The 50,468-nt window shown below is 60.4% G+C and carries 46 protein-coding genes and 1 pseudogene; 23 read left to right on the forward strand and 24 right to left on the reverse strand.

Going from position 1 to position 50,468, the window contains the following annotated elements; translation table 11 throughout:
* Positions 1–82 precede the first annotated feature (82 nt).
* Complete coding sequence (locus tag NUV89_RS05095; protein WP_257780530.1) at positions 83–523, reverse strand: universal stress protein; 441 nt, start codon at positions 521–523, stop codon at positions 83–85.
* Positions 524–628: 105 nt separating this feature from the next.
* Between NUV89_RS05095 and NUV89_RS05100 the strand changes: the two genes are divergently transcribed.
* The 7 genes from NUV89_RS05100 (at position 629) to NUV89_RS05130 (ending at position 9,038) form a co-directional block, all read left to right on the forward strand.
* Positions 629–1,066: a hypothetical protein gene (locus tag NUV89_RS05100; protein WP_257780531.1), complete on the forward strand. Its 438-nt coding sequence runs from the start codon at positions 629–631 to the stop codon at positions 1,064–1,066.
* 485 nt (positions 1,067–1,551) lie between these two features.
* Positions 1,552–3,699: a fatty acid oxidation complex subunit alpha FadB gene (fadB, locus tag NUV89_RS05105; protein WP_124528031.1), complete on the forward strand. Its 2,148-nt coding sequence runs from the start codon at positions 1,552–1,554 to the stop codon at positions 3,697–3,699.
* Between the two features lie 29 nt (positions 3,700–3,728).
* Entirely contained in the window at positions 3,729–4,904 is a 1,176-nt protein-coding gene (gene fadA / locus NUV89_RS05110) for an acetyl-CoA C-acyltransferase FadA (protein ID WP_043047500.1), read from the forward strand.
* Positions 4,905–5,003: 99 nt separating this feature from the next.
* The gene (locus tag NUV89_RS05115) at positions 5,004–5,240 is read left to right on the forward strand and encodes a DUF1653 domain-containing protein (RefSeq protein ID WP_257780532.1); all 237 of its coding nucleotides are present in this window, start codon (positions 5,004–5,006) and stop codon (positions 5,238–5,240) included.
* A gap of 114 nt (positions 5,241–5,354) precedes the next feature.
* The gene (gene topA, locus NUV89_RS05120; protein ID WP_017737335.1) at positions 5,355–7,976 is read left to right on the forward strand and encodes a type I DNA topoisomerase; all 2,622 of its coding nucleotides are present in this window, start codon (positions 5,355–5,357) and stop codon (positions 7,974–7,976) included.
* Between the two features lie 176 nt (positions 7,977–8,152).
* Positions 8,153–8,674 carry a DUF6586 family protein gene (locus NUV89_RS05125; protein WP_257780533.1) on the forward strand — a complete coding sequence of 174 codons (522 nt, stop codon included), beginning with the start codon at positions 8,153–8,155 and terminating at the stop codon, positions 8,672–8,674.
* 130 nt (positions 8,675–8,804) lie between these two features.
* Entirely contained in the window at positions 8,805–9,038 is a 234-nt protein-coding gene (locus NUV89_RS05130) for a hypothetical protein (RefSeq protein ID WP_026136850.1), read from the forward strand.
* Positions 9,039–9,261: 223 nt separating this feature from the next.
* Here NUV89_RS05130 and sulA read toward each other — a convergent pair whose 3' ends face one another.
* A complete protein-coding gene (gene sulA / locus NUV89_RS05135; RefSeq protein ID WP_257780534.1) occupies positions 9,262–9,738 on the reverse strand; it encodes an SOS-induced cell division inhibitor SulA in 477 nt (158 codons plus the stop codon).
* Between the two features lie 10 nt (positions 9,739–9,748).
* A complete protein-coding gene (gene lexA / locus NUV89_RS05140) occupies positions 9,749–10,357 on the reverse strand; it encodes a transcriptional repressor LexA (RefSeq protein WP_003172575.1) in 609 nt (202 codons plus the stop codon).
* 263 nt (positions 10,358–10,620) lie between these two features.
* On the opposite strand from lexA, the gene NUV89_RS05145 reads away from it, so the two are divergent.
* Together NUV89_RS05145 and nagZ are read left to right on the forward strand one after the other, a co-directional pair.
* Entirely contained in the window at positions 10,621–11,328 is a 708-nt protein-coding gene (locus NUV89_RS05145) for a TetR/AcrR family transcriptional regulator (RefSeq protein WP_110624226.1), read from the forward strand.
* Positions 11,329–11,473: 145 nt separating this feature from the next.
* Positions 11,474–12,484 carry a beta-N-acetylhexosaminidase gene (nagZ, locus tag NUV89_RS05150; protein ID WP_257780535.1) on the forward strand — a complete coding sequence of 337 codons (1,011 nt, stop codon included), beginning with the start codon at positions 11,474–11,476 and terminating at the stop codon, positions 12,482–12,484.
* 111 nt (positions 12,485–12,595) lie between these two features.
* On the opposite strand, the gene NUV89_RS05155 is transcribed toward nagZ, so the two are convergent.
* From NUV89_RS05155 to mfd, 3 genes are read right to left on the reverse strand one after another with little or no spacing between them, the layout of a single operon-like run.
* Positions 12,596–15,286 (reverse strand): DEAD/DEAH box helicase, encoded by a 2,691-nt coding sequence (locus NUV89_RS05155; RefSeq protein WP_257780536.1) that lies wholly within the window; start codon positions 15,284–15,286, stop codon positions 12,596–12,598.
* A gap of 9 nt (positions 15,287–15,295) precedes the next feature.
* Positions 15,296–15,865 (reverse strand): peptidoglycan binding protein CsiV, encoded by a 570-nt coding sequence (locus NUV89_RS05160; RefSeq protein ID WP_257780537.1) that lies wholly within the window; start codon positions 15,863–15,865, stop codon positions 15,296–15,298.
* 11 nt (positions 15,866–15,876) lie between these two features.
* Complete coding sequence (gene mfd, locus NUV89_RS05165; protein ID WP_257780538.1) at positions 15,877–19,326, reverse strand: transcription-repair coupling factor; 3,450 nt, start codon at positions 19,324–19,326, stop codon at positions 15,877–15,879.
* Positions 19,327–19,666: 340 nt separating this feature from the next.
* Between mfd and NUV89_RS05170 the strand changes: the two genes are divergently transcribed.
* A complete protein-coding gene (locus NUV89_RS05170; RefSeq protein WP_257780539.1) occupies positions 19,667–21,130 on the forward strand; it encodes a glyceraldehyde-3-phosphate dehydrogenase in 1,464 nt (487 codons plus the stop codon).
* A 198-nt stretch (positions 21,131–21,328) separates the two neighbouring features.
* On the opposite strand, the gene NUV89_RS05175 is transcribed toward NUV89_RS05170, so the two are convergent.
* Positions 21,329–21,850 (reverse strand): chalcone isomerase family protein, encoded by a 522-nt coding sequence (locus NUV89_RS05175; RefSeq protein WP_257780540.1) that lies wholly within the window; start codon positions 21,848–21,850, stop codon positions 21,329–21,331.
* A 234-nt stretch (positions 21,851–22,084) separates the two neighbouring features.
* On the opposite strand from NUV89_RS05175, the gene sthA reads away from it, so the two are divergent.
* Positions 22,085–23,479 (forward strand): Si-specific NAD(P)(+) transhydrogenase, encoded by a 1,395-nt coding sequence (gene sthA / locus NUV89_RS05180; RefSeq protein WP_257780541.1) that lies wholly within the window; start codon positions 22,085–22,087, stop codon positions 23,477–23,479.
* 42 nt (positions 23,480–23,521) lie between these two features.
* Here the strand turns inward: sthA and NUV89_RS05185 are convergent, their stop codons facing one another.
* Both NUV89_RS05185 and NUV89_RS05190 read right to left on the reverse strand, forming a co-directional pair.
* Positions 23,522–24,244 carry a glycerophosphodiester phosphodiesterase gene (locus NUV89_RS05185; RefSeq protein ID WP_257780542.1) on the reverse strand — a complete coding sequence of 241 codons (723 nt, stop codon included), beginning with the start codon at positions 24,242–24,244 and terminating at the stop codon, positions 23,522–23,524.
* Positions 24,245–24,288: 44 nt separating this feature from the next.
* Positions 24,289–24,873 carry a PilZ domain-containing protein gene (locus NUV89_RS05190; RefSeq protein ID WP_017737348.1) on the reverse strand — a complete coding sequence of 195 codons (585 nt, stop codon included), beginning with the start codon at positions 24,871–24,873 and terminating at the stop codon, positions 24,289–24,291.
* Positions 24,874–24,967: 94 nt separating this feature from the next.
* Between NUV89_RS05190 and NUV89_RS05195 the strand changes: the two genes are divergently transcribed.
* From NUV89_RS05195 to NUV89_RS05205, 3 genes are read left to right on the forward strand one after another with little or no spacing between them, the layout of a single operon-like run.
* Positions 24,968–26,218, forward strand: a complete 1,251-nt coding sequence (locus NUV89_RS05195; protein WP_257780543.1) for a lipoprotein-releasing ABC transporter permease subunit — start codon at positions 24,968–24,970, stop codon at positions 26,216–26,218.
* Positions 26,219–26,225: 7 nt separating this feature from the next.
* Positions 26,226–26,909, forward strand: a complete 684-nt coding sequence (lolD, locus tag NUV89_RS05200) for a lipoprotein-releasing ABC transporter ATP-binding protein LolD (protein WP_016971432.1) — start codon at positions 26,226–26,228, stop codon at positions 26,907–26,909.
* 58 nt (positions 26,910–26,967) lie between these two features.
* Complete coding sequence (locus tag NUV89_RS05205; RefSeq protein ID WP_257780544.1) at positions 26,968–28,212, forward strand: lipoprotein-releasing ABC transporter permease subunit; 1,245 nt, start codon at positions 26,968–26,970, stop codon at positions 28,210–28,212.
* Positions 28,213–28,318: 106 nt separating this feature from the next.
* On the opposite strand, the gene NUV89_RS05210 is transcribed toward NUV89_RS05205, so the two are convergent.
* Both NUV89_RS05210 and NUV89_RS05215 read right to left on the reverse strand, forming a co-directional pair.
* On the reverse strand, positions 28,319–29,665 hold the full coding sequence (locus NUV89_RS05210) for a heavy metal sensor histidine kinase (RefSeq protein ID WP_257780545.1): 1,347 nt from the start codon (positions 29,663–29,665) through the stop codon (positions 28,319–28,321).
* Positions 29,662–30,342 (reverse strand): heavy metal response regulator transcription factor, encoded by a 681-nt coding sequence (locus NUV89_RS05215; RefSeq protein ID WP_257780546.1) that lies wholly within the window; start codon positions 30,340–30,342, stop codon positions 29,662–29,664. Before NUV89_RS05215 ends, NUV89_RS05210 begins: the two co-directional genes overlap by 4 nt.
* Before the next feature lie 155 nt (positions 30,343–30,497).
* Between NUV89_RS05215 and NUV89_RS05220 the strand changes: the two genes are divergently transcribed.
* Complete coding sequence (locus NUV89_RS05220) at positions 30,498–31,013, forward strand: plastocyanin/azurin family copper-binding protein (protein WP_257780547.1); 516 nt, start codon at positions 30,498–30,500, stop codon at positions 31,011–31,013.
* Between the two features lie 61 nt (positions 31,014–31,074).
* Entirely contained in the window at positions 31,075–31,905 is an 831-nt protein-coding gene (queF, locus tag NUV89_RS05225; RefSeq protein WP_257780548.1) for an NADPH-dependent 7-cyano-7-deazaguanine reductase QueF, read from the forward strand.
* A gap of 138 nt (positions 31,906–32,043) precedes the next feature.
* On the opposite strand, the gene NUV89_RS05230 is transcribed toward queF, so the two are convergent.
* Together NUV89_RS05230 and NUV89_RS05235 are read right to left on the reverse strand one after the other, a co-directional pair.
* Positions 32,044–32,310 carry a DUF4404 family protein gene (locus tag NUV89_RS05230; RefSeq protein WP_257780549.1) on the reverse strand — a complete coding sequence of 89 codons (267 nt, stop codon included), beginning with the start codon at positions 32,308–32,310 and terminating at the stop codon, positions 32,044–32,046.
* A 110-nt stretch (positions 32,311–32,420) separates the two neighbouring features.
* On the reverse strand, positions 32,421–33,029 hold the full coding sequence (locus NUV89_RS05235; RefSeq protein WP_257780550.1) for an HAD family phosphatase: 609 nt from the start codon (positions 33,027–33,029) through the stop codon (positions 32,421–32,423).
* Positions 33,030–33,225: 196 nt separating this feature from the next.
* On the opposite strand from NUV89_RS05235, the gene NUV89_RS05240 reads away from it, so the two are divergent.
* Positions 33,226–33,915 carry a VacJ family lipoprotein gene (locus NUV89_RS05240; RefSeq protein WP_017737357.1) on the forward strand — a complete coding sequence of 230 codons (690 nt, stop codon included), beginning with the start codon at positions 33,226–33,228 and terminating at the stop codon, positions 33,913–33,915.
* Positions 33,916–33,978: 63 nt separating this feature from the next.
* Here NUV89_RS05240 and NUV89_RS05245 read toward each other — a convergent pair whose 3' ends face one another.
* Positions 33,979–34,275: a PilZ domain-containing protein gene (locus tag NUV89_RS05245; protein WP_257780551.1), complete on the reverse strand. Its 297-nt coding sequence runs from the start codon at positions 34,273–34,275 to the stop codon at positions 33,979–33,981.
* Positions 34,276–34,552: 277 nt separating this feature from the next.
* Here NUV89_RS05245 and rssB point away from each other — a divergent pair, with 277 nt between their 5' ends.
* Both rssB and rssC read left to right on the forward strand, forming a co-directional pair.
* A complete protein-coding gene (gene rssB / locus NUV89_RS05250; RefSeq protein WP_017737359.1) occupies positions 34,553–35,734 on the forward strand; it encodes a two-component system response regulator RssB in 1,182 nt (393 codons plus the stop codon).
* Positions 35,734–36,216: an anti-sigma factor antagonist RssC gene (rssC, locus tag NUV89_RS05255; RefSeq protein ID WP_003172602.1), complete on the forward strand. Its 483-nt coding sequence runs from the start codon at positions 35,734–35,736 to the stop codon at positions 36,214–36,216. Before rssB ends, rssC begins: the two co-directional genes overlap by 1 nt.
* A 212-nt stretch (positions 36,217–36,428) precedes the next feature.
* Here the strand turns inward: rssC and tal are convergent, their stop codons facing one another.
* The 5 genes and pseudogenes from tal to NUV89_RS05280 all read right to left on the reverse strand — a co-directional run bounded on the left by tal (position 36,429) and on the right by NUV89_RS05280 (position 40,652).
* Complete coding sequence (gene tal, locus NUV89_RS05260) at positions 36,429–37,355, reverse strand: transaldolase (protein WP_017737360.1); 927 nt, start codon at positions 37,353–37,355, stop codon at positions 36,429–36,431.
* Positions 37,356–37,542: 187 nt separating this feature from the next.
* On the reverse strand, positions 37,543–38,538 hold the full coding sequence (dusA, locus tag NUV89_RS05265) for a tRNA dihydrouridine(20/20a) synthase DusA (RefSeq protein ID WP_257780552.1): 996 nt from the start codon (positions 38,536–38,538) through the stop codon (positions 37,543–37,545).
* Positions 38,539–38,638: 100 nt separating this feature from the next.
* On the reverse strand, positions 38,639–39,457 hold the full coding sequence (locus tag NUV89_RS05270) for a hypothetical protein (protein ID WP_257780553.1): 819 nt from the start codon (positions 39,455–39,457) through the stop codon (positions 38,639–38,641).
* A 172-nt stretch (positions 39,458–39,629) separates the two neighbouring features.
* A pseudogene (locus tag NUV89_RS05275) lies at positions 39,630–39,805 on the reverse strand (MFS transporter); the annotation flags it as partial.
* Positions 39,806–40,019: 214 nt separating this feature from the next.
* Positions 40,020–40,652, reverse strand: coding sequence for a Wzz/FepE/Etk N-terminal domain-containing protein (locus tag NUV89_RS05280; RefSeq protein WP_257780562.1), 633 nt, complete (start codon positions 40,650–40,652; stop codon positions 40,020–40,022).
* A gap of 490 nt (positions 40,653–41,142) precedes the next feature.
* Between NUV89_RS05280 and mqo the strand changes: the two genes are divergently transcribed.
* Both mqo and NUV89_RS05290 read left to right on the forward strand, forming a co-directional pair.
* A complete protein-coding gene (gene mqo / locus NUV89_RS05285; protein WP_017737365.1) occupies positions 41,143–42,789 on the forward strand; it encodes a malate dehydrogenase (quinone) in 1,647 nt (548 codons plus the stop codon).
* A 240-nt stretch (positions 42,790–43,029) separates the two neighbouring features.
* Positions 43,030–43,359 (forward strand): hypothetical protein, encoded by a 330-nt coding sequence (locus tag NUV89_RS05290; RefSeq protein ID WP_257780554.1) that lies wholly within the window; start codon positions 43,030–43,032, stop codon positions 43,357–43,359.
* An 11-nt stretch (positions 43,360–43,370) separates the two neighbouring features.
* On the opposite strand, the gene NUV89_RS05295 is transcribed toward NUV89_RS05290, so the two are convergent.
* The 4 genes from NUV89_RS05295 to NUV89_RS05310 form a co-directional block, all read right to left on the reverse strand.
* Entirely contained in the window at positions 43,371–43,766 is a 396-nt protein-coding gene (locus NUV89_RS05295; protein WP_257780555.1) for a PIN domain-containing protein, read from the reverse strand.
* Positions 43,763–44,020: an AbrB/MazE/SpoVT family DNA-binding domain-containing protein gene (locus NUV89_RS05300; protein ID WP_257780556.1), complete on the reverse strand. Its 258-nt coding sequence runs from the start codon at positions 44,018–44,020 to the stop codon at positions 43,763–43,765. Before NUV89_RS05300 ends, NUV89_RS05295 begins: the two co-directional genes overlap by 4 nt.
* 172 nt (positions 44,021–44,192) lie before the next feature.
* The gene (gene ppnN, locus NUV89_RS05305; protein ID WP_257780557.1) at positions 44,193–45,566 is read right to left on the reverse strand and encodes a nucleotide 5'-monophosphate nucleosidase PpnN; all 1,374 of its coding nucleotides are present in this window, start codon (positions 45,564–45,566) and stop codon (positions 44,193–44,195) included.
* Positions 45,567–45,716: 150 nt separating this feature from the next.
* Positions 45,717–46,541 carry an aspartyl/asparaginyl beta-hydroxylase domain-containing protein gene (locus NUV89_RS05310; RefSeq protein ID WP_257780558.1) on the reverse strand — a complete coding sequence of 275 codons (825 nt, stop codon included), beginning with the start codon at positions 46,539–46,541 and terminating at the stop codon, positions 45,717–45,719.
* 307 nt (positions 46,542–46,848) lie between these two features.
* Between NUV89_RS05310 and fabV the strand changes: the two genes are divergently transcribed.
* Positions 46,849–48,042 (forward strand): enoyl-ACP reductase FabV, encoded by a 1,194-nt coding sequence (fabV, locus tag NUV89_RS05315; RefSeq protein ID WP_257780559.1) that lies wholly within the window; start codon positions 46,849–46,851, stop codon positions 48,040–48,042.
* 179 nt (positions 48,043–48,221) lie between these two features.
* On the opposite strand, the gene NUV89_RS05320 is transcribed toward fabV, so the two are convergent.
* A complete protein-coding gene (locus NUV89_RS05320; RefSeq protein ID WP_257780560.1) occupies positions 48,222–49,127 on the reverse strand; it encodes a LysR family transcriptional regulator in 906 nt (301 codons plus the stop codon).
* A gap of 102 nt (positions 49,128–49,229) precedes the next feature.
* On the opposite strand from NUV89_RS05320, the gene NUV89_RS05325 reads away from it, so the two are divergent.
* A complete protein-coding gene (locus tag NUV89_RS05325) occupies positions 49,230–50,399 on the forward strand; it encodes an aspartate aminotransferase family protein (protein WP_257780561.1) in 1,170 nt (389 codons plus the stop codon).
* The last annotated feature ends 69 nt before the right edge of the window (positions 50,400–50,468 follow it).

Raw genomic sequence — 50,468 nt, forward strand, 5'->3', positions numbered from 1 at the left:
AGCGGTGTGTCAGCCACCAGATGTTTCAACTGACAAAAAGCTTTCGCGAGCAAGCCCGCTCCCACATTGGATCTGTGTGGTCCTACGGGGTCTTTACCAACCGGACGGCCAGCACGTCACACGGCGCGCCGTGCAGTACATCATTGGCGGTGGAACCCAGCAGCAGCGCCAGGCCGTGGCGGCCATGGCTGCCGACCACGATCAGGTCGCAGGCCTTTTCCTTGGCCAGGTGGTGGATTTCCTGGCGCGGTTGGCCGTAGGTCAGGTGGCAGTCTTCTTTTTTCAAGTGTGGGTATTTGAGAATCAAGCGGTCAAGGCGCTCTTTGGCCTGATCGAATTGTTGTTGCTGCAACTGGGAAAGGTCCATTGGCACGTCACCGCCAAAGGCCATGGCCATGGGCTCGACGATGTGCACCAGCGAGAGAATGGCGCCATTGGCCAATGCAGATTCCTGTGCGCGCTTGATCACTGGATCGCACTCTTCGGTCAGATCGACAGCGACCAGAATATGTTGGTAGGGCATGAGGCGTTCCTCCAAGGGACTGCAATAAATTCAGTATGGCTGCTTTCAAGCGGATGGGGTTGCGTCAGATCAAATCCGCTCATCTAGAAATTCGGGAGTACACATATGACGGTCTGGATAGTGGTGTCAATCCTTGTGGTGGTGTTGAGCCCTCTGGCATGGCTGCGTCCGTCGCGCCATCAGAGCGGGCGCATGGCCCTGCGCATGGAGGCGCGCCGCATAGGCCTGGCCATGCAGTTGTCGCCCCAGGAGTGGCCGCACTGGCTCAAGCAGGAGCCGCCAAGCCCCTGTGCGCAGTACTGCCGGCCACGGCGTGGCAGCACACCGGCGCTGTGGAGCTACTGGCAGTTGGAGCCGGGGGTGTGGGTCAACCAATGGCGTGAAGCCTGCGTCGATGAAAAGTTGTTGCCGTATTTTTCGAGGCTGCCGGATAACGTCTACAAGATCGAGGCCGACAAGCAGATGATCGCCTTGTATTGGGGGGAGAAGGGCGAGGCGAGTGTGTTGCAGGAGATCGACACGCTACTCAAGGCCCTGGCCTGATAAACAACAGGCAATAAAAAGCCCGACATCATCATCGGGCTGGAGTTGGCCAGGCAGGCCGGTAATTTCGTGTTGCACGCGTCGGATATTCATCCAGACGCTTTACGGTTGCGGCTAGCCTAGCCGCTTATCCCGTTCTGTACAGCCATTCCCCACAACTTTTCCATTATTGATTTCGTGAATATTTGAATATTGACGAGGCCCGGGCCTGGGCTTCGGGTTCTGAACTGACTGGAAAGTCGCGTTTTTCCTAGCCTTTCGAGCGATTGACAATTGCCCGGAATTGGATGAAGGTGGCGTACCCAAATCAAACGGGCGTATGAATTGAGCGTTTGTCTGTCAGACCGCTCATACAGAACCCCGACTATCGCATTGGCGGGTGTGCCTGGCGGATTGGCCTGAACGTTGACGAAAAGCTCAATGTCCAACCAATAGGCCAGCGTCCAATGTGTACTGTTCAGCGTCCATATCGTGGAGATCAGTTGATGATTTACGAAGGTAAAGCCATCACGGTTAAGGCTCTTGAAAGCGGCATCGTCGAATTGAAATTCGACCTCAAGGGTGAGTCCGTCAACAAGTTCAACCGTCTAACCCTGAATGAATTGCGTCAGGCCGTAGACACCATCAAAGCAGATGCTTCGGTCAAGGGTGTGATCGTTTCCAGCGGCAAGGACGTGTTTATCGTCGGCGCGGACATCACCGAATTCGTCGACAACTTCAAGCTGCCCGATGCCGAGCTGGTGGCTGGCAACCTCGAAGCCAACAAGATTTTCAGCGATTTCGAAGACCTCAACGTACCGACCGTCGCTGCCATCAATGGCATCGCGTTGGGCGGCGGCCTGGAAATGTGCCTGGCGGCAGACTTCCGCGTCATGTCGGCCACGGCCAAGATCGGCTTGCCTGAAGTCAAACTGGGCATCTACCCAGGCTTTGGCGGCACCGTCCGTCTGCCGCGCATCATCGGTGCCGACAACGCCATCGAGTGGATCGCCGCCGGCAAGGAAAACCGTGCTGAAGACGCGCTGAAAGTCGGTGCCGTCGACGCCGTGGTTGCCCCGGACAAACTGGCCGAAGCCGCACTGAACCTGATAAAGGGCGCCATCAGCGGCGAATTTGACTACAAGGCCAAGCGTCAGCCGAAGCTGGAAAAACTCAAGCTCAACGCCATCGAACAAATGATGTCGTTCGAAACCGCCAAAGGTTTCGTGGCTGGCCAGGCCGGCCCGAACTACCCGGCGCCGGTTGAAGCGATCAAGACCATCCAGAAGGCGGCGAACTTCGGTCGCGACAAAGCCCTGGAAGTGGAAGCGGCAGGTTTCGTCAAGCTGGCGAAAACCTCGGCAGCCCAGAGCCTGATCGGCCTGTTCCTGAACGATCAGGAACTGAAGAAAAAGGCCAAGGCCTACGACGAAATCGCGCGCGACGTGAAACAGGCTGCCGTACTCGGCGCCGGTATCATGGGCGGCGGCATCGCCTATCAGTCGGCGTCCAAGGGCACGCCGATCCTGATGAAAGACATCAACGAGCACGGTATCGAGCAAGGCCTGGCGGAAGCCGCCAAGCTGCTGGTCGGTCGTGTGGACAAAGGTCGCATGACCGCTGCGAAGATGGCTGAAGTGCTCAACGGCATTCGTCCTACGCTGTCCTACGGCGATTTCGGCCACGTCGACCTGGTGGTCGAAGCGGTTGTCGAGAACCCGAAGGTCAAGCAGGCGGTACTGGCTGAAGTCGAAGGCCACGTGAAGGAAGACACCATCCTGGCGTCGAACACCTCGACCATTTCCATCTCGCTGCTGGCCAAGGCTCTCAAGCGTCCGGAAAACTTCGTCGGCATGCACTTCTTCAACCCGGTGCACATGATGCCGCTGGTGGAAGTGATCCGTGGCGAGAAGTCCAGCGAGCTGGCTGTTGCCACCACCGTTGCCTACGCCAAGAAAATGGGCAAGAACCCGATCGTGGTCAATGACTGCCCGGGCTTTCTGGTCAACCGCGTGTTGTTCCCGTACTTCGGCGGTTTCGCCAAGCTGGTCAGCGCCGGTGTGGACTTCGTGCGCATCGACAAAGTCATGGAAAAATTCGGCTGGCCGATGGGCCCGGCGTACCTGATGGACGTGGTCGGCATCGACACCGGCCACCATGGTCGCGACGTGATGGCTGAAGGCTTCCCGGACCGCATGAAAGACGACCGCCGCTCGGCGATTGACGCGCTCTACGAGGCCAAGCGCCTGGGCCAGAAGAACGGCAAGGGCTTCTATGCCTACGAGGCTGACAAGAAGGGCAAGCAGAAGAAAGTGGCCGATCCATCGGTTCACGAAGTACTCGCGCCTGTCATCTATGAGCAGCGTGAGGTGTCGGACGAAGACATCATCAACTGGATGATGATCGCCCTGTGCCTGGAAACCGTGCGTTGCCTGGAAGACGGCATCGTTGAAACCGCCGCCGAAGCCGATATGGGCCTGGTGTACGGTATTGGTTTCCCTCCATTCCGTGGTGGTGCGCTGCGTTACATCGATTCGATCGGTGTGGCCGAGTTCGTTGCCCTGGCTGACCAATACGCTGATTTGGGCCCGCTGTACCACCCGACCGCGAAGCTGCGTGAAATGGCCAAGAACGGCCAGAGCTTCTTCGGTTAAGCGCCCAAACGACTAGAGCGAGACTATTTATGAGCTTGAATCCAAGAGACGTCGTGATTGTGGACTTCGGTCGCACTCCGATGGGCCGCTCCAAGGGCGGCATGCACCGCAACACCCGCGCCGAAGACATGTCGGCGCACCTCATCAGCAAATTGCTGGAACGTAACGTCAAGGTCGATCCGAACGAAGTCGAGGACGTGATCTGGGGCTGCGTCAACCAGACCCTGGAGCAGGGCTGGAACATCGCGCGCATGGCGTCGCTGATGACCCAGATCCCGCACACCGCTGCCGGCCAGACCGTCAGCCGCCTGTGTGGCTCGTCGATGAGCGCGCTGCACACCGCTGCGCAAGCGATCATGACCGGTAACGGTGATGTGTTCGTGGTCGGCGGCGTGGAGCACATGGGCCACGTCAGCATGATGCACGGCGTCGATCCTAACCCGCACATGTCGCTGTACGCGGCGAAAGCCTCGGGCATGATGGGCCTGACCGCGGAAATGCTCGGCAAAATGCATGGCATCACCCGTGAAGCCCAGGACGCGTTCGGCGTGCGTTCCCACCAGCTCGCCCACAAGGCGACCGTGGAAGGCAAGTTCAAGGATGAGATCATCCCGATGAACGGTTACGACGAGAACGGTTTCCTGAAACTGTTCGACTACGATGAAACCATTCGTCCGGACACCACCCTGGAAAGCCTGGCGGCTTTGAAGCCAGCGTTCAATCCAAAGGGCGGCACCGTGACGGCGGGCACTTCGTCGCAAATCACTGACGGCGCTTCGTGCATGATCGTGATGTCGGCGCAGCGTGCCCAGGACCTGGGTATCCAGCCGCTGGCGGTGATCCGTTCGATGGCCGTGGCGGGTGTGGACCCGGCAATCATGGGCTATGGTCCAGTACCGGCCACACAAAAAGCCTTGAAGCGCGCGGGCCTGACCATCAACGACATCGACTTCTTCGAGCTCAACGAAGCTTTCGCCGCACAGGCCCTGCCAGTGCTGAAAGATCTGAAAGTGCTCGACAAGATGAACGAGAAGGTTAACCTGCACGGCGGTGCGATTGCCCTGGGCCACCCATTCGGTTGCTCCGGTGCACGTATCTCCGGCACTTTGCTTAACGTGATGAAGCAAAATGGCGGCAACCTTGGGGTTGCCACCATGTGCATTGGTCTCGGCCAAGGCATTTCCACCGTCTTCGAACGCGTCTAAGCGTTGGGTTGACGGAAGCCGGGGCCCAGTGCCCCGGTTTTTGTTTTTGGGTGGTTTTGTATTTTTTTTTTTTAACAAATTTTGTAAGAGGGCCAGAGCATGCAAGTCGAACCAGGGCTCTACCAGCATTATAAAGGTCCGCAGTACCGCGTTTTCAGTGTGGCGCGGCACTCCGAGACCGAAGAGGAAGTGGTGTTCTACCAAGCACTGTATGGCGATTACGGCTTTTGGGTGCGCCCTTTGAGCATGTTCCTGGAGACCGTCGAAGTTGACGGCGAGCAGGTCCCGCGCTTTGCTTTGGTGCAGGCCGAAGCCAGTCTTTTTTCAGGGCAATAACGGCAGGTCGCGCAGAATGCTGCGCTTGACCTCACCTTGTTGCCACTATATATAGCGTTGCCGCGACAGGCGCCAACTGCCTCTCACTTCTCGAATTCAGGAATTTTCCGATCCATGGGCAAATCGCTGGTCATTGTGGAATCCCCGGCTAAGGCCAAGACCATCAACAAGTACTTGGGTAACGAGTACGTGGTGAAGTCGAGTATCGGCCATATCCGAGACCTGCCCACCAGCGGTTCGGCTAGCGCCAGCAAGGAGCCTGCCGCCAAGCGCGGCAAGGCCGCTGCGGGCGAAGGTCCGGTGCTCACGCCTAAAGAGAAAGCGCGCAAGCAGCTGGTCTCGCGCATGGGTGTGGACCCGGATCATGGCTGGAAGGCCAAGTACGAAATCCTTCCGGGCAAGGAAAAGGTCATCGAAGAGCTGCGCCGGCTCGCCAAGGATGCCGACACCATCTATCTCGCAACGGACTTGGACCGCGAAGGGGAAGCCATTGCCTGGCACCTGCGGGAAGCCATCGGCGGTGATGACAGCCGCTACAAGCGTGTGGTGTTCAACGAAATCACCAAGAAAGCCATCCAGGAAGCCTTCTCCAAGCCGGGCGAGCTGGACATCGACCGCGTCAACGCCCAACAGGCCCGTCGTTTCCTCGACCGCGTCGTGGGCTACATGGTCTCGCCGCTGCTGTGGGCGAAGATCGCCCGTGGCCTGTCCGCCGGCCGTGTGCAATCGGTTGCGGTGAAGCTGGTGGTGGAGCGTGAGCGCGAGATCCGTGCGTTCATCCCTGAAGAGTACTGGGAAGTCCATGCCGACCTCGGCACTGCCAAGGGCGCCAACGTGCGCTTCGAAGTGGCCCGCGAGAAAGGCGAGGCCTTCAAGCCGCTGAACGAAGCCCAGGCCATGGCCGCGCTGGAGAAGCTCAAGTCTTCCAGCTACAGCATCGTCAAGCGTGAAGACAAACCGACCAGCAGCAAGCCGTCGGCGCCGTTCATCACCTCCACCCTGCAACAGGCCGCGAGCAACCGCCTGGGCTTTGGTGTGAAGAAAACCATGATGATGGCCCAGCGCTTGTACGAAGCCGGCTACATCACTTATATGCGTACTGACTCCACCAACCTGTCGCAAGACGCGGTGGCGATGGCACGTACGTATATTGAAGGCGAGTTCGGCAAGAAGTACCTGCCGGAGAACCCGAACGTCTACAGCAGCAAGGAAGGCGCACAAGAGGCTCACGAAGCGATTCGTCCTTCTGACGCCAACACCACGCCTGCCAAGCTGACCGGCATGGAGCGCGACGCTGAGCGCCTCTACGAGCTGATCTGGCGCCAATTCCTGGCCTGCCAGATGCTGCCGGCGCAATACCTGTCCACCACGGTGACGGTGGCGGCTTCCGACTTCGAGCTGCGTGCCAAGGGCCGTATCCTCAAGTTCGACGGCTACACCCGCGTGATGCCGCAAATCGCCAAGCCAGGCGACGACGACGTGCTGCCGGACATGGCCCAGGGCGATACGCTGAAACTGATCAAGCTGGATCCGTCCCAGCACTTCACCAAGCCGCCGGCCCGTTACTCGGAAGCCAGCCTGGTGAAAGAGATGGAAAAACGCGGTATCGGTCGTCCTTCGACTTATGCGGCGATCATCTCGACCATTCAGGACCGTGGCTACGTTGCCCTGCATAACCGTCGCTTCTACTCGGAAAAGATGGGCGACATCGTCACCGAGCGCCTGTCCGAGAGCTTCTCCAACCTGATGGATTACGGCTTCACCGCCGGCATGGAAGAGAACCTCGATGACGTGGCCCAGGGCGAGCGTGACTGGAAGAGCGTGCTGGACGAGTTCTACGGCGACTTCAAGAAGAAGCTCGAAGTGGCCGAAAGCCCAGAGCACGGCATGCGTGCCAACCAGCCGGTGATGACAGACATCCCGTGCCTGACGTGCGGCCGTCCGATGCAGATCCGTACTGCTTCCACTGGCGTGTTCCTCGGTTGCTCGGGCTACAGCCTGCCGCCGAAAGAGCGCTGCAAGGCCACCGTCAACCTCGTGCCCGGCGATGAAATCGCGGCTGACGACGAGGGTGAATCCGAGTCGCTGGTACTGCGTGGCAAGCACCGCTGCCCGATCTGCAGCACGGCGATGGACGCCTACCTGCTGGACGAGAAGCACAAGCTGCACATCTGCGGTAACAACCCGGATTGCAACGGCTACGAGATTGAAGAGGGCACCTACCGCATCAAGGGCTACGAAGGTCCGAGCCTGGAATGCGACAAGTGCGGCAGTGAAATGCAACTCAAGACCGGCCGCTTCGGCAAGTTCTTCGGTTGCACCAACGCGACCTGCAAGAACACCCGCAAGCTGCTGAAAAGCGGTGACGCGGCGCCGCCGAAAATGGACCCGGTGAAGATGCCGGAGCTCAAGTGCGAGAAGGTCAACGACACCTATATCCTGCGTGACGGTGCTTCGGGCCTGTTCCTGGCTGCGAGCCAGTTCCCGAAAAACCGCGAGACCCGTGCGCCGTTGGTGATGGAGATCGTGCCGCACAAGGATGAGATCGATCCTAAGTACCACTTCCTGTGTGAAGCGCCGAAGAAGGACCCGGATGGTCGCCCAGCCGTGATCCGCTACAGCCGCAAGACCAAGGAGCAGTACGTGCAGACCGAAGTGGACGGCAAGCCTACTGGCTGGAAGGCGTTCTACGACGGCGGCAAGTGGAAGGTCGAGGACAAGCGCCAGGGCGCTTGATCGACTAGTCTGACTAGGTTGTAGGGACGGGCTTGCTGTGGCGAGGGAGCTTGCTCCCGCTGGACTGCGCAGCAGGCCCAAGCTTTTGGGGGCGCTGCGCACCCCGGCGGGAGCAAGCTCCCTCGCCACATTACAAAGCCAGCATCACGCCTCTTTTCGTTGTGGAGACTGCCGTTATGGCCAACGAACTCTATACCCGTACCAATCAGAAAATTTACTTCGCGGGTTTGTCCCTGGAAGCCCTTGGCCGCGCCGAGGAAGGGAAGGAGATGAATGCCATCGCGTTGGTCCAGGCGGGGCGTGAAGCGGCATTGTTCCACCTCTACGGTGCGTTGCTGGGCTTGTGCCATGAAATCGCCGGGTTCTATCGCTTGCCCCAGGCCGGTGCGCCGCGTGCAGAGCTGATCATGACCCACGAAGTCCTGGAGACCATGGCCATCCCCGAACTGGCAGAACTGGTGGAAATGGCCCAGAGCCCCGACAGTTGGGTGGCGCGCTTGCTCAAGGCCCATGCCGATATGTTCCAGCCGCCGCGCGTTCCCCATGTGCCCAAGGGGGACGTGACCCAGCCGCTGATCGTGGCGGTTTCGTTGGAAGACGATGAGCCCAAGCCATTGAGTCGGGAAGAGCTGGAAGGCTGGCGCCAGGAACTGAAAAAGCTGGCGTTGCGGTTTCGCGAAGGCTTGAACGAGTGCTGAGGCACCCCCATTGTTCAGTCACACAGCAGAGAGCACCATTCATCATGCTGTAAAGAAACCTCTTCAGATCCTCAGCGGGGCCGGGTGGATGACTGATATAATCGCGGCCTTTCGTGGAGAACAGACTTTTATGCCAACGTCCTTTCTGGAAATTGTTGAACTGCCTGACGGCCGAATCGAGCTGCGTCGGGCTGAGGACGAGGGTTCTCTGGTGACTTTGGATTTTTCCGAGGACGCCAAGGCGTTCCTGCAAGGCCAGCACGTGGAAGTCGCAAAAGCCATGTTGAGCGTGGGTGTGCAGATGGCAGGTCGCCTGGCGGAAGGCGAGCCGGAGAAGGATGATGGGCCGCGGGTTCTGCACTGAGAACTGTGGTTAAGGTGTCTGCTGTGGTTTTACGGGCTCGCTGTGCTGAGCGGGCTTTTGCGGCGAGGGAGCTTGCTCCCGCTGGGCTGCGAAGCGGCCCTGAATAGATTGATGCGGTGTATCAGGCATTCCACGGTGTCTGGTTTTGGGGCTGCTTCGCAGCCCAGCGCGAGCAAGCTCGCTCGCCACAGCAAGCGGGCCCACCACAGTTCAGCCTGTGGCTTTATCCCAATCGAATATTCAAACTCTGAGCATCGCCCGTACGTGCGGCGCCGATCAGCTGCTGCTTGGCAGTCGCATTCAGCGGATTCAACCAACTCACCACCGTATGGCTACGGCCCAGGCGCAACGCTTCGCAGGTCAACTGCTGGGCACTTTGCGCGCCGCGCGGTTGCAGTAGCAGGATGCGCTCACGGTTGAGGCCGGCGTCCCGCAGCCAGGCCTGGGTCAGGCTGGCAGGCGGGGCGATCAGCGTCAGCCAGCGGGCGTCGTCCTGTTCCTCGCTGAGTTCGCGCAGGATTGGCGCCAGCAGGCTCAGGCAGCTCCCGGCCGCACCGCGCAACGACAATTCACTGAACGCCTCGGGCTCGGCGCTCCAGGGCGCCTCGACCGTTTCCTTGAGGATAGGCGCAAGGGGTTGGGCCATAAAGGCCTCGAACAGCGACAGTTGTGTGTGTTGCGGGGTGTGCACGAGCTGCATGATGCCTCCTTTAGCGGCGAATGACGCCGACGCTCAAGCCTTCGATCACCAGGTCCTGATCTTTCAGGTTCACTTCAATCGGGGCGAACTCAGGGTTCTCGGCCAGGAGCCAGACCTTGCTGCCTTCGCGCTTGAAGCGTTTGACGGTGACTTCATCGCCGATACGGGCGACGACGATCTGGCCATTACGGGCTTCGCGGGTGGTGTGGACGGCCAGCAGGTCGCCATCGAAGATGCCCACGTCCTTCATGCTCATGCCATGGACGCGCAACAGATAGTCGGCGCGAGGATGGAAGAAGGTCGGGTTGATGTTGCAGGATTCCTCGACGTGCTGCTGCGCCAGGATCGGCGCACCGGCGGCGACGCGACCGATGATCGGCAGGGTCGATTCGTCGGCCTTGGCTTCGAAGCCAGGGATACGAATGCCGCGTGAGGCACCCGGGGTCATCTCGATCGCGCCTTTGCGAGCGAGGGCCTTGAGGTGTTCTTCGGCGGCGTTGGGGGACTTGAATCCCAGTTCCAGCGCAATTTCCGCTCGTGTCGGCGGGTAGCCGTTGTCATCGAGGCAGCGCTTGATAAAAGCCAGAATCTCAGCTTGGCGTGGCGTCAGTTTTAGCATGTTGATCGCTCTGTCTTTTTATACAGTGACTGGGATTATATACAGTGAACTGCGCTTGGCAATCATCCTTTTCTACCACTCCGCTGGACGGTCATTCGTCACTCCTCCTACAAGCCGAAGATAGCGCTGCCTACAGACCAGGAAGGATGTGATTAAATAGCGATGAAATAGATGACTGCCCGGCCGGAAAACGGCCCCTCAGGGTTGACAAGACACAACCTGAAACGTATGTTTCAAACAAGTGTTTGTCAGGCGGAGTAGCCATGGCCCAGTCGGAAACCGTTGAACGCATTCTCGATGCTGCCGAGCAGTTGTTCGCGGAAAAAGGATTTGCTGAAACTTCATTGCGGCTCATCACCAGCAAGGCCGGGGTTAATCTCGCCGCCGTGAATTACCATTTCGGCTCGAAAAAAGCCCTGATTCAGGCCGTGTTCTCGCGCTTCCTCGGGCCGTTCTGCGCCAGTCTCGACCGCGAGCTGGAACGCCGCCAGACCAAGCCCGAAAACAAGCCAAGCCTGGAAGACCTGCTGGAAATTCTCGTCGAGCAAGCGTTGGTGGTACAGCCGCGCAGCGGCAACGACCTGTCGATCTTCATGCGTTTGCTGGGCTTGGCGTTCAGCCAGAGCCAGGGTCACTTGCGCCGTTATCTGGAAGACATGTACGGCAAGGTATTCCGTCGCTATATGTTGCTGGTCAATGAAGCCGCCCCGCGTATTCCGCCCATCGAGTTGTTCTGGCGCGTGCATTTCATGCTCGGCGCCGCCGCGTTCAGCATGTCCGGGATCAAGGCGTTGCGTGCCATTGCCGAGACCGACTTCGGGGTGAACACCTCCATCGAGCAGGTCATGCGCCTGATGGTGCCGTTCCTCGCTGCCGGCATGCGTGCCGAAACCGGGGTGACCGACCAGGCCATGGCTGCCGCGCAATTGCGCCCGCGCAGCAAATCCACGCCGGCAGTCGCCAAGGTTTGACCCTCCCGGGTGTGCGCGGCCGCTTGCATCCGCTAAGCTAGCCGCCCATGCCGAATTCAGCTATTTACTCGCAACCCGCTGTGCTCACCGTGCTCATCGCATTGGGTGAGTGCAGCGGGTTGTGTGCGTTATTTAAGGAAGGTTTATGACTGCTGCCCTGCAAGGTTCTTTGATGGTTGACGTGGCCGGCACCTGGCTGACGGCCGAGGATCGCCACCTGTTGCGCCAGCCTGAAGTGGGCGGCCTGATCATTTTTGCGCGCAATATCGAACACCCGCGTCAGGTGCGGGAGCTGAGCGCGGCGATTCGTGCCGTGCGCCCGGACCTGCTGCTGGCCGTCGATCAGGAGGGCGGTCGTGTACAGCGCCTGCGCCAGGGCTTTGTGCGCCTGCCGGCCATGCGTGCGCTGGCCGACAACCCCAACGCCGAATACCTGGCCGAACAGTGCGGCTGGATCATGGCCACTGAAGTGCTGGCCGTGGGCCTCGACCTGAGCTTTGCCCCGGTACTGGACCTGGATTACCAGCGCAGCGCCGTGGTCGGCACCCGTTCTTTCGAAGGTGACCCCGAGCGCGCCGCCGTGCTCGCCGGAGCCTTTATCCGTGGCATGAACAGCGCCGGCATGGCCGCTACCGGTAAACATTTCCCCGGACACGGTTGGGCTGAGGCCGATTCCCACGTTGCCATTCCCAATGATGAACGCAGCCTGGAAGAGATTCGCGCCAATGACCTGGTGCCTTTCGCACGCCTGAGCCAGCAACTGGCGGCAGTCATGCCCGCCCACGTCATCTACCCGCAAGTCGATGCCCAGCCCGCAGGCTTTTCGCGGCGCTGGCTGCAAGACATCCTGCGCGGTGAGTTGCAGTTTGATGGGGTGATTTTCAGCGATGACCTGTCCATGGCGGGCGCCCATGTGGTCGGCGATGCGGCCAGTCGGATCGAGGCTGCGCTGACGGCGGGTTGCGACATGGGGCTGGTGTGCAACGATCGTGCGGCGGCAGAGTTGGCATTGACTGCGGCGCAGCGGATGAAAGTGACGCCGTCGGCGCGGATTGCGCGGATGCGTGGGCAGGCGATGGCGTCGACGGATTACAAGCAGGACCCGCGGTGGTTGGCGGCGCTGACTGCGTTGCGGGATGCTCAGTTGATTGGCTGAAGACCGCGGCGCGGCGTTCGCGAGCAAGCCCGCTCCCACATTTGGCAGCATTCCAAAGTTGGAACTCGGTCGAATGTGGGAGCGGGCTTGCTCGCGAAAGCGGTCTCGAAATCAGCGCTTCTCTTGCTTATTGGGCAACGGCGCAAACAACGCCTCGATATCCTCGTTACCCAACTGCCAATCCCCCGTCGTACGCCCATCCAGCACGCCCGCCGCCAAGTCGGATTTTTCCTTCTGCAGATGCTGGATTTTCTCCTCCACCGTGCCCCGCGCAATCATCTTGTAGACGAACACCGGCTTCTCCTGACCGATGCGGTACGCGCGGTCGGTGGCCTGGTTTTCCGTGGCCGGGTTCCACCAAGGATCGTAGTGGATCACCGTGTCCGCTTCCGTCAGGTTCAGGCCCACGCCGCCGGCCTTCAGGCTGATGAGAAAAATCTGCAGCTTGCCGCTCTGGAAGTCCTTCACCGGCGTGCGCCGATCGCGGGTCTGGCCGGTCAACAGGGCGTAGGAGACGCCGCGTTTTTTCAGTTCGGCTTCGATCAGGCTGAGCATCGAGGTGAACTGCGAAAACAACAGGATTCGCCGCCCTTCGGCAAACAGTTCTTCGAGCATTTCCATCAGGCTGTCGAGCTTGCCCGAGCTGCTGCCACGGGCGGGCAGGGCGGCGTCGTTGACCAGGCGGAGGTCGCAGCACACCTGGCGCAGCTTGAGCAGCGCTTCAAGAATGATGATCTGGCTGCGCGCCACGCCCTTGCGGGTGATTTCGTCGCGCACCTTCTTGTCCATGGCCAGGCGCATGGTTTCGTATACGTCGCGCTGGGCTTCGTTGAGATCGACCCAGTGGATGATCTCGGTCTTGGGCGGCAACTCCGTGGCCACCTGTTCTTTGGTGCGGCGCAGCAGGAAGGGTTTGATCCTGCCGTTGAGGTGCTGCAATCGCACCTCACTGGCACGCTTTTCGATGGGCACGCGGTAATCGCGGTTGAAGCTCTTCACGTCGCCCAGCCAGCCTGGCAGCAGGAAGTGGAACAGCGACCACAGTTCACCCAGGTGGTTTTCCAGCGGCGTGCCGCTCAGGCACAGGCGCTGCCGCGCATTCAGTTCGCGCGCGGCCTGGGCCGCCTTGCTGTTGGGGTTCTTGATGTACTGGGCTTCGTCGAGTATCAGCACATGCAGCGGTTGGGCGGCGAGCAGTTCGATGTCCTTGGGGAGCAGGGCATAGGTGGTCAGCAGCAGGTCATAGTCCTGCAAGTTCTTGAAGTGTTTCTTACGCCCGGCGCCGTAGAGGGCCACGACCTTGAGTTGCGGGGTGAAGTGCGCCGCTTCATCGAGCCAGTTGGGGATCAGGCTGGTGGGCATCACCACCATGCACGGGCGGTCCAGGCGCCCGGCGTTTTTCTCGGTGAGAATGTGCGCCAGGGTTTGCAGGGTTTTGCCCAGGCCCATGTCGTCCGCAAGAATGCCGCCCACATCCAACTGGCGCAGCGACTGCATCCAGCTCAAGCCTTCCAGTTGATACGGGCGCAAGGTCGCGTTCAGCCCCTCGGGCGCCACGCAGGTGAAGTCCTTGATGTCGCGCAGGCGCTGGGCGAAGTTGCGGATTTTTTCGCCGCCCTCCCATTGCAGGGGCAAATCTTCCAGCGGGTTCAGGCGAATGGCGTCGGCCTTGGCCAGGCGCAAGGTGGTGGTGCCGGCTTCCTGTAGGTAAAACTCGCCGAGGGTTGCCAGCACCGGCTTCAAGCGGCCGTAGGGCAACGCCACTTGCAGCGGGCCATGGCCGTTGGGCAGGCCGGGGATATTCACCAGAATCAGCTCGTCATCACGACGGCGTGCGAGTTTTTCCGGGTTGAGGATTTCGGTGTGGGAACGCATCAGGTTCAACAGGATCGGCAGCAGGCTCAGGCGCTCGCCGTTGACGATGATCCCCAGTTCCAGGTCGAACCAATCGCGTTCGGGGCCCTCGTCGACGGTGGCGTACCAATCGTCAACGGCGCTCAGGTCGAAGCCGAAATCATCATCGATCAGCAACTCCCAGCCTTCGGCGCGCAAGGTGGGCGATACGTTCAGGGTGAAGTTCAGCCAGGCGCTGTCATTGACCATCTCGAACAGTTCGCCGGCGCTCTCCGGCAAGGCTTTGCTCTGGCGCGTGGCGATCTTGAAACCGAGCAGGCGCAGTTGTTCGCGATAGGGCTGTTCCAGCTCGGGATGGCGCTTGATCCGCAGGCTCTGGGTGTCCTGGCGGACGATGATGTCGGCGTTCTTCTGCCCGCTGACATAGTTGCCCAGGTAGTTGAACGACAGCGCCGCACGGTGCTGGATGTAACGCTGCATCTTGCCGTTGCGCGGTTCAAACGCACTGAATTCGACACTGGCCAGCCACAGGCGCGGCACCGGTGGTACGTCCTCCATGACCACTTGCGGCAGCACCACGCGGTTGTCCAGCACGGCCTGGAGTTTTTCCAGCAGCTCGGCATCCTGGGCGGCGGCGGGGTAGGCCAGGGTTTCCTGGACCTTGAGCAGCACGGCGGCGATGTGTTTGCAGTTGCTATGCACCGGGCAGGTGCAGCGGCTGTCGACGAGGATCAGCGTGCCCTTGGCCGATTCGCGCAGCGCGATGGTCTGCCGGTAGACGTTGCCGCCCGAGCCTTCGCAACTGGCGACGATGGTGCTGTCGCCGCACTCGACGATGCGCACGCGGTTCTCCAGGGCATAACGGCGCCCGCGCTCCAGGCTCTGCTCTTTAAAGCGATTGGCCCACGACGGGGCCAGGGGTTTGGTCAACTGCGACGTCAGGGACATGGCGCGTCATCAGTCCTGAACGTCGGGCGGTGGTGCACTGGGCGGCTTGGCGGTCAGCGAGGTGATCTTGACCAGCAACGCCAGGTGGCCGCCGTCCAGGTAGTTGAGCTGGTTGTTCTTGGTGCGCACGTCGGTCTGGCTCAGGTGCTCGCTGGCGATCACGCTGCCGTTGCTGTCGAACGTGTTGATCCAGAAGTTCGCGTCGATGTCGGTGAAACGGCCCAGTTGCAGGTTGAGAACACCCTCGATAGGGAATTGGCCGAACTGTTCCTGGCCGTCGGTGATGGCGATTTTCACCGGTTGCTCGCCGAGGTTTTGCTCCCAGGCCTTGTGCGCGAGCACGGTGTAGCTGTTATCGGCGCGGAGCTTGTCGACGATATTGTTCAGGCGTGGCGGGCTCAGTTTGTCGGAACCCAGGCGCACAGCCCCGGCATCCCAGTTTTCCGGGGCGGCGCGGCTGTTGATGACCGGCTCCGCATTCTGGCGCACCAGGATCATTTCCACCTGGTACGGGCTGTCGGCGAACGCCGACGGGGCCACGACCACCAACAACAGGCTCAGGATGCGGAACAGGCGCATGATGGCGTCCTTCAAACAGATTTCGGGATGAGGCGCTCAAACAGCGCCTCCAGGGTATTAAAGCGTTCTTCGGCGCGTTCCATTGGCACCATGAACTTGAACAGCGTAGCCCCTTCGAACTTGTAGCGGTTGGGCTGGCCCTGGATCAGCTTTATCAGCACCAGCGGGTCCACCGGCGTCTGCGCTTCAAACTCGATGCGCCCGCCTTGCGGCCCGGCATCGACTTTCTTGATGCCCAGCTGCTCGGCCTGCAATTTCAGCAGGGTCAGGCGCACCAGGTTCTTGGTCGGTTCCGGCAGCAGGCCGAAGCGGTCGATCATCTCGACTTGCAGGTCCTTGAGGCCTTCTTCATCGGTGGCCGAAGCAATGCGCTTGTACAGGATCAGCCGCGCGTGCACGTCGGGCAGGTAGTCTTCGGGGATCAACGCCGGCAAGCGCAGGTTGATTTCCGGGCCGCCGCCCAACGGCTGATCGAGGTTCGGCTGTTCGCCCTTGCGGATCGCTTTCACCGCCCGCTCAAGCATCTCCATATAAAGGGTGAAGCCTACCGCTTGGATCTGCCCGCTCTGGCCGTCGCCCAGCAGTTCGCCGGCGCCACGGATTTCCAGGTCGTTGGTGGCCAGCACAAAACCGGCGCCCAGGTCCTGGGTGTTGGCGATGGCTTCCAGGCGCTTCTCGGCGTCGGACGTGATCTGTTGGCGCGGCGGCGTGAGCAAATAGGCATACGCCTGGTGGTGGCTACGCCCGACGCGGCCGCGCAGCTGGTGCAGCTGCGCCAGGCCGAACTTGTCGGCGCGCTCGATGATGATGGTGTTGGCGCTCGGCACGTCGATGCCGGTCTCGATGATGGTCGAGGCGATCAGCACGTTGAAGCGCTTGTGGTAGAAGTCGCTCATCACCTGTTCGAGTTCGCGCTCGCGCATCTGCCCGTGGCCGATGGCGATACGTGCTTCCGGCACCAGCTCGGCGAGGTCGGCGGCGCATTTCTCGATGGTTTTCACATCGTTGTGCAGGTAATACACCTGCCCGCCGCGCAGCAGTTCACGCAGCAGTGCTTCCTTGACCGTGCTTTTGTTCTGCTCCATCACGAAGGTGCGCACCGACAAGCGACGCGCCGGCGGCGTGGCGATGATCGACAGGTCGCGCATGCCCGACACCGCCATGTTCAGCGTGCGCGGAATCGGTGTGGCGGTGAGGGTGAGGATATCGACTTCACTGCGCAGGGCCTTGAGCTGTTCTTTCTGGCGCACGCCGAAACGGTGTTCTTCGTCGATTATCACCAGGCCCAGGTTCTTGATCTTCACATCGTCCGACAGCAGCTTGTGAGTGCCGATCACGATGTCGATCTTGCCTTCGGCCAAGTCGGCGATGGCCGCATTCACTTCCTTGGCCGACTTGAAGCGGCTCATCACTTCCACGGTCACCGGCCAGTCGGCAAAGCGGTCGCGGAAGCTGTTGTAGTGCTGCTGGGCGAGCAGGGTGGTGGGCACCAGGATCGCTACCTGGCGGCCGCCGTGTACGGCGATGAAGGCGGCGCGCATGGCCACTTCGGTCTTGCCGAAACCCACGTCGCCACACACCAGGCGGTCCATCGGCTTGGGCGCGAGCATGTCGGCGCGCACCGCTTCGATGGTGGTTTGCTGGTCCGGGGTTTCTTCGAAGGGGAAGCCGGCGCTAAAGGTGGCGTAGTCGGCTTTCGGGTCGGCGAAGGCATAGCCTTCACGCGCTGCCCGGCGTGCATAGATGTCGAGCAGTTCGGCGGCGACGTCGCGCACTTGCTCGGCGGCCTTGCGCTTGGCTTTCTGCCAGGTCTCGGAGCCCAAGCGGTGCAACGGCGCGAGGGCATCGTCGCTGCCGGTGTAGCGGGCGATCAGGTGCAGGCTGGCCACCGGCACGTAGAGCTTGGCGCCCTCGGCGTATTCCATGGTGAGGAATTCGGCGGCCTGGTTGTCGATCTCCAGGGTTTGCAGGCCGAGGTAACGGCCGACGCCATGGTCGATATGCACCACCGGCGCGCCTTCGCGCAGTTCGGTGAGGTTCTTGATGACTGCGTCGTTGTTGGCGTCGGCGCGTTTTTCCCGGCGGCGGCGCTGCATCACGCGTTGGCCAAACAGCGGGCTCTCGGCGATCAGTGCCAGCGCCGGGTCATCCAGCAGCAAGCCTTCGTCCAGCGGCGCGATGGTGATCGCCAGGCGGTCTTTGCCTTTGACGAAGTCCGGCCAGCTGTCGACGGTTTTTGGCCGCAGCTTCAGGCGTTCCAGCAGCTCCAGCAGCACTTCGCGACGGCCGGCGGATTCGGCGGTAAACAGCACGCGGCCGGGGAAGTCGCCGAGGAAGTTGGACAGCGCTTCCAGCGGTTGCGTGGCCTTGGCCTGGATGGCCAAGTCCGGCAGCGTCCCGGCGGGAAAGCGTTCGCGGCCACTGCCGGCGTCCACGTCCTGCTGGCTGGCGACCACGCGCGGCCAGCTTTTCAGGCGGGCGAAGCAGTCTTCCACCGGCAGGAACAGCTCGGCGGGCGGCAATAAAGGCCGGGACGGATCGACGCGGCGTTCTTCGTAGCGGTTGCGCACGTCGTTCCAGAAGTTTTCCGCCGCTTGCTCGATGCCCGGCAGCGAGAACACTTGGGTGTCCTGGGGCAGGTAATCGAACAGCGTGGAGGTTTCGTCGAAGAACAGCGGCAGGTAGTACTCGATACCGGCGGGTGTAATCCCGCTGCTCAAGTCCTGGAAGATCGGGCAACGACGGAAGTCCACGTCAAAGCGTTCACGGAAGCGCGCCTTGAAGCGGGTGACCGCGTCTTTTTGCAGCGGGAATTCCCGTGCGGGCAGAAGCTTGACCGAATCCACCTTGTCGATGGAGCGCTGGTTCTCGGGGTCGAAGGTGCGCAGGGTCTCGATTTCGTCATCGAACAGGTCGATGCGATAGGGCAGTTTGCTGCCCATCGGGAACAGGTCGATCAGCGCACCGCGCACCGCGAACTCACCGTGCTCGTACACCGTGTCCACACAGCGGTAGCCGCTGGCTTCCAGGCGTGTGCGCATCTGCTCGACATCCAGCTTCTGGCCGATATCCAGCACCAGGCTGCTGCCCAGCAGGAATTTGGTCGGCGCCAGGCGATGCAGGGCTGTGGTGATCGGCACCACCAGCACGCCGTGGGCCAGTTCCGGCAGGCGGTAGAGGCTGGCGATGCGCTGGGAGATGATGTCCTGGTGCGGCGAGAACAGGTCGTAGGGCAGGGTTTCCCAGTCGGGGAAATGCAGCACCGGCAAATCGGGGGCGAAGAAGCTCAGCTCCTGCTCCAACCGTTCGGCGCTCTGGCTGTCGGCGGTTAGCAGCAGGGTAAAGCGCTTGGCTGCGCTGGCAGCCTCGGCAATGGCCAGGCTCAGGGCGGCACCGGGCAGGTTGCCCCAGTGCTGTTTGCCTGCCGCAGCAGGGAGAAGCGGTAGACGCAGGACGGGCACGGAAGGTTGAGCTCCAAGCGTTGCGACAAAGTCGGTAATTGTAACGGTGCGAGGCGCCGTCTGTCAGTTGCTGACTGAGCCTATTACGGTTTGTAGGAAATGTAGTGGCTAAGACAAACAAAGGCGGGTTTTGACTCATTATGTAGTGCAAAAACCGGCGAGGTTTTCGGAGGGTTACGGACAAGTCGGCCGCTTGGCTCAGCTAGTGGCCTTCTGGAACCCGCGTATTTACTGGGCTCCAGCGCGGTGCCTTTTTTTCGCAAGCACTTTTTGTTGCCTGGGGCGCATTGCTCCGAGGCCGGTCGGGCGGCATAATGTAGCCCCTTTTTTCTGCCCCTACATGTGGAAGGTTCCCGTGACTCAGAAGCCCGACCAGTGTCTTGGTGAATGGATCGACCGTGAAGCACTCGCAGAAGCGATGATTCCGCTTATCGGCCAGCTGTACCGCAATAACAATGTGGTGAGCTCGATCTATGGCCGCAGCCTGATCAACCAGTCTGTCATCGCGATTCTCAAAGCCCACCGCTTTGCGCGTCACCGTTCTGCCGACGACAGCGAACTCTCCGTCCACGAAACATTCCCACTGCTGAAAGCCATGAGCGAGCTTAAGCTCGGCGCGGCTTCGGTAGACCTGGGCAAGTTGGCCTATAAATTCCGCAAAGAAGGCGCCGGCCGCAGCGCCGAGCAGTTCGTGCGTGAAGAGATGGCCGATGTGGTTGGCCAGCAAAACGCTGCCGGTCGCAAAGGCACTGACGTTGTGTTGTACGGCTTCGGTCGTATCGGCCGTCTGCTGGCGCGCATCCTCATCGAAAAAACCGGTGGCGGCGACGGCCTGCGCCTGCGTGCCATCGTTGTGCGCAAAGGCGCCGACAACGACCTGACCAAGCGCGCCAGCCTGCTGCGTCGCGATTCGGTACACGGTCCGTTCAACGGCACCATCGTCATCGACGAAGAAAACAACACCATCACCGCCAACGGTAACCTGATCCAGGTGATCTACGCGAAGAACCCGGCTGAAGTGGACTACACCCAGTACGGCATCAAAGATGCGCTGCTGGTGGACAACACCGGTGTATGGCGTGATGCCGAAGGCCTGGGCCAACACCTGGCCTGCCCGGGTATCGACCGCGTTGTCCTGACCGCACCGGGCAAGGGCAAGCTGAAGAACATCGTGCACGGCATCAACCACGGTGAAATCACCGCTGACGACAAGATCGTGTCCGCCGCTTCCTGCACCACCAACGCCATCGTGCCGGTGCTGAAGGCTGTGAATGACAAGTTCGGTATCGTCAACGGTCACGTTGAGACGGTTCACTCGTACACCAACGACCAGAACCTGATCGACAACTTCCACAAGGGCGATCGCCGTGGCCGTAGCGCCGCGTTGAACATGGTAATCACCGAGACCGGTGCTGCCACCGCTGCTGCCAAGGCCCTGCCTGAGCTGGCCGGCAAGCTGACCGGTAACGCGATCCGTGTGCCGACGCCAAACGTGTCGATGGCCATTCTCAACCTGAACCTTGAGAAAGCCGCTACCCGTGAAGAGATGAACGAGTACCTGCGCTACATGGCGCTGCACTCCGATCTGCATAAGCAAATCGACTTCGTCAACTCGCAGGAAGTGGTTTCCACCGACTTCGTCGGCTCGCGCCACGCCGGTGTGGTGGACGCCGAGGCGACCATTACCCAGGACAACCGTGTTGTGCTGTACGTGTGGTACGACAACGAGTTCGGCTACAGCTGCCAGGTGGTTCGCGTGATGGAAGACATGGCTGGGGTCAACCCGCCTGCGTTTCCGCGCTAAGCCTTTGCGCTGAATGAAAAAGCCCCGGATGGTTCGGGGCTTTTTTATGCCTGGGGGTTTTGCGGGGGCTGCAAGGGCCTCATCGCAGGCAAGCCAGCTCCCACATTGGACTGGGTTCACAGATTTCTATTTGTGAATACATTCAACTGTGGGAGCGGGCTTGCCCGCGATGGCGTCAGCCCAGCCAACACATGACCTTCAGTCCAACAACCCCTCCGACAACCCCTTGGGCGCCAACCAGATCCCCAGGTAAACCCGCGCCAGTTCGTCATTGGGGCTACTGAACACCACCTCCCCATTGATCTCCAGATTCAACCCACGCCCAGGGCGAAAATCCAGCGCATACCGGTCACCTTTTTGGATGTCGCGAAAGCGCGCATGCAGCCTGTCCACCTCTGGCTTCAACCGGGCGCTGACTTGCTGGCGCTTCAATGTGGTGTTGGCGGCCTTGACCACATCGCCACGATCGATATCGCGAAAGTAATACAGCTCAAGGCGCAGCGCCTTTTGCTGCTCCCAGGCGAGCTTGGCGCGCATCCCGGGCGGGGCATACAGCGCTGCCGCGTAGACGTCGGCCCACAGATAGGTCAGCACCACCTGGTTTTTCAGCGCCAGCCCATGGGATTGCGCAGGAAAACCGGCTTGCCTGAGCCGGTCGGCCTCGTTGGCTTGGACCATGACCGACAACATCATCAATAAACAGAAAGCGACATGCCGCATAATGGCCCGTCCTGCAAAGGTGCTTGCTGGCAGTGTAATTGCAATTTCCTTACCCTGTAGTGACGGCAAAACTGGCCTACGACGCGACCAAGGGTTAATGTGCGCGGCGTTGAGCCTTATATAGACTGTGCCCCGGTTCACACACTTGAGCCAAAATGTCCTTCATGACCGCTGGCCGCGGCATGATTTAGCCTGGCGTCCAACCGTACGCCTGGCCTGTTCTGAGGAGTACGCATGGCTGTCTACAACTACGACGTGGTGGTACTGGGTTCCGGCCCGGCTGGAGAAGGTGCGGCGATGAACGCCGCGAAGGCAGGGCGCAAGGTGGCGATGGTCGATAGCCGTCGCCAGGTCGGCGGTAACTGCACCCACCTGGGTACCATCCCGTCCAAGGCCTTGCGTCACTCGGTGCGCCAGATCATGCAGTTCAACACCAACCCGATGTTCCGGGCCATTGGTGAGCCGCGCTGGTTCTCGTTTCCGGACGTGCTGAAAAGCGCCGAGAAAGTCATCTCCAAGCAAGTGGCCTCGCGCACCGGTTACTACGCCCGTAACCGTGTCGACCTGTTCTTCGGCACCGGCAGCTTTGCCGACGAGCAAACCGTCGAAGTGGTCTGCTCCAACGGCGTGGTCGAGAAGCTGGTGGCCAAGCACATCATCATCGCCACCGGCTCGCGCCCGTATCGCCCGGCCGATATCGATTTCCACCACCCGCGTATCTACGATAGCGACACCATCCTCAGCCTGGGCCATACCCCGCGCAAACTGATTATCTACGGCGCCGGCGTGATCGGCTGTGAATACGCCTCGATCTTCAGCGGCCTGGGTGTACTGGTGGAGCTGGTGGACAACCGCGACCAGTTGCTGAGCTTCCTCGACTCGGAAATCTCCCAGGCGTTGAGCTACCACTTCAGCAACAACAACATCACAGTGCGCCATAACGAAGAGTATGAGCGGGTCGAAGGCCTGGACAATGGGGTGATCCTGCACCTCAAGTCCGGCAAGAAGATCAAGGCCGATGCCTTGCTGTGGTGTAACGGCCGGACCGGCAACACCGACAAGCTGGGCATGGAAAACATCGGGGTCAAGGTCAACGGCCGTGGCCAGATCGAGGTGGACGAGAACTACCGCACCTGCGTGCCGAACATCTACGGCGCCGGCGACGTGATCGGCTGGCCGAGCCTGGCCAGTGCGGCGCATGACCAAGGCCGTTCGGCCGCTGGCAGCATCGTCGACAACGGCAGCTGGCGTTATGTGAACGACGTGCCGACCGGGATCTACACGATTCCCGAGATCAGCTCGATCGGCAAGAACGAGCACGAACTGACCAAGGCTAAGGTGCCTTACGAAGTGGGCAAGGCGTTCTTCAAGAGCATGGCGCGTGCGCAGATCGCCGGCGAGCCGCAGGGCATGTTGAAGATCCTGTTCCACCGCGAAACCCTGGAAGTCCTCGGCGTGCATTGCTTCGGCTACCAGGCCTCGGAGATCGTGCACATCGGCCAGGCCATCATGAACCAGCCGGGCGAGCAAAATACCCTCAAGTATTTTGTGAACACCACGTTCAACTACCCGACCATGGCCGAAGCCTATCGGGTAGCCGCCTACGACGGCCTCAACCGGCTTTTTTGAGCGGCTCCGGCCGGTGGCCTGAGCCGGCCGGGGAGACCGATTTCAGTAATTCTCGAGGGTGGCAGTGGCCAAACCGGGAAAGTCTGTAATCAGGCTATCTACGCCGAAGTCGGCGAGCCTGCGCATCAGCGCAGGTTCGTTGACTGTCCACACGGACACGTGCAGGCCCTGGCGCTGGGCTTTTTCCAGACGCTCGGGGGTGCACAGCGTCCAGTTCAACGCCAGAATCTCACAGCCGTAGTTTTGCGCGACCTTCAGCGGGTCGAGCCAGGCGTATTCGGCCACCAGCCCGCGTGACAGGTCGGGGGTGAGTTCCACCGCCGCTTTCAGCACTTCCCGCGAACTTGACGTGACCGTGACCTTGTCCATCAGGCCATGGCGTACAGCCATCTCGCGAATCGCCAGCACGGTAGTCGCAGCGCGGGTGCGCGAGGCGCTTTTGACTTCCAGTTGCCAGTGATCGAAGTCGCACTGCTCGAACAACTCTTCCAGACGTGGGATCGGGCAGGGCTTGACCCAGCCCGGACCGCCTTTGCGTGCGTCCATCTTCGTAAGGTCCGCCGCCGAGTACTCGACGACTTTGCCGCGCCGGTCGGTGGTGCGCTTGAGGGTCGGGTCGTGGATGACCATCAACTCGCCGTCCATGGACAGGTGCAGGTCCAGTTCGCAGCGGCGTACGCCGTGCTTGAGGCATTCCTGAAAGCTGGTCAGGGTGTTTTCCGGTGCTTCGCCTTTGGCACCGCGGTGGCCGTAAATCAGGGTCACAGTTGCTCCTATGCGCCAGCTCGTCTGGCGGGGTGAATGCTTGTTCAGGTGTCTTGGGCGTCGCTTTGTTCCCGCGCCAGGCGGCGTTCCTGGGCTTGTTTCTGCAGGATGTAGCGGGCAAGCAGCTGGCGTTGGGCGTCGGTCATGGATTCGAACTCCGTGCCCACGTCAAAACCAGCGCCTTTGGGATCGCAATGGGTGACCCGTGCGCGCAGCAGCAGGCCGAGCGCCTGGGGCATCAGCACCAGCTTGACCGCCAGGTGCGCGCCGGGGGCGAGCGGGGTGGGGTGTTGGAAGTCGATGCCGCCTTCGGAAATAATCACCGGCTGCGGCTCGCCAACCGCCGTGCGCAGGCTTTGCGCCATGACCTGGCTGAGCAGGTCCAGGCGTTTGTTCTGGACTTTGAGGAAGGCGGCGAGGCTGCGATCCTTCTCGCTGATCTGGCGCAGCAGGTGCTGGGCTTCGAATTCGCTGAGGTGCAGTTCGCTGAGCAGATTGAACAGCGGCGATTCATCCTGCAACACTTCCTTGCTCGCCGCTTCGGGGGCGGACAGGCTTTTGATTTGAAGTGCGATCATGTCGTCGATACGGTAGTATTCGCGGCGCTCTTCTTCATCTAATGTCGACATGGCGAACCCCAGCTAGCGTTAATGGTCTGAGTGTAAAGCTGCTTACCAGACCCCGCCACCGGGACGTCTTCTTTTCCTCCGAACAAGCCCCGACATGTTCAGACCTCTCTTCGTATTTATCGGCACGCGTTATACCCGTGCAAAGCGCCGCAATCATTTTGTGTCGTTCATTTCCTTGACCTCGATGATCGGGCTCGCCTTGGGCGTGGTCGTGATGATCGTGGTGCTGTCGGTGATGAACGGCTTCGATCATGAGATGCGCACCCGCGTGCTGGGCATGGTGCCCCACGCGACCATCGAGGGCGATGCGCCCATCAGTGACTGGCAAAGCCTGGCCGACAAGGTCAAGCAGAACCCCAAGGTGCTGGCTGTCGCGCCATTTACCCAGATGCAGGGGTTGCTGACCCACGACGGCAAGGTGCAGAAGATCCTGCTCAATGCCATCGACCCGGCCCAGGAGCGCAACGTCTCGATCATCGACAAGTTCATGTTGTCGGGCAAACTCGATGACCTGGCTCCCGGCGAGTTCGGCATCGTGATCGGCGACAAGGCTGCGGCCAAGCTCGGTGTGAACCTGGGCGACAAGCTGACTTTCGTCGCCCCGGAAGTCACCGTGACCCCCGCCGGCATGTTCCCGCGCATGAAGCGCTTTACCGTGGTCGGCACCTTCCACGTGGGCGCCGGCGAGATCGACGGCTACCTCGGCCTGACCAACCTCACCGACCTGGCCCGCCTGCATCGCTGGAAGCCGGACCAGGTGCAGGGCCTGCGCCTCAAGTTCAACGACTTGTTCGACGCCCCGCGTACCTCGTGGGAAATCGCCCAGCACCTGGGCGAATCCCAGTACTACGCCCGCGACTGGACCCGCACCCACGGCAACCTGTACCAGGCCATCCGTATGGAAAAAGCCATGATCGGCCTGCTGTTGCTGCTGATCGTCGCCGTGGCCGCGTTCAACATCATCTCCACGCTGGTGATGGTGGTGAATGACAAGAAAGGCGACATCGCCATCTTGCGCACCCTTGGCGCCACGCCGGGGCAGATCATGGCGATCTTCATGGTGCAGGGCACGGTGATCGGCGTGGTCGGCACCCTGATCGGCACCGCCGTCGGCATCCTTGCCGCGCTGAACGTCAGCGCCGCCATCGCCGGCCTCGAAACCCTGATCGGCCACAAGTTTCTCAACGCCGACGTCTACTTCATCGATTACTTGCCGTCCCAGGTGCAGGCCCAGGACGTGCTGATGGTGGGCGGCGCCGCGTTGGTCTTGAGTTTCCTTGCCACCCTGTATCCAGCCTGGCGCGCGGCACGCACCCAGCCAGCACAGGCCTTACGTTATGAGTGAATCGGGCATGAGTGAAAAAGCAATCTTGAGCTGCCGCAACCTGGGCAAATCCTACGAGGAAGGCCCGGAATCGGTGGTGGTGCTGTCAGACCTGCAACTGGAGTTGCACCCGGGCGAGCGCGTGGCGATTGTCGGCAGTTCCGGCTCTGGCAAAAGTACCTTGCTGAACCTGTTGGGCGGCCTTGATACGCCGTCCCAGGGCAGCGTCTGGCTGGCCGGTGAAGAACTGTCGGCCCTCGGTGAAAAGGCCCGTGGCCAGTTGCGCAACCGTTCCCTCGGTTTTGTGTACCAGTTCCACCACCTGTTGCCCGAGTTCACCGCCCTGGAAAACGTGTGCATGCCGCTGTTGATCGGCAAGACCGCGATCCCGGAGGCCCGTCAGCGCGCCAAGGCGCTGCTGGAGCGCGTCGGCCTGGGCCATCGCCTGGAGCACAAACCGGCCGAACTGTCCGGCGGCGAACGCCAGCGCGTGGCCATCGCCCGCGCCCTGGTGAACAACCCGGGCCTGGTGATGCTCGACGAGCCCACCGGCAACCTCGACTCCCACACCGCCCAGGGCATCAAGGACTTGATGCTGGAACTGAGCACGCAGATGCGCACCGCGTTCCTGGTGGTGACCCATGACATGAGCATGGCCCGCCAGATGGACCGTGTGCTGCACCTGCAGGAAGGTCATCTGGTCGCCATCTGACCTGTTTCAAGCCCGGTGTCTGACATCGGGTTTTCTATTTTTCCAACGGTGCCCGCGAATGTTCAGACCGTTATCGATTTTCATCGGCACGCGCTATACCCGCGCCAAGCGCCGCAACCGTTTTGTTTCGTTTATCTCGATGACCTCGATGATCGGCCTCGCCCTGGGTGTATTGGCGATGATCGTGGTGTTGTCGGTGATGAATGGCTTCCAGCGCGAAATGAGCTCACGCATCCTCGGCATGGTGCCCCACGCCACTATCGTCGGCGTGAACCCGATTGACGACTGGCAGCCAGTGGCCGCCGCTGCGATGAAGAATCCTGAAGTGACCGCCGCAGTACCGTTCACGCAGATGGATGGCATGTTCTCCTACAAGGGCGCGATGCAGCCGATTGAGATCAGCGGCGTCGATCCAGCCCAGGAAGGCAAGGTGTCGATCGTGGCCCAGCACATCGTGCAGGGCAAACTGGAAGACCTGAAACCCGGTGAGTTCGGCGTGGTGGTCGGCGAAATCACCGCACGGCGCTTTCGCCTGAATGTGGGCGACAAGCTGACCCTGATCGTCCCGGAAATCAGCACGGCGCCGGGGGGTATCACCCCGCGTATGCAGCGTCTGAATGTGGTCGGTATCTTCAAGGTCGGCGCCGAGCTGGATGGCTCCATGGCCTTGATTCACATGGCCGACGCGGCAGAGATCCAGCACTGGCAGCCGAACCAGGTGCAAAGCGTGCGCCTGGCGGTGAAAGACCTGTATGCGGCGCCCAAGGTCTCGGCGGATATCGCCGGCAGCCTGGGCGCGGCCTACAAGGCGGACGACTGGACCCACACCCAGGGCAGCCTGTTCAGCGCGATGAAGATGGAAAAAACCATGATCGGCCTGCTGTTGCTGATGATCGTCGCCGTGGCGGCGTTCAACATCATCGCGACCTTAATCATGGTGGTGAACGACAAGGGCGCCGACATCGCCATCCTGCGCACCATCGGTGCCACGCCACGGCAGATCATGGCGATCTTCATGGTGCAGGGCACGGTGATCGGCATCGTCGGCACCTTGATCGGCGGCGTACTGGGGGTGATTGCGGCGCTGAACGTGAGTGCGCTGGTGGGCTGGATGGAGCGGGTGACCGGCCAGCATATCTTCAGTTCGGACGTGTACTTTGTCAGCAACCTGCCTTCGGAGCTGCAAGGTGGCGATGTGGTGCTGATTTGCACGGCGGGGTTTGTGTTGAGCTTTTTGGCGACGCTGTATCCAGCGTATCGGGCGGCGAAGATTGAGCCGGCGCATGCGCTGAGGTATTCGTAGGCCTTTGGATCGCTATCGCAGGCAAGCCAGCTCCCACAGTTGAATGTATTCACAAATCAAAACTGTGGGAGCGGGCTTGCCCGCGATAGGGCCGGCACAGCTTGCCTCAATCTGGAGCCGGCAACTCAATCACAAACCTGGTCCAACCCTTCCCCGACTCACAAAAAATCCGCCCGCCGTGCGCCCGCACAATCGACTGGGTAATCGCCAACCCCAACCCCGCGTGCTCGCTGCTGCCCTCATGGCGCGCGGGGTCCGCCCGGTAGAATCGGTCAAACAGCCTCGGCAGCAACTGCGCTGGAATACCTTCCCCGGTATTTTCAACGGTCAGCCTCACGCCTTCCTCTATCCTCACCCGCACCTCACCCCCCGTCGGCGTAAACCGCAAGGCGTTATCCAGCAGATTCGACAGCGCCCGACGCAGCATGCCGCGGTCGCCTGCTGTATGCGCAGAACCTTCACGCACCAGGCTGACCTGGGCGTCCTCCGCCAGCAACGCAAAAAACTCCAGCAAGGTGTCCACTTCATCGGCCAATACCAAGGGCTCACGCTTGGGCATCAGCAAACCGTGGTCGGCCTTGGCCAGGTACAGCATGTCGTTGACCAATTGCGCCATCCATTGCAGCTCTTCCAGGTTGCTGTGCAGCGCTTCGCGGTAGTCCTCCAGCGGGCGCGGCTGGGTGAGGATGACCTGGGTGTGGGTCAGCAGGTTCGACAGCGGTGTGCGCAGCTCATGGGCGATATCGGCGGAGAACGCCGAGAGGCGCTGGAAGGCATCGTCCAGGCGGCCGAGCATGGCGTTGAAGGCTTGGGCCAGTTCAGCCAGCTCGGCCGGCATCTGTTCCTGGGGCAGGCGCTGGGTCAGGGAATGAGCGGATACGCTGGCCGCCACTTCACCCATGCGCCGCAACGGCCGCAGCCCGCTGCGCGCGGCCCAGGCACCGAGCAATGCGGTGGCGAGTGCCGAGAGGCCAACGGTGAGCCAGATCAGATGCTGCATGCGTTGCAGGAAATGCTGGTGGTGGGTGATGTCGAGCATCAGGCTCAGTTGCGGTGAGCCAGGCTGATTGGCCGTCAACGGCGCGTTGTATACCCGGTAGTTGGTGCCAGCGTTTTGCAGGCTGTGCAGGCCGGGGGGCTCGGGCAAGGTCACGTTCGGTGCGCCGTCGAACCAGCGCTGGCCCGCGCGGGTAATGCGCAGCGTGAGGTCGGGCTGGTGACTGAGTTCGGCGCGCAGTTGGGCTTCGCGCCGGGCAAAGGATTCGGCCGAGTCCACGCCCTGCAAGGTGCTGCGCAGGGCAACGAGCTGGCTGTCGAGCTGTTGCTGGTCGAGCTCGATGAAGTGCGCCTCGCTGGCGCGGTTGAACAGCACGCCGGCGAGCAACGAGACCACCGCGGTACACGCCGCAAACAACAGTGCCAGGCGGCTGGCCAGGGACAGGCGCTGGATCAATTGAAGCGCTCCTCCAGCACATAACCCATGCCACGCACGGTGTGGATCAACTTGTTGGGGAAGGTGTCGTCGACTTTCAGGCGCAGGCGGCGGATCGCCACTTCGATGATGTTGGTGTCGCTGTCGAAATTCATGTCCCACACCTGGGAGGCGATCAGCGATTTGGGCAGCACTTCGCCCTGGCGACGCAGCAGCAGTTCGAGCAGGGAGAATTCCTTGGCGGTGAGGTCAATGCGCTGGCCGTCCCGCTCGACGCGGCGGCGGATCAGGTCCAGGCGCAGGTCGGCCAGTTGCAGGGCGGTTTCCTGTGGCGCGCTGCTGCCACGGCGCAACAGGCTGCGCACCCGGGCCAGCAGTTCGGAAAAGGCGAAGGGCTTGACCAGGTAATCGTCGGCGCCCAGTTCCAGGCCGTGCACGCGGTCTTCCACGGCGTCGCGGGCGGTGAGGAACAGCACCGGCGTCTCCAGGCCGGCGCTGCGCACCGCTTGCAGGATTTGCCAGCCATCGCGACCGGGTAGCATGACGTCGAGAATCAGCAGATCGTAGTCACCGGTCAGTGCCAGGTGCTGGCCGCTGGTGCCGTCGGCCGCCAGCTCGGTGGAAAAGCCGGCTTCGGCCAGGCCCTGGCGCAGGTAGTGGCCGGTTTTCGGTTGGTCTTCGACGATCAGCAGTTTCATGGGCGGCTCTGAGTGGCGGTGCACGAGGCGCTTTATACCGTGGGTTCCAGGGTAGGGGCGCAACCTGACAAAGTTGTAATCTAGCAGTCAGCTGGCTGGCAGCGGTCCCATCTTAAAGTGCTGTTCAGTGTGTTACACATTTTTGGAGAGTCGAGATGGCGTTGCGTACACCCCTGTTATTGGCAGGTTGCCTGTTGGTGGCGAGTTTTGCCGCGATGGCGGACCCGGCGCATACCTATGCATTTGGCCACGCAGCAGCGGCCGCTCAGGCCACGCGCACCGTGGAAGTGACCTTGCAGGATATTTCCTTTTCGCCCAAGTCATTGGACGTAAAAGCCGGTGAGACCGTGCGCTTTGTCTTGGTCAATAAAGGCCAGTTACTTCACGAATTCAACCTGGGCGACGCGGCGATGCATGCCGAGCACCAGAAGGAAATGTTGCAGATGCAGGCCAGTGGCATGCTCACGGCCACTGGCATGGGCAAGATGGATCACAGTGCCATGGGCCATGGCGCGATGATGAAACACGATGATCCCAATAGCGTGTTGGTCGAACCCGGGAAAACCGCCGAGTTGACTTGGACCTTTACCCGGTCCACGGGCCTGGAGTTTGCCTGCAACCTGCCTGGGCATTACCAGGCGGGCATGGTGGGAGAGCTGAACGTCGAGTAGGCCGCAAAGGCGGGGGCAAAGGCTGGTAGACTGGCGGCGTTTATTTAGCCAGGTTTCCGCCATGCATCCCGCAGCCGAACATTCGCCGCTGGGCAAGTCCAGTGAATACATCTCCACCTACACCCCGTCGTTGCTGTTTCCGATTCCTCGCGCCGCGAAATGGGCCGAGCTGGGCCTGAGCGCCGAGACCCTGCCCTACAAGGGCGTGGACTTCTGGAACTGCTTCGAACTGTCCTGGCTGCTGCCGTCGGGCAAGCCGGTGGTGGCCATCGGTGAGTTCAGCATCCCGGCTGACTCGCCGAACATCATCGAGTCCAAGTCCTTCAAGCTGTACCTCAACTCGCTGAACCAGACCGCGTTTGCCGACACGGCGAGCCTGGAAGCGACCCTGCGCACCGACCTCGGCGCCGCTGCCGGCAAGCCGGTCAGTGTGCGCATCCGCAGCCTGGCCGAGATCGAGGCCGAAGGTGTGATGGCGTTGCCGGGCGTGTGCATCGATGAACTGGACATCAGCGTCAGCAACTACGAGCACCCGCGCCCGGAGCTGCTGCGTTGCGATGCTTCGCGCATCGTCGAGGAGAGCGTGCACAGCCATCTGCTCAAATCCAACTGCCCGGTGACCAGCCAGCCCGACTGGGGCAGCGTGGTGGTGGAGTACCGTGGGTTGGCGCTGGATCACGCCAGCCTGCTGGAATACATCGTGAGCTTTCGCCAGCACTCGGACTTCCATGAGCAGTGTGTGGAGCGGATCTTTCTCGACCTGCAACGTTTGCTCAAGCCTGAGACGTTGACGGTGTATGCGCGCTATGTGCGGCGTGGTGGGTTGGACATCAACCCGTACCGCAGTACTGAGGATGTGGCGTTCCAGAACGTGCGCCTGGCGCGCCAGTAAGTTCCACGTAAAAACAATTGTGGGAGCGGGCTTGCTCGCGAATGCGGTAGATCAGCCAATGAATCTGTTGACTGACGCGCCGCCTTCGCGAGCAAGCCCGCTCCCACATTGGTTTCTGGGTTTGGCTTGAAACCTGGGTCAGATCCCGATATTGCCCAAGGTGATCATGATGTTGCGCAATGTCCCGGAAATCAGCGGGTGCTCAGCGTCGAACTCGATGGCCGCTTGATTCACATCGTCGGAAATACTGGGTGTCTGGGTGGCCGGTTCAAGTTCCAGTTGTAGCTCGAACCTGGCAATCAAGGCTTCCAGTGCTGTACGTTTTTCTTCCGAAAGGGGCGGTTCCTGTTCCAGCTGCCCGCGCAGGATCTCGACCTGTTCTTCCAGTTTTTTGCGATCAGGCATGACGTGTTTCCTTTTATCGATAGGCACTGGCATAGACCGCGGCACGCCGAGAAAGGTCTACGGGCTGACCTGTAGACTAATCCACCTGCGCCGACTGTGCATGATCTCGATCAGGGCTTCTCGCCTTTGAGCTGACGCAGGCTGATGTCGGCCAGGCAGGTGCCGAGCTCGCCCAGGTGGTCGATTACCGAATGCACGCCCAGCCCGTACAGGGCCACGGTGGCCTTGCCGCGCTTGTGCTCGCGCTCTTGCTCGCTCAACGCCTGCCATTGCGCCGGGGCCATGCCGCACAGCGAGCCGCAGGACGCCAGGCCAATGGTCCACAGGCCGGCGTTGAGTCCCGACTGCAGCAAACGCGGTTCGCCGCTGACCAGCACACAGCCTTCCAGGCGTTCGATGTGCAATTCCATCAAGGCCTGCCAGCAGGCGTGAGGTGCAGGCCAGCGAGTGGAGGAGGGCGACGTCGCTTTCAGCCAGCCGGGCAGCACGGCGGCCAGTGGTGTGGTGATCGAAGCGGGGAGTTCATCCAGCCAGGCGCACGGGACGCCTTGCTCTTGCAGGTTGCGCAGGATTTTCAGGGCGCCGGGCGTTGCCAGGGAATCGGGCGAAGGCGAATCGCTGCGGGCCTGGGAACCGAAGTCCACCAGACAACCACTCAGGCCGAACAGAACAGCAGTCAAGGCAGGCGCGCTGGCGATGGCAATCTCGGCGTGAGGCATGGCGACATCCCTGAAATAGCTCTGACCCTATCGGAACGGGATGACAGACGGATGACACCGGGCTTTAATTGTAGGAATTTTGTGCATTTTGGGCAGGACGTTTCCCGGTTGCTGCCTAAATGGACACTTCCGTCATATACTCACGGCCTTATTCAGGGCATAGCGCCCATGACAGACCATTCAAGGAGCAAAAGCTATGCGCTGGAGCCACTACTTCGCTCAGCTTTCGGTGTGTGCCACTGTGCTGCTGGCCCCGTTCGCCGCACAGGCCGCATCGGAAGATGATCCCTGGGAAAGCGTGAACCGCCCGATCTTCACCTTCAACGATACCGTTGATACCTATGCCCTCAAGCCATTGGCCCAAGGCTATCAGTTCGTGACCCCGCAATTCATGCAGGATGGCGTCCACAACTTCTTCCGCAATATCGGCGATGTCGGCAACCTGGCCAACAATGTGCTGCAACTCAAGCCGCATGCGGCGGGTGTGGACACGGCGCGCTTGCTGATGAACACCACGTTTGGCGTGCTGGGCTTTATCGATGTCGGCACCAAAATGGGGCTGCAACGCAGCGACGAAGACTTCGGCCAGACCCTCGGCTACTGGGGCGTGGGCAGCGGTCCTTACGTGATGCTGCCACTACTGGGCCCGAGCACCTTGCGTGACGCGCCGTCCAAGTACGTGGACAGCTACACCCAGCCGTACCGCTACATGAACGATATCGGCTGGCGCAACAGCACCTTCGGCCTGAACGTGGTTGATGTCCGTGCCAGCCTGCTCGACAGCGAGAAGCTCATCACCGGCGACAAGTACACCTTCATCCGCAACGCCTACTTGCAGAACCGCGAGTTCAAGGTCAAGGATGGCAAGGTTGTCGATGATTTTTAAGCTGTGATGTCTTGAAATGAAAAAAAGGCGACCTCTAAGGGTCGCCTTTTTTGTGCGCGGATTTCAGTGCATTTTCAAGATCTTGAGGCCCAAGTGCTGGTCCGCGCCGTTTGTCTTGGTCCAGACCACTTCGGTATCCGCTTCCAGCCCCGTGAGGGCGTTGTGCTCGGAATCGATGCGTACCGTCAGTTGGTCACCTACCTGGAATTGGCGAGGTGCCTGCACCTGCATACCGGAGCTGGAAAGGTCCACGCAAACCCCTGCAATCTCTTGCCCGGCGTGGATCAAAGACACATCGGCATCCACTCGCATGCGGATGAAATCGCGTTTTTCGGCGTAGTCGCGCTCGTGTTCGCTCACGGGTTCCATCCTTACTTTGTGTTGTGGTCGTGGCTGTTCTTATAACTCCCAGTGATTTGCGATGTAAAGACGCCCGGCGACCATCGGCATGAGCTTGAAACCCCTGACGGATGGGAGTACCGTCTGCGCCTTAGAAGGGCACCTCTGCTTTACTGTTGTGCGTAGGCCAAAAGCCCGTGCTTTGTAGGACAGAGTGGCTAGAAAGCGAATCCAGTAGTGTGAGTCCGGCCATTGCCGAGCTGCCTACGCCAACCTAATTCTGGCGCCGTTTGCCCACATGCAAAAAACCAGTGCCACGCTGCTGATAATCGATGACGACGAAGTAGTGCGCGCGAGTCTCGCGGCCTATTTGGAAGACAGTGGCTTCAGCGTCCTGCAGGCCAGCAATGGCCAACAGGGTCTCCAGGTATTCGAGCGCGACAAGCCCGACCTTGTGATCTGCGACCTGCGCATGCCCCAGATGGGCGGCCTGGAGCTGATTCGCCAGGTGACTGAGCTTGCGCCGCAGACACCGGTGATTGTGGTGTCCGGTGCCGGGGTGATGAACGACGCGGTCGAGGCCCTGCGCCTGGGCGCTGCCGACTACCTGATTAAGCCCCTGGAAGACCTGGCGGTGCTGGAGCACTCGGTGCGCCGCGCCCTGGATCGTGCACGCCTGCTCCTGGAAAACCAGCGTTACCGCGAAAAGCTCGAAACCGCTAACCGCGAACTCGAAGCCAGCCTGAACCTGCTCCAGGAAGACCAGAACGCCGGTCGCCAGGTGCAGATGAACATGTTGCCGGTGAGTCCGTGGACCATCGACGAATTCCAGTTTGCCCACCAGATCATCCCGTCGTTGTACCTGTCGGGGGATTTTGTCGATTATTTCCGCGTGGATGAGCGCCGTGTCGCGTTCTATCTGGCCGACGTCTCCGGCCATGGCGCCTCTTCCGCGTTTGTCACCGTGTTGTTGAAGTTCATGACTACGCGGTTGTTGTTTGAATCCAAGCGCAATGGCACCTTGCCGGAGTTCACGCCGTCCGAGGTGCTGGGCCACATCAACCGAGGCTTAATCAGCTGCAAGCTGGGCAAGCATGTGACGATGGTCGGCGGCGTGATTGATGAAGAAACCGGTCTTTTGACCTACAGTATTGGCGGTCACCTGCCGATGCCTGTTTTGTATACGCCTGACAGTGTGCGCTACCTGGAGGGACGTGGTCTGCCCGTAGGCTTGTTCAATGAAGCCACCTACGAAGATCACATCCTGGAGCTGCCGCCGACCTTCAGCCTGACGCTGATGTCCGACGGCATCCTGGACTTGCTTCCAGAGCCTACACTCAAGGAGAAAGAAGCCGCCTTGCCCCAAAAGGTCAAGTCGGCGGGCGGCAGCCTGGATGGCCTGCGGCAAGTGTTTGGATTGGCCACGCTGGGGGAGATGCCGGATGATATCGCCCTATTGGTGTTGAGCAGGAATCTTTGATGAGTACCGGAAGAATCCAATTCGCCGAGCAAGACGGGACCTTTGTCCTGAAGTTTGTCGGTGAAGTGCGCCTGACCTTGTGTTCGGCGCTGGATGCGACGATTGAGCGGATTTTCACCGCGCTGAATTTCTCGGCGATCGTGATCGATCTGACCGAAACCCGCAGCATCGATAGCACCACCCTGGGGTTGTTGGCCAAGTTGTCCATTCTGTCTCGGCAGAAGGTCGGCCTGTTGCCGACGGTCGTCACCACCCACGAAGACATCACCCGTTTGTTGCAGTCCATGGGTTTCGACCAGGTGTTCAACATCGTTGATCGTCCGATCCCGTGCCCGGAATGCCTGACCGACCTGCCATCGCAGGACCAGTCCGAAGAAGTGGTGCGGGTCAAGGTGCTGGAAGCGCACAAGATCCTGATGGGCTTGAACGAGTCCAACCGCGAAGCGTTCCACGACCTGGTCAACGCCCTCGAACGCCACTAGACTCCAGGCGAAACACAACCCAACTGTGGGACTGGCTTGTGTGGGAGCGGGCTTGCTCGCGAATGCGCTGGTTCAGTAACAGGTGAGTTGCCTGACACTCCGCCTTCGCGAGCAAGTCCGCTCCCACAGTTGATCTGCGCTCGGCTTTGGATCGGTGAAATACAAAAAGGGCGATACCCTCACAGGTATCGCCCTTTTTGTTACAGCCTGCCTTACAACTTGGCGCTCAGCAGTGCCTCCAGTTTCTCCTGGTCCCGAGCAAACTGACGAATCCCCTCCGCCAGCTTCTCAGTCGCCATCGCGTCCTCGTTGGACTCCCAACGGAACTGCGCTTCAGTCAGATGCACACGCGCCTCACCGGCGTGGCCTGGAGCCAGCTTGCGCTCCAGCTTGCCGTTGTCGGCCGCCAGTTTCTCCAGCAGGTCAGGGCTGATGGTCAGGCGATCGCAACCGGCCAGCTCTTCGATCTGGCTCAGGTTGCGGAAGCTGGCGCCCATCACCACGGTCTTGTAGCCGTTGGCCTTGTAGTAGTTGTAGATGCGCGTCACCGACTGCACGCCCGGGTCTTCCGAACCGGTGTAGTCGCTGCCGTTGGCCTTCTTGTACCAGTCGTAGATGCGGCCCACGAACGGTGAGATCAGGAACACACCGGCTTCGGCACAGGCAACAGCCTGGGCGAAGGAGAACAGCAGGGTCAGGTTGGTCTGAATGCCTTCTTTTTCCAGCTTTTCGGCGGCGCGGATGCCTTCCCAGGTGGAGGCGATCTTGATAAGCACGCGGTCGCGGCCAATGCCGGCTTTTTCGTACAGGTCGATCAGGCGATGCGCACGCTTGAGCACGGCGTCGGTGTCGAAGGACAAGCGCGCGTCCACTTCGGTGGAAATACGGCCCGGTACCACTTTCAGGATCTCTTGACCCACCGCGACCGCAAAGCGATCGCTGGCCAGGCCGACATCACCGTTGCAGTCTTTGACGCACTCATCCAGCAGCTTGGCGTACGCGGGAATCGACGCGGCCTTGAGCAAGAGGGAAGGGTTGGTGGTGGCATCTTGCGGTTTGACCCGAGCGATAGCTTCAAAATCGCCGGTATCGGCTACGACGGTGGTGATTTGCTTGAGTTGTTCCAGCTTGGAAGTCATGGGCGTGCTCTGTCCTATGGGTCTGATGACATTACCCGAGCGCCGACAGGCGCTCAAGGGCGCAAATGCGTTCGATCGTTTGCGAGGGCAACAACCTGAAAACAGCCGTTTGAATGACTGGCCTTGCTGGTAGATAGGAGGGCAAAAAGGCCGGCAGGTTCAACCCTGATGACCTGTGATGAGGGTATCAGCGCCCGTCCAGCAATTGTGCCGCTTGATCCAGCAACGCCAGCGGATCGCTCGCCTTATGAATATCCACCGACAACAACTGCCTAAACTTTCGCGCCCCCGGGAAACCCGTCCCCAGCCCCAGCACATGCCGGGTAATGTGATGCATCGAGCCGCCCGTTGCCAAATGCGCCGCGATATAAGGCCGCAATTGCGCCAGCGCCTCGGCCCGGGAGATCACAGGCTCAGTACTGCCAAACAACTGCTGATCCACCTCCGCCAACAGGTAGGGGTTGTGGTAAGCCTCGCGGCCCAGCATCACCCCATCAAACACCTGCAAGTGCTCCTGGCACTGTTCCAGCGTCTTGATCCCGCCGTTAAGAATGATCTCCAGCTCAGGGAAATCCTGCTTCAACTGCGCCGCCACGTCATAGCGCAAAGGTGGAATATCCCGATTCTCCTTGGGCGAGAGACCTTCCAGAATCGCAATGCGCGCATGCACGGTAAAACTGGTGCACCCCGCGTCCTTCACCTGGCCGACAAAATCACACAACTGCGCATAACTGTCGCGGCCATTGATCCCGATGCGATGCTTCACCGTCACCGGAATCGCCACCGCATCAAGCATCGCCTTCACGCAATCCGCCACCAGCGCGGGGTGGCCCATAAGGCACGCGCCGATCATGTTGTTCTGCACGCGGTCGCTGGGGCAGCCGACGTTGAGGTTCACCTCATCGTAACCACCGGCCTCAGCCATCCGCGCACACGCGGCCAGATCCGCCGGAACGCTGCCGCCCAGTTGCAATGCCAGTGGGTGCTCGGCGTCGTTGTGACGCAGGAAGCGCTCGTGGTCGCCATGCAGGATCGCGCCGGTAGTAACCATCTCGGTGTAGAGCAGGGCGTTTTTCGACAACAGGCGCAGGAAGAAGCGGCAGTGGCGGTCGGTCCAATCCATCATCGGCGCAACAGAAAAGCGCCGTGCAACGGATTGCGGTGCAGCAGTAGTCAGGGACATTGGAAAGTCTGAGTGAGCAAGGCAGAGGGCGTGAGTTTATCAGGAATCAGGGGCCAGATATCTTGCACTGCGGCTTCAGGTTCAATGTGCGCCGTCACGCTCATCCGGCAACAACTGTGCCCCTATGAAAAATCTCCCGCCTGGCCCGACGGCTGATATTTTCGTGTTTGCATGCCGCGTACATGCTGTCAAACCGGCTGCGGTCGATTTCGCTGTATTTGTGCAGTTCTTCCTTAACCATCTGGTCATAGTCCTGCTCGATCATGAAGCGGAAAACTTCCCGTCGGTAATAGAACCCGAATTGAAATGCCAGCACTTCGGTCATGTGATCGGTCGGGGTGAGGAAGCAGTTTTCCAGGTCGATGGCCTTGGCGGCGTAGGGTGCGTCAGCGTTTATCATCACGTTGTTCGCCCAGAAGTCCATGTGCACGATGCCCTTGTCGTGCAGGGCGCGCAGCAGGTCGAACGACAGGTTGACCAGGCCGCGGATGTCGCGGCTTTGGTCCAGCCACTGCAGGCCGTTGACGTGGTCGTCGAGCATCTGGGTGAAGATGAAGAATTCCTGGATCAAACCAATCGCGGATTTTCGGTAGCCAAACCCGAGCAGGTTGGCGATGGGGGCCCCGCGTTGTTGTGCGGCGTGGGTGTTGATGACTTCTTCGACCGGCCAATCGAAGGCGCCGTCGCGCTTTGCACGGCCGAGGGTCACTCTCAATTTGGGCTTGAAGCTGTCGAGGGGCTGGAATTTGGCGAAGAGGTCGCTTTCCATGCCCTGGAGCGGGGCGCTGATGCGGTCTTGCAACTGGTGCCGGCTGTCAATCAGCTCTTGGATCGCCAGTTCGACATTGATATTCGTGTCTTCTGTCAGAAAAATTCTGGCTTTACGGTGGTCGAGTATCGAGGGAAAACTCTTAAGCACACCTCTGTCGGGGAAAATCAAAACACATCCTTGTCATTGGGTAAATGTTACAGAGATGTTACACGTATGCCGCTATTGGATCCAACCTGAACCTAACCTGTCTGACGAATAAATATTCATCGTAAATGGCGGTTTTTGATTTTTACGGCATTGACTCAGATGCGATCTTCATTTAATTGCCTCCAGGCATTCGACGTGCTACCCGGTAAACTCCAGGCCGATCAGTGCGGTCGCTGCGTCGATGTAGCCGGTGCTGGTCCAGCCGAAACCGGCGCTGATCGCGATCCCGCCAAACCATCGACCCAATGCATTGGCCGGGTTGAACGCGGCGTGGTTCGTCGCGGCGCTCGGGCACGAAGCGCTAGACCAGCGCAATGGAAGGCCACCAACGAGCTGATGAGTGCGACTTGTGTACGAAGTATTGTTTGTGGCGAAAGATGGCTTTACGCCATTGCTTGATGGGTTGACGAGTGCGCAATGAAAACGACAATTTCCGCGAAACGGTTTGGGGCATCCGTGATTCAAGTTTTATTGCCGGGTCCGCGAATGGATGTGCGTGATGTTATTTACCAGTCGCCCGTCCGAAATGAAGTTTGAGTAACGGGATCAGGGCAACTAGGCAGCCGAACATAAACCCGATGAAAAAACCGGGGGCTAAATAGGGCTTCAAACTCTTCGAATTAAACGTGCTGAAACCGCTCAGTGGATTGAAGGCCTTGAGCGTATTGTCGGCAGCCAGTGAGGGCAGGTTGAGGTTGAGCGCCTGCGTGTTGGCGACGGCCAGCGCCGCCTTCAGCTGCGCCTCTGCCTGCTCTTTGCTGCTGGCCGTGGACGACACGCGGAAGATATAAGGCTGCGGCGTGCCTGCGCTGTCGATTCCGTTGGCCGTCATGATGCCCATGGCGGTATTGAACACATCGTCCTGTATCGAACTGTAGAGCCTGATCTCTGAAGCCTGCTCAGTGGCGGGCGCGATATGGGCATTGCGCAGCTCGTTATAAAGGCTCAATAGCGCGGGTTTTGCGATGTAAGTGCTGGCGACCCATTTGGGTGCGGTGGTATAGAAGACAGCGAAAGAAATGGCCACCCCAACCACGGTTGCCGCAAGAATCTTGAACTTGCTCTTCCACAGGGCATGAATAAACGGCAGAAGATCTATTTCGTCATCTCTATATCGATCGTTTGGTGTCGTCATACTACTCACGAAGAGTCCTGTTTTCACGTGTTGCTGATTGTAGAGTAAATGGAAAAATTTGCGCTGGCAGTTGCTACATTTGCCAGCGGGCTGACCGGATCGGGAGCTGAATAGTTCAACGCCACTACCCGCTGGTGCGGGCCAGGCCCGCCAGCCGATGGCGGCATTCGACCGGCGAGTCCACATCAGACGCCCCATCCTCCCCGAGCGTGATATTCTGCGCGCCGTCTTGGTCTACGCTTTCCAAGGTGCGTTCACCCGAATACGCGCCGACGGTTGGCTGTCGCCCAGGTAGCTGAAGCCAATAATGATAAGAAGTCAGCGCAGAAGGGACATAAAAGTGAGGTCGATACGTCGGCCTTGTGTGCCCACCCTGCGGCCTTGAAGTGAGTGTGCAAACCCCGCGGTGCGTTGCCTGGCGCAGTGTGAAGGAGGGTTGCCCATGAACGGGGGCGGTAGGGCGGATGGCGTTTTATCATAGGTGCTACTGATGTTTAAGAAAGTAAACACTGCCCTGCTGGGGCTGGCTTTGTCGATGGGGATCACGTCCGTTCACGCGGAAGAGGCAAAGAAAGTCGATGTGCTGCTGATCGGCGGCGGCATCATGAGTGCGACCCTGGGTGTATGGCTCAATGAGCTGGAGCCGGGCTGGTCGATGGAAATGGTCGAGCGCCTTGATGGCGTGGCCGAAGAAAGCTCCAACGGCTGGAACAACGCCGGTACCGGTCACTCGGCCCTGGCTGAGCTGAACTACACCCCGGAAGACAAGAACGGCAATGTTGAGATCCCGAAAGCGGTCGAAATCAACGAAGCGTTCCAGATCTCCCGTCAGTTCTGGTCCTGGCAGGTCCAGCAGGGCGTGCTGAAGAACCCGCGTTCGTTCATCAACACCACGCCGCACATGAGCTTTGTGTGGGGCGATGACAACATCAAGTTCCTCAAGAAGCGATACGAAGCCCTGCAAGCCAGCCCGCTGTTCGCCGGCATGCAGTACTCCGAAGACCCGGCGCAGATCGCCAAGTGGGTTCCGCTGATGATGGAAGGGCGTGACCCGAACCAGAAGATCGCGGCTACCTGGAGCCCGCTGGGTACCGACATGAACTTCGGCGAGATCACCCGCCAGTTCGTCGCTCACCTGCAAACCACGCCTAAGTTCGACCTGAAACTGTCGAGCGAAGTGCAGGACATCACCAAGAACGCCGACGGTTCGTGGCGTGTGAGCTACAAAAACCTGAAAGACGGCACCAAGACCGAAACCGACGCCAAGTTCGTGTTCATCGGCGCGGGCGGCGGTGCACTGCACCTGCTGCAAAAGTCGGGCATTCCTGAAGCCAAGGAATACGCAGGCTTCCCGGTAGGCGGCTCGTTCCTGGTGACCGATAACCCAACCGTGGCCGAGGCGCACCTGGCCAAGGCCTACGGCAAAGCGTCGGTTGGCGCGCCACCGATGTCGGTTCCGCACCTGGACACCCGTGTGCTGGATGGCAAGCGTGTGATCCTGTTTGGCCCATTCGCGACCTTCTCCACCAAGTTCCTGAAGGAAGGCTCGTACCTGGACCTGCTGACCAGCACCACCACCCACAACATCTGGCCAATGACCAAAGTCGGTATTCGTGAATACCCACTGGTCGAGTACCTCGCTGGCCAACTGATGCTGTCGGATGACGACCGCTTCAAGGCGTTGCAAGAGTACTTCCCGAACGCCAAGAAAGAAGACTGGCGCCTGTGGCAAGCCGGTCAGCGCGTGCAGATCATCAAGCGTGACGAAGAGCAGGGCGGCGTCCTGAAACTCGGTACTGAAGTGGTCAGCTCCGCCGACAACACCATCGCCGGCCTGCTGGGTGCATCGCCAGGCGCGTCCACTGCGGCTCCGATCATGCTGACCGTGCTGCAGAAAGTGTTCAAGGACAAGGTTGCGACCCCTGAGTGGCAGGCAAAACTGCACCAGATCGTACCGAGCTACGGCACCAAGCTGAACGACAGCCCGGAAGCGGTTGCCAAGGAATGGGCCTACACCGCCGGTGTCCTGCAACTGCCGACACCGCCTGTGATCCCACAAAGCGCTGCGCCGAAGGCTGTCGAGGCTGCCAAGCCAGCGGCTGAGCCGAGCAAGCCAGCGTCTGACCTGGCGTTGTAAGAAAAAGCTGTGGTCCTAGGGCCACGCTGAGACAAAAAAGCCCGCTGAACCGGTGACGGTCAGCGGGCTTTTTTGTGCCTGTGCATTACGTGTGGGTGCGAGTCTGTCGGCGGCGATGGGTTCAGCAACCCGACAGACACCACCTGTTAAAAAGAACCCAGGCCAAGCAGGAGCGCGGCTGTGACAAGGGGGGATTTTTTACCGGTGTAGGCTTGGGGCGATAACGCCCGAGGGGTTTGTATGTGGCTACGTTATGCGGCATTGGCGGCAGTGGTGGTTGCTGCGTCGGGGTGTGTTCAGGAGCGTGTCGTGCATGAGCGCAGGCCGGTGCAACGAGAGTATGTCGAAGTCATCGCGCCACAGCCGCCGCCGGTGCAAGTGATCGAAGTCGAACCCGTGCCACGTTACGGCTATGTGTGGTCACGCGGTTATTGGCGCTGGGAGAGTGGGCGCTATGTCGCGGTACACGGCCATTGGGAACCGGTGCGCGAAGGTTACCGTTATGTGCATCCGCACTGGGTGCAACGCAATGACGGTTACCACTGGCAGGGCGGTGGCTGGGTGCGTTGAGCCCTGCACGGTTAGGTCAGCCTTTTCATTCCCGCTGCCTTCGCGGCGTTGAGGTCGAAGGTGGCGGTGTACTCGCATCCTGCTGCATGGGCGCAGCGTTCAATCAAGCAGTCGGCGAAGTCGGCCGTGCTTGCGGTAAACCGTCGGAGTGCCTGCCAGAGGGTTTCGGCATGCTCGACAGTCAACTCGCGGGTGCGCAGCAACGTCTCCAGAACCACTACCACCTCACTCTTGGCCGATTGATAGCAGCTCTGTAACACCCATACCAGTTCCACCACCGAGACCAGGCTGACAAACCCCGGCGACAGCGTGGTGAGCGATTCAATCAGATCTGAAGCCTTGGCCGATTGGACGGGATCATCCTGGGTGAGATAACGCACCAGCACATTGGTATCCAGGCCGATCATCCGGCTTTTGCTCCCTGTGCGGCGATTGCGCGGTTCATGTCTTCAAGGGATACGGCCTTGGCGGGTTTCTGGATCAGGCCCTTCAGGTCATGCACGTTTTTGCTTGCCGCAATGATCGAAAACCTGCCGTCGTCCATTTCGACAAATTCAACGCGATCGCCTGTCTCAAGGCCCAGGGCGGTCCTGACCTGGACGGGAATGGTGATTTGTCCTTTCGAGGTAAGTGTGGCGGTCGCCATATTGAAAGTCTCCACGGTGATATTCCTTACCTTAGGGTAAGGAATTATGGAGGACAAGATCCGTTGGTCCATAGGTTGTGCCTTCTGCTGTGAGTGAATCGGACTCACTAAACCCTAGCCCGATTCACACCATCAGCACGCCCTGGAACACGCCCAAAGCGCTACAACGTATGACCAACTGCTGGCGTTATTGCACCACGCGATAGCACGGCACGTAAGCTGCGCCACCTGGCAACTTCATACGGTGCTGGGCGACAAATGCCTGCAGCAGCTCATCCAGCGGTTTCATGATGGCCGGGTCGCCGTGGATTTCGTACGGGCCGTGCTCTTCGATCAGGCGGATGCCCTTGTCCTTGACGTTGCCCGCCACGATCCCCGAGAACGCGCGGCGCAGGTTGGCCGCCAGTTCGTGGGGCGGCAGCGCATGGCTGAGTTGCAGGCTGGCCATGTTGGCGTGGGTCGGGTCGAACGGGCGCTGGAAGCCTTCGTCGATCTTCAGCAGCCAGTTGAAATGAAACGCATCGTTGCGCTCACGGCGGAACTGCTTCACGCCCTTGAGCCCGGCCGTCATCTGGCGGGCCACTTCGGCCGGGTCGTCGATGATGATCTGGTAGTGCGCCTGCGCCGCCTCGCCAAGGGTTGCGCCGACGAACGCGTGCAGTTGTTGCAGGTACGGCGCGGCGTGTTTTGGCCCGGTGAGGATGACCGGGAACGGCAGGTCGCGGTTGTCCGGGTGCATCAGGATGCCCAGCAGGTACAGGAACTCCTCGGCCGTGCCGGCGCCGCCCGGGAAGATGATGATGCCGTGGCCGACGCGCACGAACGCTTCCAGGCGTTTTTCGATATCCGGCAGGATCACCAGCTCGTTGACGATCGGGTTGGGCGCTTCGGCGGCGATGATGCCGGGCTCGGTCAGGCCCAGGTAGCGCCCACCGGTAATGCGTTGCTTGGCGTGGGAAATAGTCGCGCCTTTCATCGGACCTTTCATCACGCCGGGCCCGCAACCGGTGCACACGTCCAGGCTGCGCAGGCCCAGTTCGTGGCCGACTTTCTTGGTGTATTTGTATTCTTCGGTATTGATCGAGTGGCCGCCCCAGCACACCACGATTTTCGGCTCGACACCGGCGCGCAACGTACGGGCGTTGCGCAGCAGGTGGAACACGTAGTCGGTGATGCCCGAGGAGTTGCTCAGGTCGATGCGCTGGCTGTCCAGTTCGTTCTCGGTGTAGACGATGTCGCGCAGGGCGCTGAACAACATCTCACGGGTACTGGCGATCATTTCGCCGTCAACGAAGGCATCGGCCGGCGCGTTCAGTAGCTCCAGGCGCACACCGCGATCCTGCTGGTGGATGCGCACTTCAAAATCTTTGTAGGCGTCGAGGATGGTCTTGGCGTTGTCGATATGCGCGCCGGTATTGAGGATCGCCAGGGCGCACTGGCGGAACAGGGTGTAGGTGCTGCCGGTGCCGGCTTCGCTCAGTTGCTGCACTTCACGTTGGGACAGGGTTTCGAGGCTGCCCTTGGGGCTGACGGAGGCATTGATGACTTGACGTTGGGGCATTCTGATTCCTTGAAAGCGCAGCCACCGCGCCCGTAACGGGCCGCGATGGCTGGAGAATGTTGGGCGCCGAACTCGGTCGCACGAGACCATTGTTTACCTCAGGCACAAGGCCGAGTGCAAACACCGTCGCCCACCATCATGCCGCAGAACTTACTGAATCAGCTTCCAGTTTTTGTAGAAAACCCGACGCAGGGTAAAGACCATTGCGGCAAACCCCGCGATCACGGCATTGAGCACCCTCGGCAGCGGGGTCGGCCGCACGATATCGATAAACAGGCAGTAACGCTTTGCATCGTTCTTGTTGAAGGAGGCGTGCATCAGCGTGTCATCGAAGATGAACAGCGGGTCGTCGTGCCAGTAATGTTTATGCTCGCCGACCTGGATGTAGACGCCGTCATGATGGGGTGCGGGGGCCATGTTGTAGAGCACGCGGAACATCATGCGCAGTGGGCCGAAGTGAAACGAGGTGGAACGGTTTTCGTTGAACACCGACACGCCGATGGTCTTCACGAACGGCAGCTTCTCGCGCAGCTTCGGTATGTCCAGGGTGGTCTCGATCGGCCGCCCGTACCATTGGAAAAACAACATCCCGCGCTGCTTCTCGGCCATGCGTTCGTCCAGGTAACCGATGATTTCATCCTTGTGGCCCATGGCTTCGTCGAGCACCTGTTGCAGGTCTTCACGCCAGGCCGGCGGCAGGTCGTTCATCGTGTAGACGTGGCGGTTGCGTGAGCTCAACAGGTCGAACAACGTATTGAACGGTGCCAGCAACCAGGTGTTACGGCCGCTGCCGATAAAGTATTTCTTGATCGTGGGCGTGTCATACAGGCCGTTGCGCAGGAAGTCATAGACGCCACACACCAGCACCAGGCCGAGGAACACCACGGTGGTCAGGGGGAAGAGGCAAATAATCAGTAGAACGCCGAGTATCCAGGCGATGGACACCGCTTTTTTGCGTAGGGCAGACGTGTTCATGAAGCTCAGCTCCGGCTGGACGCCAATCGACAGGTCCGGATCCGTGGCCGCGAGTGGTGGGTTTTGAAACATAATGAAACAACTGCGTCATGATAAAGCGTCCAGCGCCGGACAGGCGTTACAAATATTGCGAAATTGTGAACGCTTTACACAGTTTTTAACGGCATACGCGTTTACCGATTGGATTTTGTAAACAGAAGATTTGCGACTATCGTGACGCTTCGGTTTTTCGGGCGTCATAGACCGGTACGATTGAAGTTGAATGGCCACCACTGGCCATCGACCCCTTGGAAGAGGCAGAAATTTTATGATCATCAAACCGCGGGTTCGTGGCTTTATCTGTGTGACCGCTCACCCTGTTGGCTGTGAAGCGAACGTCAAGCAACAGATCGACTACGTGACCCAACACGGCGCCATCGAAGGCGGCGCCAAGAAGGTGCTGGTCCTCGGCGCTTCCACTGGCTACGGCCTGGCCGCGCGCATCAGTGCTGCGTTTGGCTGCGGTGCCGACACCCTGGGCGTGTTTTTTGAGAAGCCAAGTGAAGACGGCAAGCTCGGCTCGGCCGGCTGGTACAACAGCGCCGCATTCGAGAAGTTTGCAGTCGAGAAAGGCCTGTACGCCAAGAGCATCAACGGCGACGCGTTCTCCGACGAGATCAAGCGCCTGACCATCGAAACCATCAAGAAAGACCTGGGCAAGATTGACCTGGTGGTCTACAGCCTGGCCGCGCCACGCCGTACCGACCCGCAAGGCGTGGTGCACACCTCCACCCTCAAGCCGATCGGCAAGGCCGTGACCCTGCGCGGGATCAACACCGACAAAGGCGTCGTGGTCGACACCACCCTTGAGCCTGCGACCCAGGAAGAAATCGACGGCACCGTGAAAGTCATGGGTGGCGAAGACTGGCAGCTGTGGATCGACGCCCTGCGTGATGCCGACGTGTTGGCCGAAGGCGCCAAGACCACCGCGTTCACCTACCTCGGTGAAAAGCTGACCCAGGACATCTACTGGAACGGCTCCATCGGCGAAGCCAAGAAAGACCTCGACAAAAAAGTCCTGACCCTGCGCGACAACCTCGCCGCGCTGAAGGGCGACGCCCGTGTGTCGGTGCTCAAGGCCGTGGTCACCCAGGCAAGCTCGGCGATCCCGATCATGCCGCTGTACCTATCGCTGCTGTTCAAAGTGATGAAAGAGCAGGGCACCCACGAAGGTTGCATCGAGCAGGTCTACGGCCTGTTCAAGGACAGCCTCTACGGCAGCGAGCCGAAACTCGACGCCGACGGCCGCCTGCGTGCCGACCTGGCCGAGCTGGAGCCTAAAGTCCAGGACGCGGTGGCTGCGCTGTGGAACCAGGTGACCGACGACAACGTCAACGAGATCAGCGATTTTGCCGGCTACAAGGCGGAGTTCCTGCGCTTGTTCGGCTTTGAAATCGACGGCGTGGACTACGACGCCGACGTGAACCCGGATGTGAAGATCAAGGGTCTGATCCAGGCCTAAAACCCGGGCGAGCAAAAACATGTGGGAGCGGGCTTGCCCGCGAAGACGGAGTGTCAGTCGCTGAGGATGGCGACTGATGCACCGCTTTCGCGGGCAAGCCCGCTCCCACATTTGTTTTGTGCTGCCCCAGAACCTTCTTACGCTCTGCCGAGCGCACCGCGCCTGCTTGCGGGCGGCTTCTAGCGCGCCCATTTCTCCATGGCGAAATCGACGAACGCGCGCAGTTTTGGCAGGCGATAACGATCCTGGCCGTACAGCAAGTGCATGGGGCGACTGGGCAGTTGATAGGCGGTCAGCAAGGCCGTCAGCTTGCCGTCCTGCAAGTCGGGTTGCACCAGGGCATCGGGCAGCATGACGATGCCCATGCCTTGCACCGCCGCCTGGCGCAGCGCTTGCGAACTGTTGATGGTCAGTGAGCCGGACACCGGGATTTCCACTTCGCCTTCCGGGCCGCTCATGCGCCAGAGCTTGTCGGCGTTGCGCCAATCGTCGGTGGACGGGTAGGCGAAGGCCAGGCAGTCATGTTGCTGCAGGTCTTCGGGGGTTTGCGGCGTGCCGCGTCGCGCCAGGTAGCTCGGCGAGGCACACAGGGTGATGGTGTAATCCTGCATCGGCCGGGCGATCAGGCTGGAGGGTTCAAGGTCGCCCAGGCGGATGGCGACGTCGAAGCCGCTGTCGACCATGTCCATGCGCTGGTTGCTGAGCACTACGTAGAGCTTGACCTGCGGATAACGCTGGGAAAATTCGCTCAAGGCCGGGGCCAGGCGCTCGGTGCCAAAGGCCGGTGGCGCGGTGATGCGCAGGGTGCCTTTGGGCACGTCGCTGTGGGCTTGCTCGGCCAGTTGCTCGGAGTCGGCCACCAGCCCCAGCACTTCCAGGCAGCGCTGGTAATACTGCCCGCCGAATTCCGTGAGGCTTTGTTTGCGTGTGGTGCGCTTGAGCAGGCTCACCCCGAGGCGCTGTTCGAGGGCGCGCAGGTGATTGCCGACCATGGTGGTCGACATCCCGCAGGCCTGCGCGGCGGCCGTCATGCTGCCGGTTTCCACGACTTTTACGTACACCGACATCGCCTGGAACAAATCCATTATCAAGTCCTGATTCAAAGTCATTGCACGAAAGCGCAGTTTATCCAGCTCAGGTGGCTAACGATACTGCAGGCATCACAACGATGCACTGGAGCTGCAACCATGACCGCCACCTGCCTGATGACCACCTATCAACCCCTGGCCCTGAGTTTCACCCGTGGCCTGGGCACGCGCCTGTGGGACCAGCAAGGCCGTGAATACCTGGACGCGGTGGCGGGTGTAGCGGTGACCAATGTGGGGCACTCCCATCCGAAACTGGTGAGTGCCATCAGTGAACAGGCGGGATTGCTGCTGCACACCTCCAACCTCTACAGCATCGACTGGCAACAACGCCTGGCCCAGCGTCTGGCGCAGTTGTCCGGCCTCGACCGCGCGTTCTTCAACAACTCCGGCGCCGAGGCCAACGAGACGGCGCTGAAACTGGCGCGCTTGCATGGCTGGAAAAAAGGCATCGAAGAACCGTTGGTGGTGGTGATGGAGAACGCCTTCCACGGCCGCACCCTGGGCACCATGGCGGCCAGCGACGGGCCGTCCGTACGGTTGGGGTTCCAGCGTTTACCGGGGGATTTCATCAAGGTGGGCTTTGGTGATATCGCCGCGATTGAAGCGATCACCAAGGTGTACGGCGCGCGTATCGCCGCCGTCCTGCTGGAGCCCATCCAGGGCGAAAGTGGCGTCCTGCCCGCGCCGCCCGGCTATCTGCAAGCCCTGCGTAATCACTGTACGCGCCACGGTTGGCTGCTGATGCTCGACGAAATCCAGACCGGCATCGGCCGTACCGGCACCTGGTTTGCGTTCCAGCACGAAGGCATCCTCCCGGATGTGATGACCCTGGCCAAAGGCCTTGGCAACGGCGTGCCCATCGGCGCCTGCCTGGCGCGGTCGGCGGTGGCGCAGTTGTTCACCCCAGGCAGTCACGGCAGCACGTTTGGCGGCAACCCGCTGGCCTGCCGCGTAGGTTGCACGGTGCTGGATATTATTGAAGAGCAAGGCTTGCTCCAGAACGCGGCGCAGCAGGGCGAGCGCCTGCTGGCCCGGCTGCGGATGGAGTTGAGTGAGCATCCACAGGTCCTGGCGATTCGTGGCCAGGGCTTGATGATCGGCATCGAGCTGGCCAGCCCATATCGTAACCTGGCCCAGCGTGCGGCGCAGGAGCACGGACTTTTGCTCAATGTGACGCGGGGCAAGATCATTCGCCTGTTGCCGCCGCTGACCCTGGATGCCAAAGAGGTCGAGATGATCGTGCGGGCCATCACTCGACTGCTGGACTAGCGGCAATCAACAAATGTGGGAGCGGGCTTGTGTGGGAGCGGGCTTGCTCGCGAATGCGGTGTATCAGTT

The organism is Pseudomonas sp. 18.1.10 (assembly GCF_024655625.1).
In the GTDB taxonomy this organism is placed as follows: Bacteria; Pseudomonadota; Gammaproteobacteria; order Pseudomonadales; family Pseudomonadaceae; genus Aquipseudomonas.

Bases quoted from the DNA above. Each gene is read 5' to 3' on its own strand.
- rssB (WP_017737359.1), top strand. From the start codon at position 34,553: ATGCAAAAAACCAGTGCCACGCTGCTGATAATCGATGACGACGAAGTA.
- NUV89_RS05220 (WP_257780547.1), top strand. From the start codon at position 30,498: ATGGCGTTGCGTACACCCCTGTTATTGGCAGGTTGCCTGTTGGTGGCG.
- NUV89_RS05205 (WP_257780544.1), top strand. From the start codon at position 26,968: ATGTTCAGACCGTTATCGATTTTCATCGGCACGCGCTATACCCGCGCC.
- NUV89_RS05290 (WP_257780554.1), top strand. From the start codon at position 43,030: ATGTGGCTACGTTATGCGGCATTGGCGGCAGTGGTGGTTGCTGCGTCG.
- ppnN (WP_257780557.1), bottom strand. From the start codon at position 45,566: ATGCCCCAACGTCAAGTCATCAATGCCTCCGTCAGCCCCAAGGGCAGC.
- tal (WP_017737360.1), bottom strand. From the start codon at position 37,355: ATGACTTCCAAGCTGGAACAACTCAAGCAAATCACCACCGTCGTAGCC.
- dusA (WP_257780552.1), bottom strand. From the start codon at position 38,538: ATGTCCCTGACTACTGCTGCACCGCAATCCGTTGCACGGCGCTTTTCT.
- NUV89_RS05215 (WP_257780546.1), bottom strand. From the start codon at position 30,342: ATGAAACTGCTGATCGTCGAAGACCAACCGAAAACCGGCCACTACCTG.
- sulA (WP_257780534.1), bottom strand. From the start codon at position 9,738: ATGCAGCTCGTGCACACCCCGCAACACACACAACTGTCGCTGTTCGAG.
- lexA (WP_003172575.1), bottom strand. From the start codon at position 10,357: ATGCTAAAACTGACGCCACGCCAAGCTGAGATTCTGGCTTTTATCAAG.
- NUV89_RS05195 (WP_257780543.1), top strand. From the start codon at position 24,968: ATGTTCAGACCTCTCTTCGTATTTATCGGCACGCGTTATACCCGTGCA.
- NUV89_RS05100 (WP_257780531.1), top strand. From the start codon at position 629: ATGACGGTCTGGATAGTGGTGTCAATCCTTGTGGTGGTGTTGAGCCCT.
- mqo (WP_017737365.1), top strand. From the start codon at position 41,143: ATGTTTAAGAAAGTAAACACTGCCCTGCTGGGGCTGGCTTTGTCGATG.
- NUV89_RS05320 (WP_257780560.1), bottom strand. From the start codon at position 49,127: ATGGATTTGTTCCAGGCGATGTCGGTGTACGTAAAAGTCGTGGAAACC.
- sthA (WP_257780541.1), top strand. From the start codon at position 22,085: ATGGCTGTCTACAACTACGACGTGGTGGTACTGGGTTCCGGCCCGGCT.
- queF (WP_257780548.1), top strand. From the start codon at position 31,075: ATGCATCCCGCAGCCGAACATTCGCCGCTGGGCAAGTCCAGTGAATAC.
- NUV89_RS05295 (WP_257780555.1), bottom strand. From the start codon at position 43,766: ATGATCGGCCTGGATACCAATGTGCTGGTGCGTTATCTCACCCAGGAT.
- fabV (WP_257780559.1), top strand. From the start codon at position 46,849: ATGATCATCAAACCGCGGGTTCGTGGCTTTATCTGTGTGACCGCTCAC.
- NUV89_RS05280 (WP_257780562.1), bottom strand. From the start codon at position 40,652: ATGACGACACCAAACGATCGATATAGAGATGACGAAATAGATCTTCTG.
- NUV89_RS05230 (WP_257780549.1), bottom strand. From the start codon at position 32,310: ATGCCTGATCGCAAAAAACTGGAAGAACAGGTCGAGATCCTGCGCGGG.
- lolD (WP_016971432.1), top strand. From the start codon at position 26,226: ATGAGTGAAAAAGCAATCTTGAGCTGCCGCAACCTGGGCAAATCCTAC.
- NUV89_RS05115 (WP_257780532.1), top strand. From the start codon at position 5,004: ATGCAAGTCGAACCAGGGCTCTACCAGCATTATAAAGGTCCGCAGTAC.
- NUV89_RS05235 (WP_257780550.1), bottom strand. From the start codon at position 33,029: ATGCCTCACGCCGAGATTGCCATCGCCAGCGCGCCTGCCTTGACTGCT.
- fadA (WP_043047500.1), top strand. From the start codon at position 3,729: ATGAGCTTGAATCCAAGAGACGTCGTGATTGTGGACTTCGGTCGCACT.
- NUV89_RS05170 (WP_257780539.1), top strand. From the start codon at position 19,667: ATGTGGAAGGTTCCCGTGACTCAGAAGCCCGACCAGTGTCTTGGTGAA.
- NUV89_RS05160 (WP_257780537.1), bottom strand. From the start codon at position 15,865: ATGCGCCTGTTCCGCATCCTGAGCCTGTTGTTGGTGGTCGTGGCCCCG.
- NUV89_RS05145 (WP_110624226.1), top strand. From the start codon at position 10,621: ATGGCCCAGTCGGAAACCGTTGAACGCATTCTCGATGCTGCCGAGCAG.
- topA (WP_017737335.1), top strand. From the start codon at position 5,355: ATGGGCAAATCGCTGGTCATTGTGGAATCCCCGGCTAAGGCCAAGACC.
- rssC (WP_003172602.1), top strand. From the start codon at position 35,734: ATGAGTACCGGAAGAATCCAATTCGCCGAGCAAGACGGGACCTTTGTC.
- NUV89_RS05310 (WP_257780558.1), bottom strand. From the start codon at position 46,541: ATGAACACGTCTGCCCTACGCAAAAAAGCGGTGTCCATCGCCTGGATA.
- NUV89_RS05130 (WP_026136850.1), top strand. From the start codon at position 8,805: ATGCCAACGTCCTTTCTGGAAATTGTTGAACTGCCTGACGGCCGAATC.
- fadB (WP_124528031.1), top strand. From the start codon at position 1,552: ATGATTTACGAAGGTAAAGCCATCACGGTTAAGGCTCTTGAAAGCGGC.
- NUV89_RS05125 (WP_257780533.1), top strand. From the start codon at position 8,153: ATGGCCAACGAACTCTATACCCGTACCAATCAGAAAATTTACTTCGCG.
- NUV89_RS05155 (WP_257780536.1), bottom strand. From the start codon at position 15,286: ATGTCCCTGACGTCGCAGTTGACCAAACCCCTGGCCCCGTCGTGGGCC.
- NUV89_RS05175 (WP_257780540.1), bottom strand. From the start codon at position 21,850: ATGCGGCATGTCGCTTTCTGTTTATTGATGATGTTGTCGGTCATGGTC.
- NUV89_RS05190 (WP_017737348.1), bottom strand. From the start codon at position 24,873: ATGTCGACATTAGATGAAGAAGAGCGCCGCGAATACTACCGTATCGAC.
- nagZ (WP_257780535.1), top strand. From the start codon at position 11,474: ATGACTGCTGCCCTGCAAGGTTCTTTGATGGTTGACGTGGCCGGCACC.
- NUV89_RS05240 (WP_017737357.1), top strand. From the start codon at position 33,226: ATGCGCTGGAGCCACTACTTCGCTCAGCTTTCGGTGTGTGCCACTGTG.
- NUV89_RS05325 (WP_257780561.1), top strand. From the start codon at position 49,230: ATGACCGCCACCTGCCTGATGACCACCTATCAACCCCTGGCCCTGAGT.
- NUV89_RS05095 (WP_257780530.1), bottom strand. From the start codon at position 523: ATGCCCTACCAACATATTCTGGTCGCTGTCGATCTGACCGAAGAGTGC.